The organism is Serratia sp. szju, assembly GCF_044594185.1.
Taxonomy (GTDB): Bacteria; Pseudomonadota; Gammaproteobacteria; order Enterobacterales; family Enterobacteriaceae; genus Serratia; species Serratia bockelmannii.
In genome coordinates this window covers 2571624-2625835 of the sequence record NZ_CP172576.1, presented here as the reverse complement: position 1 = coordinate 2625835, position 54212 = coordinate 2571624, and the positions used below count along the sequence as shown (strand labels likewise).

Below are 54212 nucleotides of genomic sequence, written 5' to 3'. Positions count from 1 at the left end.
CTCACCGGGTGCTCGCCGGCACCGTCGATAGTGGTGTTCGGCGCTTCGTTCCCCGACTGGCTGTTTTGCCTGTGCGGCGGCGTGGCGGGTATGGTGGCGATCCACCTGCTGCTGCGCACCCCGGAAAAACGCGCCTGGCTGGCGCCGCAGCTGCTGACGTATCCGGCGCTGACCGCGCTGATCGCCATGCTGATCTGGTTACTGGTTTTCCCCCACTGAGACTGACGCCATGACCCAACCACACACCCCAAACCGGCGCAGACTGCTGGTGCTTACCATCCTGGCGTTGACATTCATCGTGGCCGCCGTCGTCGTCTGGCGGGTGGAAAACGCCCCCAGTACCGACGATGCCTACGCCTATGCCGACACCATCGACGTGGTGCCGGAGGTGAACGGTCGCATCGTCGAGATGCCGATCCGCGACAACCAGGAAGTGCGGCAAGGCGATCTGCTGTTCCGCATCGATCCGCGCCCTTACCAGGACGCGCTGGCGGCCAGCGAAGCGCGCCTGATCACGCTGAATGAACAGATCAAGCTGACGCAGCGTTCGGTCAACGCACAGCAGTACAACGCCGAATCGATGAACGCCATCGTCAAACGCTCACAGGCGCTGGTGGCGCAGGCGACCGACACCCTTAACCGCCGGCAAAAGCTGCTCGGCAAGAACTACGTTTCGGCGGAAGAAGTGGAAACCGCCCGCACCTCCCAGCGCTCGGCGCAGGCGGAATTGCAGGCCGCATTGCTGCAGGCGAAACAGGCGGAAGCCGCCGTCAGCGGCGTCGAAGCCCTGGTCGCACAGCGCGCCGAAGTGCAGGCCGACATCGCCATCGCCAAACTGAACCTGGAGTTCACCGAGGTGAGAGCGCCGTTCGACGGCCGCATCGCCTCCCTGAAAACCACCGTCGGCCAATATGCCTCCAGCGCCAAACCGGTGTTCACGCTGATCGACACCCGCCACTGGTACGTGGTCGCCAACTTTCGCGAAACCGACCTGAAAGGCGTGCATCCCGGCGTGCCGGCCACGCTGTATTTAATGAGCGACGCCGGCCAGACCTTCAGCGGCAAGGTGGAATCGATCAGCTACGGCGTGCAGCCCGACGACGGCGGCACCGTGCTGGGCGGGCTACCCAACGTGTCGCGCAACATCAACTGGGTACACGTTTCGCAGCGCTTCCCGGTCAAGATCGCGGTCGAGGCCCCCAACCCGGCGCTGTTCCGCGTGGGCGCTTCGGCGGTGGCCAAGCTGAACCTGCGCCATGAAGAATAAAACGATGTCTCGCGGCTGGCTGTCCCCGTTGATCGACGAGCTGCGCCCTTCGGACAGCCGCATCAACCTGGTGATCCGTGCCCTGCTCTCCAGCGCGATCGCCATCGTGATCTCGCAGACGCTGCAGGTGCCGTGGCTGGCGCTGTCGCTGATCGCTGTCTTCTTTATCACGCAGTCCAATATCGTTATCACCCGCACGATCGGCATCCTGTTTTTCGTCAGCTCCACGCTGGCGATCGGCGCCGCTATCCTGGTACTGAAGTTCACCTACGACTACCCGATGCTGCGCATCCTGCTCTCCAGCGCGCTGTTTTTCCTCAGCGTGTTCCTGATGCGGGTGACCAAGGTTGGGGTACTGTTCTTCCTGATGGCGCTGGTGGTGATCTACACGCAAAGCTTTGTCGATCTCACTCCGCAGGCGGAAGTGGTGATACGGCTGGTGCTGTGGGTATGGGTGGCGATCAATTACGCCATCCTGCTCACCCTGATCGTCAATACCCTGCTGCTGCCGGCCGAACCGCTGAAGCAGCTAAAGGGCCGGATGAACGCGGTGTTGGACGAAACCCGCGCTATGTTGGCCAACGGCGGCGAGACGCGCGATCTGAGCGCCATCTCGCAGCACGCCACCGAGCTGCATAAGCTGCTGCGCTTTTCGGTGATGCGCAGCGATCGCTGCCGTGCCAGCGAGCCCGGTTACCTGGCGCTGATCACCCTGGTGTTGCAGCTGAATATTCTGGCCTATCAGCTGCCGCCGGCTTTCGGCGCGGCCGCGCGTCAATTGGCGCAAGAGATAGACGCCGCCTGCCGCACGCTGCAAACCGCGATCAGCCACGACAGCGCGCTGCGATTTTCCGTCGCGATCGCCGGCAGCGACGATCCGCAGGTGCCGGCGCCGCTCAATGAAATGGCCGGCCTCCTGCAGGTCTACACCAACCGCAGCGACTACGCCAACGCCCTGCAGGCCGCGCCACCGCCAAAAGTGCCTTTCTTTACCCCCGATGCCCTGACCAACCCGGTTTACATCCAGTTTTCGTTGAAAACGCTGCTGACCGTGCTGGTCGCCTACGTGTTTTATACCGCCGTCGATTGGCCCGGCATTCATACCATCATGCTGAGCTGCCTGATCGTGGCCCAGCCCAGCCTTGGCGCCACACAGCGGCGGGCGCGGCTGCGTCTCGGCGGCGCGGCGATCGGCAGCCTGCTGGCGCTGATCTCGGTGGTGTGGATCATGCCTCAGCTCGACAGCCTCGTCGGCTTACTGCTGCTGACGCTGCCGGTGATCGCCCTCTCCGCCTGGATCGCCGCCGGCTCCGAGAAGATAAGCTATGCAGGGGTACAGATCCTGTTCACCTTTTCCCTGGCGCTGCTGGAAAGCTTTGGCCCGGTCACCGAGCTGACCGAGATCCGCGATCGCCTGATCGGCATCGTGCTGGGGGTAGGGTTCGCCACTTTCATTCACGCCACGCTGTGGCCGGAATACGAAGGGGAGTCGCTGCGGCAGCAGGTTGCCAACGTGCTGCGGGAACTGGCGCGCTTCCTCGGCGGCGAGAACACAAACGCCATCGGCATCTGGCAAAAGATCGAGGGCTGCGAAGCGGTGGTGGCCCGGGTGACGCTGGAGCCTACCTGGCAGTTGGCAGATGATAACCATGAAAGCTTCACCCGGCACATCCAACTGATCTTTAACCAGACGCGCAGCCTGTTGCTGACCAGCGAAAAGCTCAACACCTATCTGGCAGGCGGCGGCGCGGCGCTGTCCGTGCACGAACGCCAGGCGCTGATCGAGGTGCAACGCCAGGGCGGGCGCGTTCTCGCCGAGTATGCGGCGCAGCTTGCCAGCGCGCCGCAAGCGCTGCGGACGCCCGACTTTCATCCACCGCTGGCCGCCCTGCATGCCGACACCGTGCGCCACCTGGCTCAGGAGTTGAGCGACGGGCTCAATCGCCTGCCCGCCTGGGGCGACGCCTAGCATTTTCCGTTTGTGGCCGTGCACGCCCGGTGCAATGCGCTATAGTGAGCACAAACCACCGGGAGATGCCATGCAGATAAGACCCTACCAAGAGACCGATCGCCCCTTCCTGCGCACGCTGTACCTGGCGTCGCGCAAGGCGGCGTTCGGCTGGCGCGATACCTCAAACTATCAGTTGGAAGATTTCGACGGCGCGACGCTGGGCGAAGCGATTTGGGTGGCGGAAGACGGCGGCACGCTGCTGGGATTCGTCTCCGTCTACCGCGAAGATAACTTCATTCATAACCTGTATGTCGATCCCCATCAGCCGCCGCGCGGCGTCGGCAGTGCGCTACTGCAGGCAGCGCAAGCCACCTTCACCGCCACCGGCTCGCTGAAATGCCTGGTGAAGAATGAAAATGCGCTGGCGTTCTACCGCAAACACGGTTGGCGCATCATCTCTACCGGTAACGACGGCGAAGAAGATTATTACCTGATGCATTCGCCGGCCCGCTAGCTCTTACCCGCCGCATCCGGCATGCCGCGCAGCGTCAGCCGCCAAAATAGCAGCGCGCTCAGGCTGACGCCCGCCCCCAGCCAGCAGACGCCGCTCCAGCCCGCCCAGGCGTACATATGGGTGCCGGCAAAGGCGCCCAGACCGCTGCCGACGGCGTAAAACAGCATATAGCAGCCCACCAGCCTGCTGTGCGACTGCGGGTGCGCGCTGAAGATCATGCTCTGGTTCAGCACGTGGATCGCCTGGCCCGCCAGATCCAGCAGCACGATGCCCGCCACCAGCCAAACCAGGCCGCTGCCGAGCAAACCAAGCGGCAGCCAGGCCAGCGTCAACAGCAGCAGACACACGCCGCTGGCCGCCTGCCCCAGCCCGCGATCCGCCAGATGCCCGGCGCGCACCGCCGCCAGTGCGCCCACCGCGCCGACCAGGCCGAACGCCCCCACCGCGGCATGGCTGAAGTTGAACGGCGCCTGGCTCAGCGGCAACACCAGCGAACTCCAAAAGAGGCTGAAAGCGCCGAACATCAGCAGCGCCAGCATGCCGCGAATTTGCAGCGTGCGGTCATGCAGCAACAGGCTCAGCATCGAACGCAGCAGCGCGGGATAACTCAGCGTGCTGGGAGTGGTGTGCGGCGCAGGCAGCAGCCGCGACAGGATCGGCAGCAATACCAGCGTCACTCCGGCAGAGAAGAAATACACCGTGCGCCAACCGCCAACGTCCGCCAACGCGCCGGACAGAGTGCGCGCCAGCAGCAATCCCAGCACCACTCCGCCCTGCGCCGCACCAACCACCCGCCCGCGCTCCTGCGGCGCCGCCAGGGCTGCGGCGTAAGCGATCAGCCCCTGCGTCATGGCGGTGCCCAATAAGCCTACCAGCAACATCCCTACCAGCAGCCAGGGCGCGCTGTGCGCCCAGCCCACCAATAGCAGCGCGCCGATCAGCCCCAGCTGTTGTCCCGCCAGCAACCGATGCCGGTTCAGCCAATCCCCCAGCGGCACCACCAACAGCAACGCCAGCGCGCAGCCCAACTGAGTCACGGTGATCACCATGCCGACCGCCGCCAGGCTGATGGAAAAATCATGGGCGATAGCGTCCAGCAACGGCTGCGCATAATAAACGTTGGCCACGCTAAATGCGCTGGCGGCAGCCAGCAGCAGCACCAGGGTGGCCGGCAGGCGCCCTAGCACCGCACAGGGGGGATCCAGCAGTTTGTCGCTCATTACACACCTCAATCTGGTTTCATTATTAAACCCAATGAACTTTAGGCACAGAGGTTTTATAATGCAACCAGAATGTGCAGCTGGAGATAACCGCCGTGAAACGTAAAAGCCTGGAAGACGCGCCGTGCCCGGTGGCGCGCACGCTGGATGTGATTGGCGACTGGTGGTCGCTGCTGATCGTGCGCGACGCCTTCGATGGCGTCACCCGCTTTAGCGAATTTCAAAAAGGGCTGGGGATGGCGAAGAACATCCTTGCCACCCGCCTGCGCGCGCTGGTGACGCACGGCGTGCTGGAGATCGTGCCCGCCGCAGACGGCAGCGCCTATCAGGAATATGTGCTGACCGAGAAAGGCCGCGGGCTGTTTCCGGTGATCGTCGGCCTGCGTCAGTGGGGGGAAGATCATCTGTTCGCCGAGGGAGAAGCGCACTCAACGCTGGTGGAAAGTGACAGCGGCCGCCCCGTCCCGCGCCTGACGCCGATCGGCAGCGCCGGGCAAACGCTCACCCCGCTGAATACCCGGGTGGTGAAGGTATGAAGCGTCTTAATAAAGCCTGCATCACCTTGCGCTATTGCATCTATTATCGAACAGCTTCCGCAATCCCCTGCGGGTAATGTATAGTCCGCGTTTTACGGAGATCCCATGCTGACTAACTCATCCATTCGTCTGAACAAATACATTAGCGAGAGTGGCATCTGCTCACGCCGCGACGCCGATCGATACATCGAACAGGGCAACGTTTTCATCAACGGTAAACGCGCCACCGTTGGCGCCCAGGTATTTGCCGGCGATGTGGTAAAGGTTAACGGTCAGCTGATCGAACCGCGCAATGAAGAAGATCTGGTGCTGATCGCGCTGAATAAACCGGTCGGCATCGTCACTACCACCGAGGACGGCGAGCGCGACAACATCGCCGACTTCGTCAACCACAGCAAACGCATCTTCCCGATCGGCCGTTTGGACAAGGATTCACAGGGGCTGATCTTTCTGACCAACCACGGTGACCTGGTCAACAAGATCCTGCGCGCCGGCAACAATCATGAGAAAGAGTATCTGGTGACGGTCAACAAGCCGGTGACCGACGAGTTTATTCGCGGCATGGGCGCCGGCGTGCCGATGCTGGGCACCGTGACCAAAAAGTGCAAGGTGAAGAAAGAGGCGCCATTCGTGTTCCGCATCACGCTGGTCCAGGGGCTGAACCGCCAGATCCGCCGCATGTGCGAACACTTCGGCTATGAGGTCACCAAGCTGGAACGCACGCGCATCATGAACGTCAGCCTGAAAGGGTTGCCGCTGGGCGAGTGGCGCGATCTGACCGATGACGAGCTGATTGAGCTGTTCAAGCTGATTGAAGGCTCTTCGTCCGAGGCTAAACCGACGAAGAAAGCCCCGGCCAAATCTGCCCCGGCGAAAAAACCGAACGCCGGCGGGCCGAAAGGCGCCGACAAAGCCGCTGCGCCAGCCGGCCGCAAGCGCTTTACCCAGCCAGGGCGCAAGAAAAAAGGGCGTTAACGCCCTTTCTCCCTCGCTCAGCCCGCCTTTGCGCGGGCTTTTTCATCATAAAAGTCAGCCACAGGCCGCCACTGCGTTCTCACCATAAAAAAGGCCCGCATCAAGCGGGCCTGCAAGTACCAGAGAAGTCTGGAGGAAAAAATCAGAACGACCAGCGCAGGTTGGCGTTGACCGAATTAACGCGAGTATCGGCGCCAAATTGCCCCTGATAGCCGACATCCAGCGTCGCGGCGTGCGACAGTTTCACGCTCACACCGATATCGCCCACCATCACGTTGTCATCCACGGCCTGGCCCTGCGTGACGAACGCGTCGCTGCCGGCAAACGCCATGCGCGATGAAGTGTTCTTATCGCCGTAGGCGTGCTGCCAGCCGAGCGAGCCGTAAAGGCTGACGTTCTTCGGCAGTTCGGTCACGCCGCGCACCCCGAGCGTAGAGTAGAAGGTGTTCATCGTTTCATTGCGCACGCTCAGCGCCGCCGCGCCACCCGACTCCTGGAAGCTGTCGGTATGCAGGCGGATGTAGCTCAGGTTGATGAACGGTTCGACGTTCATCTCCGGCTGGCCGAAACGGTAACCCGCTTCGGTGAACGCCAGCAGCGAGTTCGCGTCATAATCCGACTTCAGCCGATCCGAGAAGCCGCTGAAATCGACGTTGCGCTTGCCTTCAATCTTGTGCCAGGTGTAACCCAGCGCGCCGCGCAGCGAGAACGCATCCTGCTGCCCCGCCGCATACAGGCCGAGGTGGTAGTTGTCGGTATCGGCCTTGGAGCGGCGGCTGTCGACGTCATAATCGCCGCGGCTGTAACCAAAGTAGCCGCCGATGCGCACGTTATGGTCCGCCAGCTTGCGATCCGCGCCCAACAGGAAGCCGGTGGTGTTGCCATCCAGCTTGCCCACGTTGCCGTTGCCGCTGTTTTTGCCCCAGGAACTGAAGGTTTGCCCCCAAACGCCGCTGTTTTGCGCCTGCGCCGGTTGCACCAGCGACATCGCCAACGGCGGTACCGGCAGGCTGTCGTTGTCGAACAGGCGCAGCATGCGCTGGTTCAGCACGTTGAACAGCTGGGTGCTGCCGGCGATCAGGTTAGACTGCATCGACGGATAGACTTCACCGGACAGCTGATTGAACGCCTCGCGCGCTTCCGGCGCGCTCAGCAGCAGCAGCGAGTTATACAGCGCCAGCGAAGGGCCGCTCTGCGCCAGCGTCGAGAGCGCGCCAGCGGTATTCCACTGGTTGCCGCTCTCGGCCACCGTTTGGAAAATGCCCGGTTTGCCGCTGCCTGGATTCTCGCCCCCCGGATTCTCGCCCCCCGGATTTTCACCGCCTGGGTTTTCTCCGCCCGGATTCTCGCCGCCTGGATTCTCGCCCCCTGGGTTTTCCCCGCCCGGATTCTCGCCCCCTGGATTCTCACCGCCTGGGTTTTCCCCACCCGGGTTCTCGCCGCCAGGGTTTTCACCGCCCGTGTCTTTCTGCGCGATGGTCAGATCCACGGCGTTGGCGCTGTGGTTCAACGCCACATCGAGGAAGGCGGACTTGGAAACCGCCGACGCGAACTGGCCGTCAATGCCGCCGTCCGAGGTCAGAATGCGGTAGCTTTGGCCGGTTTTATAGCTGGTTTGCGGATCCAGCGCCGTAACCTGCACCTTGGCCTGATCGCTGATGGTGGTTTTGCCCGCCACCAGCAGTTGATCGCTGCGGCCGTCGCCGGCGATATCAACGTCATAGAAGGATTCGCCGATAAAGTTCAGGTAGCGTTTCAGCGTCAGCGTGCCGATATTGCCGTCGCCGGGCGAGATATGGCCGCCGGACAGGATCTCGGTCTGGCCCAGCGTGCCGTTGCCGCCCAGCGTGCCGCCGGCCTTGATCGACGCGGCGCTGCTGTAGCCCTGCCCGTTATTGACGTCGGAACCCGCCGTCGCATTGAGGATCAGCGTGCCGCCGTTCTCGGCGCTGAGAGTTTGGATCTCGAAGATATCGTCTTCTTTCTGGGTGTTGATGTCGCTGGCGATGATGAGCTTACCGCCGCGCGCGGTGACGTTTGCCTGCAGCCCAGTGAGATCGCCGTTCAGCGTCGTGTGCCCGGCGGTGTTGATCACCTCGCCTTCGCCGCTCATCTTGTTGCTGAAGACGTAATTGCCGTCGGTATGGTTAAAGTACACATAGCTGCGGAACAATCCGCCCCGCAGGGCGATCGCCGTCTGGGCATCGATAGTGCCTGCAGCGCCCGCCGCGCCGAGCGTCGGCTCGGTCAACCCGGTGCCGGTATCCATGTTGCCGCGGCTGCCGATAATCAGCGCGCCGCGGTTAGAACCGGAACCGGTCTTGCCCAGCACCACGTCGTTGCCGCCGGCGGAGAATGTGCCGCCGTCCATGACCGCCAACACGCCATTGCCGTAATCGCCGACGTTGACGCTGCTGCCGCTGGTAAACCGTGAGCCGTTGCCGGCGATCGTCAGCTCGGCGGTTTTACGCGCGCCGGAGACGCCCGCCACCTGAATATTACCGACGTTGACCGCGCCTCCGTTCAGCACGTCCAGATCGCCGTAAAGCGTGAGCGCGCGGCCAACGTTCCATTGGGAATTGGCCCCCATGACCGTGGCTTTCGGGCTTAGCGTATCGGTCTCGCCCGGCCCGCTGCCATTACCGATGCGCGCGTCAAAGGCGGTGTTCAGCACCGCGCCGTCTTCAATCGCCAGCGTGGATCGTGCCCCTAAGTCGGTGCCGACGCTGAGAAAATTGCTGGTGACGCGAGAACCGGCGCCGGTGGCGATCAGGTGGCTGTCGTAGCCGCGGGTGGTGCCGACCACGATCTCTTTCGCGCTGGCCAGCGCGCCGTCTTCAACCCGCAAGGTGCCCCGCCCCAGATTCAGGCCGCCACGCAGCACGAACTGATCGTTCACCGCGTTCAGCTCGGCGTTCGGCCCGCGGACCGTGACTACGCTCTCATGAATTTGGCCGTTGAACATCCGGCCGATATTGATGTTATAGGCGCTGATCTTGCCATTCTCGATCAGCAGGTTGCCGCTTTGATTGCGGCCGACGTAAACGTCCCCGGTGTAGGCCAATGATTCGGTAATTTTTGATTCGCCGTCAAAAATGGCATCGTCTGCACGAGCGATATCGGCGGGCGCCAGCATCAACAGCGGCGCAGAAAATAGAGCGAGGTAAAGTTTGGAAAGCGGTGTACTAACCGCTAAAGGGTGCGATGTCTTGTCATTCACGGGCTATCTCCGTACTCGTTAGCGTGATGTCGCGAAATTTATTGTTATAGGAAAACTCAATACACTAGAGGAGGTGTGAGGCGTTATTTCGCGCACGCCGGTTTAGTGATCGTCGAAGCAAAAGCTTATTGCCCCCCGGCGCTGACGCTCCGACGATGGAAAACCAGGAAGCGGCAATACCGCCCCCGAAGCGAATTATTTATGCGTGACCACCGGCGTACAGGTCGGCGCGCTCAGCGACGGCGACGAACCTAAAATTCCCGGCATCATCAGCGACGAGCAATCAAAAATACGGCCTTTTTCCGTGGTGGCGCGATAAGAAAGTTTTTGGCCGCCCAGCGCATCTGGCTGTGCGCCATTGACATTGGTCACGGTAATTTCGTCCGATGAGCCCAGGCCCAGCATTTTGGCGGTTTCCGCCTGCAGTAATGGAATGGCCTGATCGGTTTTCAGGGTGGAACAACCGGCTATCATCATCGTAACGGTTAAAGCGATAAGTGGTTTCTTCATAAATTATCCTTTATAACCAATCAGTTAAAATTACCGATTAGCTTTATGTTTTCTCTTATCCAAATCCTCGAATAATATATTTCCCTTTCCTAAACGAAAAAACCCTCCTAAAGTAGGGAGGGTTGATAATAATTCATCAGACCTATCTGATATTTGAAGGCGAAAGGAGAATCCTTTGGGGCAGGATTATGCGTTGGTCGTTGATGACCATCCATTGGTAGCAAGCGGCATTGCCAATTTTCTCAGCACGCATTGCCGATTCAAACAGGCGCATGTGGTGACCAATGAAGAGAATTGCTACCGCCATATTAGGGAAAATGGCCCACCGCGTTTACTGGTGATTGATTTTTGGCTCTCTTCCGGTACGGCGTTGAAATTACTCAAAGAAGTAAAACAACGTTATCCGCAGGTGCGGATTTTGGTGGTCAGCGGCGACGAGAATAACGATATCTGGCAGAAAGTTCACAATGCCGGCGGGCATGGGTTCGTGTTAAAAAATGAACCGCCAGAATTATTCGCCAGGGCGGTTTTTGCGCTGAATAACAATCAGGAATGGTTCCCGGAAGGCAATGAAGCCGCCATTAAAAACAACCATGACCATTTAAATAAATTCAATTTAACGCCGAGGCAATTAGACGTATTAACTATGATGCTGCGCGGCCTGCCAAATAAAAGAATTGCGACACAACTGTCTATTTCCGAGCCGACCGTCAAAGAGCATATCAGCAATATATTGAAAAAGATCGGCGTCAACAGCCGAGTGGAAGCCATCACGCTGTTGCACGGCAAACGGGATCCGTCGTCATGAGGTTTTTCCAGCATTTACAAAATGATGGCATCTCCCCACGCGCACAGATCCGCCTGCTGGACAACACCTTCATGCGGCTGGTGTTCAGCTTCACCGCCGTGCCCTTTGTCGGCATTCCGTTCGCCATCTGGATTTATTTGCTGGGTGATGAACTCGGCCCAACCATTACCTGGATCATCGTTTACCTGCTATGCGCCGTGGCGATCCGAATAGGACATCGTCGCTACCTGCATGAGGCCAAAGAAAATGATGAAGACACCGTGCTGCGCCGCTGGCTGCCGCGCATTAATAAGGTGGCGTTTATTCACGGGTTGGGGATCTCATCACTCTATTTAATTACCCCACAGACCCATAACTTTGACTTTTTTCTGCTGCTCAATATCAGCATCGCTGCGATCGTCGCCGCCAACGCAACGCACCTGACGCCCGTCATCAGCACCTTTACCCGCTTTTTCTTCGCCTCCTGGGGGCTGCTGAACCTCGGCATCATCTGGCGGCTGGAAGACGTGATGTTCATCGTACTGATGCTGAACTTGCTGTACGGCTTCGCCATTTACCGCCACGCATTAACCTCGCATGCGTTCTTTATTCAGCAGGCGCTGCTCGAAGAACAAAGCTCGCGCCTGGCGGAGCAGTTCCGCCAGGCTAAAGAGGAGGCGGAACAGGCGCTACTGGACAAGAACCAGTTCCTGACCACCGCCAGCCACGATCTGCGCCAGCCGGTGCACGCCATGGGTTTTCTGATCGAAGCCATCATCCACAAAAACCGGGACGACAGCCTGACGCCGCAGCTGCTGGATCTGCAACAAAGCGTGCGTTCGGTGCATTTGATGTTCAATTCACTGCTCGATCTCAGCAAGATCGAATCCGGCAACGTGCGCACCGCCGCCACCCATGTGGATATCGGCGCCCTGCTCGACTCGGTAGTCACCCTGTTCCGCGAAGAGGCCAACAGCCGCGCCCTGGCGCTGCGCACCTGGCGGCCTAGACGGCGTATCAGCGTGATGGGCGATCCGCTGCTGGTGCGGCAATCGCTGATCAACCTGATCCAAAACGCCCTGCGCTATACGCAACAGGGCGGCGTGCTGATCGCCATCCGCCCACGCGGCCCCGAGTGCCTGGTGGAAGTGTGGGACACCGGCGTGGGCATCGCCGACGAAGAGAAAAGCAAAATCTTCTCCCCTTACTACCGCCCTGAACTGGCGTGGAAAATCGACAGCGCCGGCCACGGGCTGGGGCTGGCGGTGGTGGCGCGCTGCGCCAAGCTGATGAAGGTGAAGTACGGCATGCACTCCGTCGAAGGCAAAGGATCGCGTTTCTGGATGCGCTTCACGCAATATATCGGCGAAGACAAAGCACCGGAAACCGCGGCCGCCTACGACAACACCGCCACGCCTACCCGCTATGCACCGCTGCGCGGCGCCTGCCTGGTGGTGGACGACGATCCCTTGGTGACCTCCGCCTGGGAGAGCCTGATGAGCACCTGGGGTATCACCGTGCGCTGCGCGGCTTCCGCCGAGGAAGCCTTCGCCATTGTCGAGGACGGTTTTACGCCGTTCGCTGTGCTGTGCGATCAGCGCCTGCGTTCCGGCGAGAGCGGTTTCGACATCCTGAAAGCGCTGTTCGAACGCCTGCCGGACGTGAGCGGCGCGATGGTCAGCGGCGAGTTCAACTCACAGATATTGCAAGAGGCCGAGCAGGAAGGCTATCTGGTGCTGCGCAAGCCGCTGGAGCCGGCCAGGCTGCATGCGCTGCTGACGCAGTGGGGGGCCGGCTAGCGCGAGGCGGTGCCTTAGCGGGCAAGATGCCGCAGCAGGCCTTCAAGGTTGCGCTCCCCCTCCGGGGTTTGCGCACCGGCTTTCAGCCCACCGCGGATCAACCGCTCCGCGGCCGGGCGTGCGAACAATCCCGCCCAGGCGTCGTGCTCGCGATAAAAACCGGCCTGCAGATCCGGTGCAGGCATCGCCTGTTTGGCCGCCGCAATCACCCCCGCAGGCAATGCCGCGATATTGCGCGCTAACCGCTCGACGAAATCATCCAGCTCGGCGGCAGGCAAGGCGCGGTTAATCCAGCCGTAGCGTTCTGCGGTAGCGGCATCGATGAGATCGGCGCCCAGGATCACTTCCAGAGCGCGGCCGCGCGTCATTCGGCTCGTCAGATACTGCGTCGCACCGCCGCCGGGCGTAATGCCCATCAAGGCCTCGCACTGGGCCAGCCCCGCCGCTTCCCGTGCCGCGAAAGCCATATCGGCCGCCGCCACAAACTCGGCGCCACCGCCGCGCGCCAGCCCGGCCAGCTTAACGAGAGTGACCTGCGGCTGGCTACGCAGCAGCTCGCCAAACGCCTGGAACGGATTTAGCCCCTCCGGCGCGTTGCTCGCCAGTTCGTCGAAAGCGTGCGGCTCATCGATCAAGGTCATGTCGACGTGAGCAATAAAGAACGCTGGGTTCGCGCTCTGGAACACCAACACCCGCGTATCCGGATCGTCACGCACCGCGAGCAATAAACGGCTGATTTCCGACATCAGCGCCACATCAAGCACGTTTACCGGTGGGTTATCGATAGCGATCGTCATCACGCCGTGCGCATGAGACAGCCTGAGCTTGCTGAAATCTGTATCTGTCATCTCAATGTCCTTTTACCTGGGGTACAAGTGCGGGTTTTTCACGCCGTGTGTCGAATGGTATACTTTGCATACTTGGCGTCAATTACGCACCTTAAGCATCCCAGGGATGCAGGAGGATACCGATGGATACGACCGACCTTGTTTACCGCGCCGACTGCCCAAGCCGCATCGTCCTCGATCAGATTGCCGATAAATGGTCCATGATGGTGCTGGAAGTGCTGCGTGAGCCGCAGCGCTTCAACGCCATCAAACGCCGTTTGGATGGCGTCACGCAACGCGTGCTGACCCAGACGCTACGCAAGCTGGAACGCAACGGCATGGTGCATCGCAAAGTGTTGGACGGGCGGGTGCTTGGCGTCGAGTATTCGCTGACGCCGCTCGGCAAATCCCTGCAGGGGCCGTTCTCGATACTGTTCGACTGGACGCTGGGGAATATTGAGGCGATTCAGGAGTGCCAACGCAAGTATGATGAGCAAGGCGAGTGATGCGATCCCCCATAGTCTTTCACTTGCAGGAAAACGAGGGTTAGGAGCCGATCGGGTTATCAGGCCGTGATCAGACGCTTAAACAACAGCAATTAGATGTCCTGCCGGTGTGACAAGATAGCATGGGCAGTCAAAGTGGCTGCTTCTACGGAATACAAAACCCGGTAACCTTCTGCGTGATTAAACTCCCGGTACTTTGCACAGCCAATCTTCAGCAGCTCAGGGCAAATCTAGCATCCCTGCGGGAACAGGCTAACGGTATTCTCAAACTGAGGGAGTATTTCCGTGATCACCGGTCGGGATTCGACTTCAACGCGACGGAGAGGGTTCGCTATTGAGTCGCCGTGTACTCAAATTCCATTGTAATCCCTTAATTCCGTCTAAAGCGCCTTAAAAACACGGCACGGGGCAAGAGCGTCGAACGCCTGCCGGACGTGAGTGGCGCGATGGTCAGCGGCGAATTCAACTCGCCGATCCTGCAAGAGGCCGAGCAGGAAGGTTATCAGGTGCTGCGCAAGCCGCTGGAGCCGGCCAGGCTACATGCATTGCTGACGCAGTGGGGGGCGGTTAAGGGTGGTTTGGCACCTCCTGAAACACTGTTTGCGTACTAATAATATAAAAACTTTATTTAATACCCACCCTGTCAATAGATTATTTTGATGTTAAATAAAAAAACAAGATATAGTTTCAAAAAAAACAATAACACTCTAACACTATAATCATTGATATTTGTAAGTAGGGAGAAAAATGATAGCTTAGATCAAATAATCATTTTACTTGCAATCTCTGACTGAGCTACGGAAAGACTATCAGATTAAAATGGCGGAAAATTATGAGAAATATCAACTCAATAATAATGAGACTAGCTAAACGAGCTGAAAAATTACAAACTGAGCATCTGATCAAATCCTTCGTTGATGTTGGCCCTACATATACATTACTTTCAAGCACAGATAATCAAATAATGTTTGGACGGAGAGGGACCGGAAAGACACACTTCTTAGCAGTGCTCAACAATGAAATATCTAATCGAGGGATTATCAGTGTACCTATTGACATGCGATTAATAGGCTCAACAGGAGGGATATTTTCAGATCAAAACATCCCCCTAAGTGAAAGGGCAACAAGACTGCTTTCAGATACTTTATGCAATATTCACGAGGTTATTCTAGATTATATATTTGAAAACGAAATAGATAAAACAACAGAGATAACGGAATTATTGAACAATTTTCTTGAACAAGCAACCGCATTAAACATAGAGGGTACATCTGAAGAGGAAATTGGTTCATCCAATAACATATCCAATAATTTCTCAATCAAATCAAATGCATCATTGAAAAGTATTTCCGCAGGAATGGAACTCACAAAAGGCACTGCCATTGGGAGCTCAGAAAGAATAAAAACCACAGGAAAAATAACTTTAAGAATTCATTTTAACTCAATAACAAAAAAACTTAACGACATTGTTTCAATGCTACCTCATAAGGAGCTTTGGATATTAATTGATGAATGGTCAGAGATTCCTTTAGACCTTCAACCTTATCTTGCAGAACTTTTAAGAAGAATATTATACCCAATTCCTAACATTACTGTAAAAATTGCAGCTATTGCTCATAGATGCAACTTCATGGAAGTGGACATGAATACTGGTGCCAGCATTGGTATAGAATTAGGTTCAGATGCTTCATCTGTGATAAATTTAGATGAATACATGGTGTTTGATAATGATAGCGATGCTGCCAAAAACTTCTTTAAAAACCTACTTCATCGCCATGTTTGTGCTATTGATAAAAACTCAATCTGCGATCGAGAGCCTAACCTATTTATAAATGATGTATTTACTCAAACTTCGGCTTTTGACGAATATGTAAGAGCAGTTGAGGGTGTTCCAAGAGATGCCATAAATATTATTTCATTAGCTGCGCAGACTGCTTTAGCAAACAAAATATCTATTTTTCATATCCGTAACTCCGCTCAAAAATGGTTTCAGGTCAACAAGCATGCAGCCCTTAACAGCAGGCCAGAAGCCGTGTCACTACTTGACAGAATAATAAACGAAGTTATTGGACATAGAAAATCTAGGGGCTTCCTAATTAGCCATGAGAAGAATCATAAACTGATAGATTATCTATATGACATGAGAGTAATTCACGTTCTTAGGCAAGGTGTTTCCGCAAAAAATGCAGTCGGCAAAAAGTATACTTTATACACACTCGACTATGGTTGTTATGTTGAGCTAATGTCCTCTAAGAATGCACCTCTGGGACTTATTATTGAATCAGATGAAAATGATGAGTTACAGTATATAGAAGTCCCAAAATCTGATTATAGATCAGTAAGAAATTCGATATTAGACTTGGAAGAAGATAATGGTCAACTTAGGCTAAATCTTTTTACATCAACGGAACATCTTCAATTGCCAAACCATCAAAACAAAACAAAAAAATCAGTTGAAAGGTCTATTAATAAAAATCTTATAAATGCAATACCAGAAAATATTGGTACACTAAAGATCTATGGAACTATATATATACCAATAATATTGGTTTCTTTAGTTCTAAGAAAAGCAAAAGGATTCAAGAAAAGCAATGCATCAGAATTAACAAAAATAATTAATGAGCATATGTCAATTAATATTAACAGGCCAAAGATATCTGCAAATAATATGTCTAGAGAATTAAGAAAGGATAGTATCCTGAAGTTATCCTGGCTTAATTATCATGAGAATGGTAGGCAACCACTATTCTCTCTAAATGAAAAATGGAGTGAGTCCTGGGAGGAGTACTTTAATAACTCAGCACCCACAATTTAAATTTTCACTATAAAGACGCTTAGGGGGTTTTAATTAAAAAATCTATAATTGAAAAAGGAATCCCCTTAACGTTGAGTGTCCTGCGTTCAATCCGTAAGCCCATCCAACAGCGGTTCCTTCGAGAACACACGCCCTTCCGCTTTATCCTTCTCTGACAGCATCAGCAATTTCAGCAGAGCAATGGCGTTCTCTCGCTTCTGCTGCTCATAGGATTCTATCACGTAGTTGATGGTCTCTACTTTCATCGTATCCCCTGGCGCTATCAATCATACCACGGTCTGAACATAGGCTATATTTCGACCACAAACAATAATCTGCTTTACCTATAACTTACCTCAATGACTGACAACAGGCAGAAAATGTTTGGTCATATAAAGAAAAACCCTCTGTAAAAACAGAGGGTTTCAGTCACTTCGGCCTAGTTACGAACAGGCTGCGGGAAGTGTCAAATCATTCCCACTCAATTATTTACAACAAAAGTAAGAGATTGATTTTATTGGTTGATGTGATGACAATGAAATCTTCATACCGACTTTAATACCGTCACCAGAAAAACCAGCTCAGTTTTTGCACGCCTCATTGGCAGCTATCAGCTCTCTTTCGTAACCAATCCTCTGGTGACGCTCGGCGCGCAGCGCTCGCATCTGGACGTCGATAGTAGCACCGATAGGCAACTGGTCAACAGCGAACGCCGGGCGCGAAACGTCGGCCGTTTTGCATGGCACGGCGATCGGAACTTTCACTTCAACATATGACGGCGCCGGTGGCACGTTCGAGCAGCCGGCCAATGCCAGGACAGAAACCACGATCAGGTTTTTCATTGGGCACGCTCCCGGCGCAGCTCTGCGTCAAACGCAGCAGACGCCGCCGCGCACGCTTCGCCGGTGGTTCGTTCTGCCATAACCTCGTTTGCCCTCTCATAATCTCCCTGCGCCTCCCTGCGGGCTTTTCCCTGCGCTGCCTTGGCCTTGGCTTCCATCTCTTCCTGTTTGCGCTGCAGCGCGTCAATGCCGGCGTTCTGGCTGGCGATCGTTGCCGCCTGTTGCTTGTTGCTGCCTTTGCACTGCGTCAGCTCATCGTTGAGTCGGTCAATCGTTGGCTGGTAGTGACGCCCAGCCAGCCAGGCGCCAGCACCGACAACGGCCGCCAGCGCCAGCAGGATCACCACCAACGACGTTATTTTGCCAGACATAACGCGCGCTCCTTGTCACGGCGGATCACCAAACCATTGAGCTTTACGCCGCCGGCATACACCCAGCGCGGGAACTGCTCGCAGGCGGCCACCGTTTCACCCTGGCGGAACAACCTGAACATCGTCGATTTCTGCATCGTCGCGCAGCCGGCATTAAACGTGATACTCACCGCCGCATCGAACGCGCCTTGTGGCAGCTCATCGCCGGCGGCATAGTTGGTAACGCACCGCTCAGCCGCCAGGATGTTCTTTTGCCAGTCGGCGGCGATCTGCTGTTCGGTTTTGCGCACGCTCGGGTTAACACCGTGCGTGTTGCCAATCCCATCAGTCCACACGTCAGCCGGGCATTTGTACGGTTCGCGGCGGCATCCCTCGGCATTACCGATCAGCTCAAGCCCCGCGCGGCTGGTTTTTACCTCTCCACTCGACAGCACCAGGCCGATGATCACCATCACAGAACAAACGGCTCCGGCGGCGCCTGTTTTATTCAGCCTGCCCATCGGCGACCCTCCCCATGCGTTCGCGGCGGCGGTCTTCACGAGCCTTGAAATACAGGTTTGTTAACCATGTGAGGAAGGCGAAAAATAGCCCCCCCAAAACGCCTATAGCCGCCCACTGCTCCGGTGAATAGCCATCCAGCAGCCGAGTAAACCAGAATGCGGCGCCACCACCGGAGGCGCCATAAGAAATACCTGTCGTGATTTTATCCATTTTCATGGCTCCACCTCCCATTGCCTGGGGGTAATTATGCGTTTGGAACTTGAGCGATCGTTGCCCATGTATTTGTGCCGTCTGACAGCAGAGCGGTGGCAATATAAATAATCCCCTGACCTGCTGACGGCTGTCCAATGCGTTGGACGATTGCGCCCACTTCCATATGCTTTGGCAGAGACCATCCTGAAACCGTCCCGCCTCGAGCCCAATTATCTGAACCCATAAATGCCGGAGTTGATTCTCTATTTGAACTGAGCGTCAGATTTCCTGTCATTTCGCATGCATAGAACAGCACTCGCTTGTTATTCGTGCTGCTTGAGGCGTCGGCAATGTTTATATTTCCTGATATATTGCAACCTCTGAATATACCGCGCTCTGGTGTATTGTTCGCATTCAACGAAATACCATTAATAATGCAATTATTAAGGTATGTATATCCGTTCGTTAATGCAGAAATACCGCCGCTAAATGTGCAGTTTGTGAATACGACAGTCCCCTCTTGATTTGGCGATTGAGAGAACGGCGCATCGACAGTGAAGGAATAGAACTGCCCGGCAGCTCTTGACACCCTCGCGGCTCGGCCAGATAAGAACCGATTGAAGTTGTCGAAAACGCGCAAATCTGTCACGCGCGCAACAGAGGTTGTGATCCTGCTCCCTGTTTCATAGTACGCATTAATAGTTTGCAGCACACCTATGCCGCCATACGTCGAGCCACCAAAGAATGAGGTGTGAACATTTGGCGACGTTGCCTGTATAGACGATGCATTACTACCGGTGTTTAGAATGAACAATGAGTGCGCACCATTTGTTGATGCATAGTTGTCCAGGTCGTCGTAGTAAGTTTTATTATCGCTGCGAGAATAATCATTAATTGTTATGTTCCCGGTTTGACCAGCGACGAGATAGAAGAAGTTGTTTAAATACTTGAGTCCACTCTGCGCAACAGAACCGGACGCACCAGTATATCCATCGTCCAGAGTGGTAACAGCCGTGGCCTCAATGTGAGCACGTAGGATGTTATGCTTAGAACCGGTGATATAAACGCCTTTATGATAGGCATCATGAGATAATATGTAAGTGAAGGTGATCGAGTTTGATTCATCGCCGTTACCATCCACTGTGATCGCATACGACAACTCATTTCCGCATCGCTCCTGAATAATTCCAAACTTGGAGTCAAATACAGGGGAGCAGTGCACACCGCGACCGTTAAAGTCCATTGCACGGAAACCATCACCGTAAACACCAGTGTACTTTAGGAATACGCCGTTCAATTCATTTTTCAGTCCAGAGCGAAGCCCACGCTGGTCAATATCTCGAACAAAAATAAAGTCAAACAACAGATTATTTTGTATTGTCTGATAATTTGTTTTTGGATCACCTAGCAGCAAGACATAGCTATTATTGGTTTTGTCGAACAAACTCGAGTCAGCATGGAGGTAAACGCTCCCACGGATTTGATGAATACCAGTCGCCACGACTGGACTTCCGACGTAATAGGCGCGTTCTTTCTCAAATTCGTAGCCACCCTGGCCATGACGAAAATCAACGCCAAAATTATTTGCAATTGCAGCGGCAAACATTTTGTTAAGGTTGGCCGCATAATCAGTCCCCCGCACGCTTCGCGTTGAATCAGGGAATGCGCCAAACATCTCGGGGCTTAGCATTCGCCCATCGATTACTCGCTGCCAGTGGAATAGTGCGCTGCCCGTAGGCTGGCAGATATAGCCACCATCATCGACCGCCACCCCAGAAACCGCCACAAATTCGCCGCCACCTGCCGGTTGCCCGATAGCAGCCCAGCCAGGGTAATAGCCACCTAGCAGGATTTTCTGGCCAGCACGCTCAGGGATCACGCTTCTGAGTTCATCAAACGAACCGGCCTGGCCGATGAACTTAAACCCATCACTGCCGGCCAGGTCGATCTCGAGCTGTGTCCCTCCATCGGTTTCAGCATGCACCGCGATGGGCCGCCCGGAATTACTCCACGCAAACAGCTTACCGCCACGGCCGTGGATTGTTGGCAATTCATCAACGTAGTTCTCTGGTACTCGAATGGTTCGCTTGAATAAATCATCAGCATGCTGATTGCTAGATGCATCTCCAGCATCAACATATCGCTTTGTTGCTGCATCTTGCCCATAGACAGGATCGGAAAGGTTAGATATCCGATTTCCTTTGGCATCGTAATACTTTGCCAGCCAGTTTGGTTTTCGCAGCGCAAGGCCAAGGCCACCAATCGCCTGCTGGATCAGCATGGTCAGCTTGTCCCATGCATCCTCATGCACTTCAGGGAAGAAGTTACCCTGGTTGCGAACGTCGGTTTCCTGGGTGACAGGTAGCTCTCGCTCGATGCTGATCCGCCAGTTGTTGGCCAGTGCGCTAGCAAGCTTAACCTTGCCTCCGTTACGACTGCCGGCGCCGGTAACTGTATAATCGGTATTTAGCACCAGTGTGCGGATGTTTTCTGTTGTGTCCGCGACAGTAACAACAAGCTCATCCGCAGAAAACACACGGAAGCGATAGTCAAAATCTGTCGTCACCCCGTTGCCGGTGTATTCCTCTCGGCTTACCTCTGTTGATACGGTCATCTCTCTAATCCCATTTGCTCACATAAAGAGCATTCTAGCGCCTGCTAATCCATACATGAATTTAATTATGTGTTATATTGAATTTTGTTACCTTATTGGTAATTAGTGTTGCGCATATTGCTAAACCAATAATTTTTATATATGGTTATTTATACAGTAGTTACAAGCTGAGCGAGGTGCATTACGCAATGAAGAAGTACAGCTACCCGGCCAGCAGGATGCTGGAGAAAAGCGTTAACACGCGCGAAGGGATTGCGGGATTAGCTAAGGCTTCACTACTGGAAACGCTGCTGAAGGAACTCGATGATGACGGTTCAGAGATCGGCGGTGCTATGCTGGAACTGAATGCTTTAGTGAACTATGTCACACAAAATGAAAAAATGAAGGAACAAATCAAAACACATTCGCAATTTATTACACACCAGTTGGAACAATAATTACCATCGTCAATACCTCGCCGGGCCTAGCCCGGCTGCTGCTCAGGTAATCTTTTCTCAATCCCGCTCGCAAAATAGTTACCAAATTGGTACATTTACTTTCTCGCAAACCTGCGCCACAGTGATAGCGCATCAGCAAAATCTGATGCCGGGATTGGCGTCCCGGAATGTGAGAATCGCGCATAGGTCGCGTTAGCGGCTTTTTTTATGCCCAAAGCACAGCTACATCAAAATTATGGTGGGGCGTGCAGGGGAGCCGAAAGGCTCACCGGTTGATTCTCCCCGGCACGCCAACCCTGTACGTCTCACCACCAGAAGATTGGCGTCTCCGGTGGTGATTAACAGATCACTATGGAGAATCACAATGGCTACTCAATTCCCTTGCGGCATCACACCTGAAATCGTCGTTCGCAGCGGCCGCCCTATCACTACCACAAAATCAGTTGCAGCTTTCTTCGCTAAGCAGCATCAGCACGTCACTCAAAAGGTAGAAAGTCTTGAGTGCTCTGAGCAATTCTTAACCAGCAACTTTTCGCTGGTTCCCTATGAGCACAACGGTAACACCTACAAGATGTACGAAATGACCAAGAACGGCTTCGTGTTCCTGGTGATGGGCTTCACAGGCAAGAAGGCGGCACAGTTCAAAGAAGCGTATATCGCGGAGTTCGACCGGATGGAGAGCGAGTTAGCCAGCCAGCGCTATGGCCACAACACGCTTGGCGATCTTACCGGCACCGCCAATCTGTCTGCCCTGGTCGACAAGCTGCAGCAGATCATTCATGAAGGCGAGTTTATCCCCGCGGGCAAGCGACCGAACTACAGCCTGCCGGCGAACAGGAAGCATGAAGCGACAATCATCCGCGACTTCCTGAGTAAGGACGACAGCAGCACCCTGCTCACTTTGCTGGAATGGCTGCGCGCCGATGGCTTCGATGTGTCGGCAGCCGATCGGGAACTGGACATTATCCGCGGCTACGTCGGCGGCATGCGCCGCGCGCTGGGTGACATCCAGACCCACGCCCGCTACATTGATCATCAGATTGGGAAGATGTGAGAAATAAATACGGGGCCAATGGCCCCGTTCTACTTAGCTTGCAATTGGTCCTAGAGTTTTCTTCAATCGCTCGTAGATGTCACTGGCGGTGATGAAGTCGCTGCTAATCTCCTTCAAAATAGTCTCGCCAGCGCTACCAAGAAGCTCAACCCAATACATGAACTCGTCGTTACCTTCCTCGTTCTCGCACGCTACAGCAGTGAATGTAGCGGTGACGCTATCGCCCTCAACACGGTGGCGGCTCTTGGCAAGCAAGGAGTCACCTAATACACTTAATGCCATTTCATCATCCTTATGCGGCAGCGCCGCTCACACCCATTAATTTTGACAGCTTAGTCAGCCCTTTGGCGGTGACCAGAACTTGTTCGACAACCTTTTCACTGCCATCTGACCGGGAGACGGTAGTAACCTTGTGCTCCAGGACGCCGGACTGAATTCGGTCTTGATAGGCAAGCCATGCGCGACCGCCGGTACGTCGGTAGATCCAGTGATTTTCCGACATCAATTTGAACAACGCTTTTGGCTGAACCTGCAAATGCTTGGCTGCGTTGGTGATGCACATACTGCCATCGGCTTTTGCGATGCGCTCCAATGCTTCAACATCCGGCTGCATCTCAACCACCTTGTGCTCCAGCGCAATGACCTTTTCGCTATAGGTCAGCAAAGTGGTACGCAAGAACTCCGGATCATTCAACGCAGCAGCGGCGTCAAATGTCGGCCTGCTTAATACACGCTCCAGCTCCTGCCAACGGTCTACCAATTTTGCAGTAAACTCCGGTGAGAGTTGGGCTACTACAACAATGCTATCTCGTTTTCCTTTCTCACCTTCGAAAACGTAAATCGTCGTCGGGCGCCCTGTGGTGGGCTTTTCCACCGTTGGTGGTAAAGTGATTGCCCCTAAATCTGCGAGCCGTTCAATCGTGCGCTTAACACTGTCATGGCGACTTCCAACCAGCGTAGAAATTTCCAGGCTGGACATAGTGACAGCGCCAGCGTTGTTTGCTAAATTCAATGCAGTCATTACACAGTACCTTCAAGTTTGGGTTTTGACGTCGGTCAATAGTCCTACCTACTGACCATTCAGCGGGCCTTATGGCCCGTTTGTTTCATGAAAAAACTTACCACACAGGTAATAAATAAAAAAGATCTTTTTCAATAACTTACCTGTAAAGTAATTATATCACAAATAACATAACATCCTTGAACAACAATGCCGCATTTTTGCTTGAGTTTGCTAAAGCGCCTCAGCCCAATCCTTGAACGTCTGGTTTGTTAAGGTTACCTTAATGGTGGTTTTTATTATTAAGAGTAACCCCTATGGAAATTTTCTGGATAGTGGTCGGGGTGGTGGTGGTGGTAATTTTTATCATCAACCAGAACCGTACCAAGGTCTCCGATAGAACCGTTGTAACCCATAACAGAACCATAAAAACTGACGATGGTGAGATCCGGGTGCAGCGTACTCAGGTGATGGACAGCACATCAACCCAGTACCATAAGCCGGGAGCTGCAAGTGTGGCTTCAAAGACAGAGTATGACCTGCAAGCAATTAATAATTATTATCAACAAAAGGCAGGGATAGAGGCTCAGCAAAAAACCATCCAAGAAGTAAAGCCAACCATTGAAGCACAACCGATCAGAATAGAGCAGCCAAAAGCTATCGCCAGCATAGATGCTGAAGAAAACCTTAGCCATTCGAAATCCCAAGAAGGGAAAAAACAATGCACAAGATGCAGAATCAGCTTACCGTACAGCAAATTTAGCAAATCCAGTAAACACCCGGATGGTGTAACCATCTGGTGCACATCCTGCCTAAAAGGGGAAAAAAACACCAGACACATGAAGTGGTGCCCCATCTGTAAGGTTCGCCGCAAGAGAACCAGTTTCTATCCCAATAATTCAAATGCCGACGGGCTAATGGCATGGTGTAAAACTTGCTGGGATAAGCGCAAAGGACGGTAAAAAATGGCCCGCATGCAGCGGGCCTTGATATTATCCAGGGTAAAAATACATCACCTTTCCAGTTGCAATACTTCCGACGAGTAATATCGCGTGGATTACAAACACGAACCAACACAATGCTTTAGCATGATCGCTCAGTATGTATCTGAAATGATCCACCGCAAGCAGGGCTCCAGATACCAAGAATATAATAATCAACGTAACCAAGATCCATCCATCACTGAGGCAGTCGATCCTGCGGCCGCCACCAGTATGTTTGATTGAACTCTTTCTGTGAGCGTTTCTCCATCCTGCGCAAATATCCGGGAGAGAAATACTCCTGCATCTGGTTGAATATCATATGATCAAGCACGGCTTTTGTGTACCACAGGTTTTGACCAGGGATAAGGCCCTTCACGAATTTAACCGTATCCCCGCCTGTCTGTTCCGGCTTTCCTTCAACGGCATTTAGCGGCACGCCTTGAGCCAACTTTATCGCATCATCAACCAACCCAGCAACCGGGCCGAGCATTGAGGCGAGCGCACCTGACCCATAGCGCGTATGGTCTGACAAAAGGAAATCCCCATACAACCCTAAACCACCGCCTTTTAGGAGGGCGTTAAGCCAAAATTGCGGCGCCTTTTCACCAAAGGCTTCGCGCGGATTCTTCCCAGAGATCAGATCGCTAATCTGTTGCGACATAGCGCCAAGTATTGTTGTGCTGGCCAAGAACGTCGCGAGGTATGCGGCTCGGCCGCCAGCTGATGGCATTCCCATGGCGCGCGACCAGTGTCGCATCATCACCGAGATCGGGAAGGATTTGAAAAGGAACAGGCTGCGCCAAAGCTCTCCCGAAACAGTACCTCGTTGCATGCCGGCGCCGGCGATCATCCGCTCGCGTGCGCCAGGCGAGATCACCGCCATGTCGACTTCTTCGGATACGGTGGCAAGCAGCTTACGCATCGCCTCGAACTTCACGCGCTCAGGGTTGCCAAATGCCTCAAGTTTTTCGTTAGGAATACGCATGATGCTTTCCGGGGTGAGCATCGTTGTGTTACCGTTCCCCCAATCTTCTTGCTCCGCCAGTCGCCAAATACTCCAGTCACGATCGGTAATTCCTTTACTTTTGATAATTCTGCTATCTTCGGCAGCTATCTTTCCAAGACCGACATGCTGGCGCACCAGATTACCCACGCCGCCCATCATGGTGACCCCGTACGCCCGTTTATGGGCATCTGACCAGGCTGACAAACCACTGGCACGCATTACAGCGTTGGCTGTCCAGCGTGACGCCGACGGGCCCATGTTGTCGGTCGCCCAGCGGTTCACGCTGCCGATCAGCGTTTCCATCGATAGGCCGGCGCCGCGCGCAAGCCGTAGCTCTTCTTTGTTCGCCGGATTCATGGCTGCCAACTGGTTACGCAACAGCTGCGCCATGGGCAGATTGTTCACTTTAGCGGTAAGGTACATAGTACCGTTATCCGAAAGTGAAGAGATCAGCGCCGAACCGAGCCGCGTTGCAACAAGCCAGTTTCTGACGTTATCCGACCAGCGCGCGATGTGTGGATTAGCGATGGGTTGCGTTTTCCCGGCGACAAAGTTGTAAAGGCTCTCGGTACTGTTGCGCAGACGATTAACACGCCCTGCACGCTGCGGGTTTGCCTTTGCTGTTTCGCTAGTCAGTTGATCCAGTAGCGAACGGAATACATGATCGGGGTTAGGGCCGTAGGTTTCCACCAGCGCGATGTCTTTGCTGATTCCATCAATGTGATTTACCAAAATGTCCCACATCGATTTTTCGCCAAAGCGCTGCTGGTATTCGAGGTAGGTTTCAGCATCACGAAAATGAATCTGTCGTTCAGCACTCCCGCGATTTGCCCGAGCGCCGGAAATCCGCAGACCACTGTCGCCCAGCTTGTTCATACCCCCAGTAGCGATCGTTTTGTAGGCCTCACCCAGGAACGCGGCAAGCTCCGCATCACTCATCATCTCGCCGTTTTCTTTCACATACTTATTGCGGTCAAGCTTCCCGATAACAAAGCCAACCCATTCATCCTGTGAAGCCTTTCCTACCTTCTCCATAGAATGATGTTGCGGAAGCCCCCAATCTTCAAGGAATCCTATATCGCCGCCGGCATCGTTGAAACGCTGGCGCAGCAGCTCAGCAACGCGGCGCCATGCTTCGGCACCTCTTTTCGCACGCTGATTTCCAGTTTGTTGCCCTCGCATCTCGTAGACCAGATCGCGCACGCCTTGATTATCTTCGAACAGTTGGAAGAATCGCGGATCGATAGCCTCGAAAAGCTCCTCGAGCTGGCTAAGAGCATAATCGCGGGTTGCCTTGGTTCTCGACTCTACTGAGAGAAAGTTAGCTTTCCCGTCCGCGTGAAATGCGATGGTGCGGTTTAGCGCCTCCAGTTTTCCATCTTTGCCATCATAGCTGCTGATGTAGTTATCGAGGCGCTGGCGCGCAGCAATGGTTAAAGCAACACGTCGCTTCTTCATCGCTGCCTCTCGCTGCAATTCTTCAGCAGCCATCTGCCCGGCGCGCTGCATGCGTTCCGCTTCGCTGAGATTACGCCATGATGCTGGATCGTTACGCGCGAGGTTGCGCATATTTTTCACGATTCGATCTTCAATCCCTTTTATTTCTGCGGTGGTAAGTGGTCGCTGTGATGCGGCGGTGATCGCCTGAATGCACTCGTCTCTCATGAAATTATCTCCTCAGGAAGCAGCTAACGGCCACATCAAATAAATTTGCGTCATGCTGGGCATTGGCCATATCGCGATCGGCCTCAGCCATCAGATCGGCAGCCCTTACCACCGTTGTGCTGTCGTCTGGGTTTACGACGTGAACCTGCAGATCTGGGTTATCGGAAATTGCGCGCTGAGCCTCCAGTGTATCGGCCTCTGCTGCGCGGGAATCATCCCCGCGAATGGCACGCTCCGCGCCCGCAATTTCATCTTGCTGGATTTGCTCCCGCGTTCTGGGTTTGGGAGTGGCGAGATAATTGGCACCGGCAACATCGTCAACCCGAACAGCGTCAGTGTCGCGAATTACTGTGTCAGGCAACCCCATCGCCTTACGCACCTCTTGCGATGCCAGATCGACACGCGGGCGACGCTGAATAAACTCGGCGCCATCCATCAATGAGCCAACGTCTACCGGGTGGCCAGCAAGCGCATCCGTCATCGCTTTATCCATAGCACGGGCATGCGCATTTCGTGACAGGACGCTTACAGGAACGCCAGGTGATGCCGTAACCTCATAATTGAGATGAGAGCTTGAAGTCAGCGCCGCGTCGATCTCTGCAGGCTCTGCGCCTCGCACTGCCACATTCTCGCCTCGGCTATTGATAAATCGACCAACACCGCCAAAAGCAATGCCGAGTACAGCGTCGACCGCCAACGCCTGGTTATCGAAAACATCGTACTGACGGGCCATATCCTCATAGCCACCTCGCCGGAGTATCTCAGCAGATAAACCACGTTGTGCCATACCCATGGCGACGTTGGTACCTGCAGAATAAAGCAGGTCCGGCGCCGCGCGGGAAACCACACCGGCAGCAGCGCCTGCCGCTGTACCGCCCGCACTAAGAGCAGCGCCAACACCTTCCGCTACTGCACCGCCGGCACGCAGGCCGAGAGACATAGGGAGTACGGCACCAAGCGCCGCAGTCCCGCCAGTCACCAGCGCTTTTTCTACAGAGGTGCCATAATCCACACCGTCAGCGCGAGACTTCTCGTAATCGGAAAATCCCTGCAGGCCGCCAACTGTTGCCGCAGCGCCAGGCAACCCACCCAACAAGGTACCAGCCGCCGCCTGCCCGCCCACCTCCGCCAGCGAGAAAAGCACCTGCCCAGCGGTGCCAGTGGTTCCGGCGTCAGGCGTTAATGCCCGCACCTGCTGTTCAGCCAACCTTCGTTGATTCTTGATGAAACTTTCCGAGGTGTCGTTCACCCCGAAAGCATCATTAACAGCCCGCGAGATCGGCGACACAACAGCATCTACACCTGCCCAGGCAACTTGATCAGCCTGTGTAATCCCGGCGTAAATCCCCTTGAAAGGGGCGGTGAATGCGCCATCAAAAAAATCAGCATCGGAGCGGGCGGAACCGATCGGGTTTTCTGCTGCTGTCGCCAGCTCCCTGTTTTGCTGCGCCTGATTGAATCCGAAATAACTCACTGCGGTATCCCTCCATTTCCGAGGCGAACACGTTCGGCGTTGATACTGAGCACGACCGGATTACCATCCTTTCCGAGCAAGTAGCCAGCCCCAAGTTTTATCAGGTATTGGCTGTCGCCAAAGCTCTGCAGACCATACTGGCCAGGTGGTGCTTTTATGCCAGCATCGACAATCTGAGATTTCCATGCGGTGTTTACAGCAGAATCAAATTGCCCCTCTGACATTCCCCATGGCAGTAAAACCTCACCCTGACCGTTGTAATCGTATACGCCACCAGTGGCTACGTTTACCGCCTGTGTCCATGCGTCACGGTCATACTCGCCAGAAATATCGCCTTTCTTTGCCATCAACCCGGCGTAGTAGTCCTTGGCAACCTCATAGGCCTGTGCGGCGCCGGCCGCATCTCCGGCAAAGGCATTACCGACTGCATCAACGAAATCAGGACGCAGATCGGAATCCTTCGGTATCTCAATGCCTTTAGTTCTATTCTCAACCCCGTTCACTTTTGAGGTGATTCCAGCCCGTGCATTAGCTCCTTCGATGATTGTTTTTGCCGCATCATCGGGGTTTACCATAGAGTCTGAGATCCATCCAGATTGACCGATCACATTGCCGCTTTTACCCATGATAGCGCCAGCGACAGCAGCGGATGGGGCATAGCTACTTATCTGCTGCATTGCAGCTGAGTACTGAGCACCAGTACCCAACCCTTGGCGCATTGCATCCAGGTATGATACTGACTGCGAAGCCGGGGCTGTACGCAACATTTCACCGAGTTGTGCAGCCTCTTGCTTCGAGAACATCGTGAGTGGAGTTTGGTACTTGCGAGACACATCAACAGCCGAAGATGCACGCTTTACCAGATCTGCCTGTAGCGCCGCAGGGTTGCCAATATTGATCGGATCTACCTGACTTAATGATGTTGCATATTGAATCGGATCAGCGGAGCGTGCGGCATTAACAGTGTCTACTGCCTGTCTCAAAATTCGCTGGCGTTTCGTGGCAGCATCAAAACCATCGCCTGGTGATGGCTCTCGCATGTCCAACAACGCCTGTTGCGCAGAAGGTGATAACTGCTGAACTGCCGCTATGTCTGATCCAAGCTGCTGCGTATCCCTGAATTGTTCATACGCAATAGGTCCGTTCTTTTCTCCATATGCCGTTATAAACTCACCAAAACTTGGTGCATTTGGCGCATCCTTGCCCATAAGGTAGGCTGCTTCAGCATCCTTTACTCTACCCTCTAAACCAACCCTGAATTCAGCTCGCTGCTTTTCGACAAGTTGCATGGCATATCGATTGGCTTTCATCTGTGATTGCGGACTGGCGGCATCATAGATAGTGTTGCCGGTATATCGCTTTTGCGACTCAAGCGCCGAAAGGCCAAGCGCGGCACTCACGCCAGAACCTATTTGCTCATCGGTATAAGGTTGGCTGCCATTCTCATGATTAACAATACCGGCGCAAAGCGCTGCCAAGGTGCGCGGGTTGGTAACATCTATTTGCTGGTCTGCAGCAACGCCGAGTTGATCACAAATAGCTTTAATATAAGCGTCAGTTTTGTTCTCTTTGGGTGGCGCCCAGCGGGTAATAATTTCACCAACGGTATCTAAACCGTGTTTCTGGTAATAAGTAAGAAGGTTCTTACCCAGCGCTCTGATCCCATGCTCCGGCGTCTCAAACTTGGCAAAGCGACCATCGCTTCCTATCTGCCCTTCCCATGGATTTTTATCACTGGCCTCTATGTTTCCAGGGTTGTTATTGCGCAGCCCGCGCGCCGCAGACGAATTACCATGAGCAGAGAAGCGAGACACGCCGCCAAGGTCTGAAGGTTCTCCATTGCGAGAAATAAAGCTCTGAGGATCGTTCGCTATCCAGTCGTCAATCGCAGATGCGGCCATGCTCTCTTTTATTCTTACTTTCTCAGATATCCGCCATTCATCTGGCATTCCATAGGTATCTGCATAAAGGTCAGTCGCATCGAAACGAGATTTAGCCAGGCCACCGAAGGCAGCATCATCCCCCCACATACCTCGGGACTGGCTAATTGCAAGCTCGTTCCCAGATGAATAAGCCTGCCGCTCAAACTGCTGCTTCTGCCCGACTTCATACTGTCGAGCGCGATTGCCATAACTACGCCCCAGCGGCTGGATCTGCTGGTCAAATGCCTGACGCATGTATTCAGGAATTGAGTCGCGCAGCTCCGTGGCTTTAGCGGAAATTTGTCCGGCGAATGCCTCACCTTGGCCAATGGCATTTTTACCCTGCAGGCTTATCAGACCGTTCTGAGGGTTGTTGTATAGGTCATCGGCATACACGGAAAACTGGTTGAGCTTGTCCTGCATGTCGGCAAGATCCTGCTTTTGCTTCTCTTGCCCAATAGCCTGAAGGTAGTTTCCACCAACCTGCGCCAAGGCTTCTCCGGCTCCAGTCTGCGGCACGCGAATATCAACCTGATTAACCGGCGCCATTTCCGCGCGGGATTGGCGCTCATACGTTGGGACGATTGGCATAGCCTCTCCTTAAAATGTGTATGGACCTTTAAATCCAGTGTTTCCGATCAGCGCCGTATTGCTTTTTTTCATGTTGTCGAACATGCTCGAGCCTGATGTGCCACCTGTTCCACTTGCCTTGCCGGCGCTGCTGAATATCGAGGTATCGCCGCCAAATGTTTTGTAAGCACCAAATGCCTTCAAGGGCGTATTCAGGATCGTGGTAAAGGCGCCGAGGTTTGATTGTTGCCGGTTAATCTTTGCCTGCGTGCGCGTAACGTCAGCCTGATATGCAAGGCTGTTGCTTTGGTTGATGGAGTTATTGATCGTCGTTAGCGCATCGAGTTGACCGCCTGCCGCCGTATCGCCAAAGATGTTCAGCGCGCTGCCGCTGGTCATGTCAGTACCGGCAGCGCCGAAAGCTGCCGCCTGTTGACCCTGTAGCTGACGTGTTTGCTGGCGCTGGCGCGCAGCCTCAGCATTGCCGGTGTTGATCGCATCGCGCGATGCATTTTCGTATGACTCAGCCTGAGCATCGGCAACCTGAGACGCAGCGCGTCCCTGTTGAATCTGGCTATAGGCGCTTAGTCCGCCCATCGCGATGGCAGCACCTGCTGCAATTGTTGCAGGCTCACACATGATCACCTCGTCTCATTTCAAATCTGTGGAATGGAAGCCCGGCACGGCCAACGGGCTGCGCTTCATGGATGGTGAAACCCAGCCAGTGCAGCCAGCATTTAGCCGCGGTGTTGCGCGCGTCGACGTAGTTTTCCAGCTCCGGATAATGCTGCAGGAAAAGACGCAGAACTGGCCGGCACCGGCGTAGGAAAGTGGCCTGGTATTGTTCAAGCAGGTCAGACCCCACAAGCCACGGAACACCGGAGCCGGTAATCATTGACCGCGGCGCCACACCAAAGATGGTCACCACCTCGCCATTGATCAGCCCAGCGAAAGCAAATGCAGAAGTGCGCAGTGCAAGTTCAAGAACCTGAGCCGGGGTCTTGCCGCTCATCGCATCGAACTCCTCGGCGTCAGCCAGGCGAACGTGCGGTAGGAGCGCCGCTACGTGTTCCAGAGTGGCTTCGACAACTTCAACCTTGCGCACTAAATGCCTCCTACGGTTACACGCGGAATAACTGCGAGAATGGTCATCGGCAGCGGGTCGTTCTGCTCCACAATTAGCCGGCCGTTCTTGCTCCAGTTGGCATCCAATTGTAATTCAATGGTTCCCGTCTTCGGTTCGACCGGGTCATCATAAAATTCGTCATAGCGCTGGGCGTATTCGTACATCTCACCGCCTGGCGTGCCGGCAAACACACCGCGAGACTCATTCACCAATAATGATGCGGCCGTGAAGAGTTTCTTCTTATCCAACAGTGTTTCGTTGCCGTTCAGGTTAACGTCCAGCGTTTCAATGACCGCGGCGATCGGCAGTCCTGCATGCACCACTGAGCCGGCTTTCTCCAGGGTGATACTTCCACCGGTAACGATCTTCTGCGGCTCAACGTTGGCATCTGACAAAATGCTCACGGTCTGGCCTTCGAGGTGGTCAAGTCCTGCGAATGCAGAGCGCGCCATGCTCCAGTCGCTGACTGGCACACCGCGGAACTGAGGTGGGACATTTCGGTTGCTGGTAACGACTGCCTGGTTGCCACTTGCGACCGAACGGATCAACAACTTCAGCACCTTGCTCTCATCATCCTCGACATACGGCATGTGAATTTCACTGCCAACATCACCGGCCGTAAAGTAACTGGCGCCGGCCACCGTAAGCGTCATCTCTTCGTCGTATGGCCAGTCACCTTCGCCACCGGTCAGAGTCATGGTTTTGCTGGCGTCACGGTTCCTGCCGTCATACGTCAGGCCGCAGTCAACGAAAAAGGCATCGTCCATAACATCGTATAGGCGGCTCTGCATACGCTCGATATAGCGTCGCTGCTGGCCATTGATGGTGCGTTCAACCACGCAATAGAGCGCGTCTTCGTTTCCTTCGGCAATGCTGCACACTGATTCATAGCGGCCGGCGCCCGGGTGTAAGTGCCACGCAGCCACCTGCTGATCGCGTAGGTAGGTTAATCCCAACAGCGCGCCGTCATTGCGCGTACACCAAACGATCGACATAGGCGTGATGGAGAACGCCCAATCGGTAATCTGGTATCCGGTAAAGAAGTGGTTAGCGAGGATGGTCAGGTCAGAACCCTGGAATCCGTCGACGTCGAACGAATAGGCAAGGTCGCGCACCGCGCCGCCCTTTTGCTGGATGAATAGCGCGACGTTGCTGATCGCAATAGGCTGCACGTGGCTGGCGCCATTCTGCCCCTGGCTTGAAAATTGAAAGTCCGACGGGGTCAGCGTACCTTGCTGGTTCCCGTTCACCTTGTATTCGCCACCGCTGGTTAGCGCTACGAGCGAGCCTACGTCGATCAGATGACGGATTTGATTGAGCTGGCGCCCGGCGTAGGTATAGGTGATCGCGTCATCGTCAACGGTCGGGTTTGATGTGCCGAAGTCCTTATAGTCACCGCTGCGGCTGGTCCATACTGTTTGCGGCTGACTGCGTGATCCGGCAAACATCAAGCGCTGCTGGAAGTACACGACGGTGCCAGGGTAGCCGGCGTCACCATTCCAGGCATAATGCGCCCACTTGTATGTTGCTGACTCGGCGCCCACCACCTGGCCGGGTAGCTCAATCTCTCCATCCTTGCGGATCACCACTTCGGCGGTGGCGGTCATCCCGTCGCCGCTTACGGCCGTAATGCGGCAAATGCCGCGGCCGGAATGCAAATAACGCCATTTGACGCCATAGGCATCAGAACCGGCTACAGCCCAGCCGTCCCAGCTATCACCAGTTGTATGAGTTGGCGCCACTGGGCCAGTATGCTGGCGCTCGCCGGCATCCACGCAACGATAATAGTTCTCCTGGTATCGGCAGATATTCCCAACGCTAACCTGCTCCCCGGTAACCCAGCGCCCAACCGTGTCGACGTTCTTCTGCTCCATGTAGAACAGCTTTCCAACATGCCAGCTTTTGAAGATCGATGCACTGGCTGTAAGGTCTACCGTTCCGCTTGTCGCGCTGGCGTAGACAGTGATCGACTCGTCAATGTTCACGTTAGCAAACGGACCGCTTACTGTGGCCACCTCTGCAGTGCGCCAGTCATCGTGCGCATACCGCTGGATTTCCATCGGTGGGTAGTTCGGATGGCAAACTGTCATCACGTCTGCGCTCTGCGTGTATTTCAGCAGGTCGATATCTGCAGCGGCCCACGGCGTTGTTACGTCGACAGGCTGGCCGGCACTGGCGCCGGATGAGTAGACAACTTGCGCGCCATCCATAAACACGCGGAAGTAATGATCGCCGACCTCGAGCACATAGGTCTGCTCCGTGTTGAACTGGAACGGGATCAAGCGACACTTGCGATCGGGGAACTTTGCCGGCGCCACATAGCGAGTTCCCGGGCGGTTCTCAACGCCGCCATATTGGCGGACGATGAAATTCCTGCAACGGCGCAGTGACGTCTGGTATTTCTCCAGGTCAACACGGCCGTAAAGGCTTGGCGATACTTCGCCACCAGCAAAGGACGGTTGAATGAGGCTGGTTGTCATTATGATGCCCTCGCGTCGGAAACCTCAGACCACGGCGCCGGCGGCTCCTGGGTTTCATTCATGCTCAGCGTTGACGCAGATGAAATGGTCAGCTGGTATTTCTGCTCGGCGCGATTACCGAGACTGGCATCGCCAGTGATCTGCATGTTGATTTCAGCTGCCAGGCGCCAGCTGAGTGCGTCGCGGAACTCTGCGTCAAACATGTTGGGGTCGGTGACGCGTGTCACGTAGCGCAGCCATGCTTTCGGCAGGTCAGTCAATATCAAACGGCCAGTGCCATTCTCATCAGAACCGACCTCATACGGCACGCGCCGTTCTGGCGTAATAAAGCGCTCACCGTCTGGAGAGACGATCGCAACAATGCGCAGGCAGTCCACCGGGTAACGGTAACTGTATTGCCAATCAGGCTGCTCGATATCCAGATCGGCGAGCGCCACGCGCTTTGTGGCGAACCTCCACGGGAAATCAGCCAGTACTGCGTCGCGGCAGTCTTCATAAAACAGCGAGCACACAGACGCTTCTTTGCTCTTTTCCGTCAGGCTGGCAATCACTCGGCTGTTGCCAAGCCGCCCAAGCGCCACGTTGCAGATCTGGATAACGGATGCCATCACTCGCCCCCTGCGTCGCCATAAAGTGTGTCAGCAGCAGAACGCTGCGGCGCGGCCGGCGGCTCTACGCCAATATCAGTGAATTGCAGATCAACGCTGCTTTCCGCTTTATCACCTTCGGTGCGGGTGGAGACAGACAGCACTTTAGCCAGGCCGCCAATTGTCAGTGATTCGCCAACCTTTGGCAGTGTGATCCCCAGCTTTTCCAGTGTGTCATTGTTCAGCGTGAAGCGAAGCCCCCACGGATATTCGTCGCGAGTCTCCGGCTTTCCGCCTTCGCTTTCGTAGGTGTCTGTGCCGATCTTGAGGTTTACGGTTTTCATGCGAGGACTCCAGGAAAGAAAGGGGCCGAAGCCCCTTTGTTAGTTGATGCCTAACTCTTTGCGCTTGGCTTCAATTTCTTCTGACAATTTGGCGATGCCCGCTTTGTGGTGCGGCTTGGTGCCAAAGATTTCTTCATACTGCTGCTGCAGCGCGGCCAGCTTCGCGCTGTCGTCGCTGTCGCCGCCGCCCTCTTCCAGCAGATTGCCTTCGCCATCGATCAACTGCAGGTTGTCGCCAGCCTTTCCGACGTATTCGATGGTGTCGCCCTCTTCCAGCAGATGCCCGTTGATGAATGACTTCCGTGTGACGCGGTACATTTTCAGTTGTGACATGTCACGCCCCGTTAAACAGTGATGTTGAAGGCGCTTGCATAGCTGCGTTGTGCATCAGCATCCAGCAGCAGGCCAGCAGTGAAAGCACCGGCGGTCAACGGGCCAGTAGCCACGGTGTAGTTGACGCGCAAATAGCGCTGCACACCGTGTGGAACAGTGGCCACGTAGCGATAACCAACCTTCAGATCAGCAACTGCGATTGCACCGGTCTGCAGCAACGTGGTTGCACTGGCGAAATCGCTGGTCTTGGAGGTTTGCAGACTGATCGTTACGGTAGCTGCGCCGCCAGCAGCGGCAGTGGTAGCAACCTGGGCGATGAACTCAACCGGGTATCCAGGGCCGATATCGCGTACATCATTGCCGGCATAAAGCGGCCCGAGGTCGATAACGTCAGTAGAAGGCGCGGTTGCCGTAACAGCCTGCGCCTGCGAGAACATATTCAGATAGTCGAGGATCATTTTGTCTCTCCATCAGTGAGAAAGGAGAGCCGCACCCGGCGGCTCAGCCGGGATTATTGAACCTGTGATTCAGTGCTCAGCAGAGCATCGCAGGTACGGACTGGCACGCCGCGGAACGAGGTCCACCACACGCCTTCGGTTTCTTTAACGCTGATCGCCAGAGAGGCTTTTTCAGTTGCCTGAATGTCCAGGTATTCAGCTGCATCGCGGTTCATATAGAACACTGCATTGCCCATCTGCAGGTTAGGGATGCGGTGCAGAGCCTGCACCATCAGCGTGGCCAGGTTCGGGCCATCGTCGGCGCCCAGCTTGGTGGTATCGATGTTGGCAATGCGCACCACATAGCGCCAGTCACGAACAGTCAGGCCATTGTCCCACTTGTAGTGAGTACGGTAGCCTTCATACTTGCCTTTCTCAGCATCTTCGAGAGTAACCTCGCCCTTGTCTTTGTGGCTCAGGCCAGCCGCCTGACCTTTAGGGAAGATGCCATGGACTGTATTAGTGCCCCACACCACCAGCCAGATTGAAGTGAGATTTGAACCAGTGCCGCCCGCATCGATAATGTTCTGAGCGTTCTTGGCGGTCAGGTCGTTGTATCGAGCAGACAGACCGGTAAAGCGCTGAGGGTTGATGCGAGTGTCACCGTAGAACAGGGTTTCGGCCATCTGCTGGTTCATGGCTTCAAGGAAGGCCTGGTCTTCTGATAAACGGAAAGCATTGGTGTTCCCGTTCAGATCGGCCAGTGCTTTATCAACCTCGGCATACGCCTCAAGCATCCCGCATGAGTCAGTAACCTGCGCAGTGGTGGATTTGCTTGGCTGAACGCCGTAGTTCAACAGGCGCCAGGCTGCAGCCGGCAAACCGGTGCGAATCGTAGTTCGGTGACCAGTTGGCAAGTTACCTTCCACATAAACCATATCGGTCAAAATAGGGTTAGTTTGTGAAAGTAACTCAACGATTGCGGGGATCTTCCCGTCCGGGTCCATGCGCTTTGCGTGGTCTGCCAGCGTCAGCGCGTTAGTGCCTTTAATAGCCATTCGATGTTACTCCTTATTACCGTAGAGAATGTCGGCCGCGCTACGCTGACCGCCTTGATTTGGCACGACGAAGGTATCTTCAGCCATCGCCTTGCCGACTTTTGCACAGAAGCGAACCAGTGCTGGGTGATTACCCAGGCCGCTCGCATTCAGGTATTCGCGCAACTCTGTGTTGCCGAACTGATCCAGCGCGCGCTGTGCGGCGCCTACACTGGCGTTGAACTTGTCGCCGCCGATTTCTTTGTCAGCCTTGACCTGCTCACCCCAATCAGCAACTTGCTTGCTCCAGGCTTCTGCCTGCTGCTGCTGGATCTGCGGGTAGATGTCGACCAGCTTTTGCGCCTGCTCTTGGCTCAATCCCAGTTCTTTGGCGATCGGCTCAAACACAGCCAGAGCATTGGCGTCCAGTTCCTGGCCTTCCGGCGAAGTGAACTCGTATTTCTCAGGAGCTGCAGGTTTATTTTCCTTCTCCGATTTTTCCGCAGCTTCCTTATCGGCTTTCTCTTTCGCTTCTTTTTCTGCCGCGAGTTCTTCGGCCGTCTTGCTGCCTTCCTGTTTTCCTTCGCCTTCCGGGTTATCACCTTCCCCCGGATTCGGATTAGCAGCATTGTCAGCTGCTGCCGGGTTATCGCCGGTTGCTGCAGGAGCTGCGCCACCATCACCACCTTCCGGCGGAGCTTCAGAGCACAGGCGGCGATACATCAAACGTTCGAACAAGTTCATGCGTTGCCTCTTAGCTTGTTGCGATAATGCCGGCAGCGCGGAGGCTCGCCAGCAGTGCGTTGTATTCGGCCTGGGTTGGGGCTGCCGCTGCGTTAGCCACCGCCGCGCCCTGCTTAACGCCGCCGACTACCGAAGCAGTTGCCGCCGGCGGTGCAAATGTGGTTGGTTTGCCTGTGATATCACCCCATGCAACGGAAGAACCGCCTCCGCTCAGAACCTTAACGACTTGCACGCCGCCGTCATTCCGGATCACTTTCTGGCGTTGTGTTGCCATGATTAGCCTCTCTGTCTTTCTCGGCCTCGGCGGCCATCTTTAAATACAAGTCCGGGCAGATGCCGAACACGTCATTGAACAAAGCCAGTCCTGCGTTACGATTACCTTCAAGAAACATCGTGGTGTTTGTGTCTGTACGGAACGTGGTTTGAAACACGCCTGCTTGCTCAAGAAGTCCCCACACAAAACGGCGCCCACTCTCTGTTGCCATCACCTTCTTCACGTCGTCAGCGTGGCGCTGTTGGAGTTGCTCGCGAGTCATCATTGCTGCGCCCCCTGGCCTTGCTGCATAGCCTGCTGAATGCTGGTCAGTAAGTTAGGGTCTGCAGTTCCTGATTGACTGAGAGTCTTCGCGATATCCGCAGCACCGGCGCCCATCTGCAGGCTTTGTGCTGCCTGTTGTTGCTGCGCGCGCTGTTCGCGCTCTGTCTGCACCTGCTCATCGGATTTGGTGATAGTCGTAGGAACGCCAAGCATGTCGCCGTATTCATCGATCGCCTGGTCAACATCAAGCTTGTCAGCGGCCTGCTGGAACCCAGCCGCAGCCATATTCCCGATGAATCCGACAAAGCGCTCAATAGAGCCGATGCCAACAGACTTCTGCGCCTGCGCCATCACGCTGGTGTATTCCACGCGCAGCGGCTGCCCCTGCAATTCATCCGGAGGCGGTGGCAACATGCCGCGGCGCATCATGATGTTGAAAATCCGGTCGATAGCCGGGTCCAGCAGTTCATCGTTCAGGCGGTCGAGCACCGGGCCGATCTGCAGCATCTTCTCGTCGCGCATCTCGTTGACCGCTTCGATCGGCATGCTGCGGGTATTGACGTTGCTGAACATGTTGAACAGCGGAACGAAGTAGCACTCATTAACAAGCTGGCGCCCGTCTTGAATGCTGCCTAGCAGTTCCTGAATGCGGGGGTTGATCTCGTAAACCGGTTTGAATCCAGCCGTGTCGCCGGCGCCGTTGTAATAGGAAACATCGCCAGGCAGCAACGACAGGCGTTCATTCTTCATCGAACTTGGCGCCATCATTGGCGGATTAACCAGCTTGTCGATCGCCTGGTCTTTTCGCTTCTGCTGAAGTTGCAGTGCCTTAACGCCACCCAGAGCCAGAATGCCAGGGCAGGATGAGCCGTAAGCATCCTCGCCGTTGATGTCCCAGCGCGGCACCAAGATAGGCATTTCATCGAAACCCGACTCGCTCAGCAGCTTGTCGCCGGAGCCGCCTGGTTCGTAATAAATCGAGCTGAAACGCTTGTTCTTCGCGTTCAGCTTTCCGGTGTCGCGGTTGGTGTTCGGCAATACGGCATGCACGACTTCGAACCACGTTTCAAACGAGCCAGTATCCCAGGCGGATGCCACGGCATCGCTCACGTTCTCCTTTCCAAACTTCGCCACCAACTGACGACAGGTCATGGAGAATTTGCGGAAGACGGTGTCGACCTGCAGGCGATCGCTGTTCGAGATGTAGTAGCTTCCGATCGGCAGCACGTGCGTGCGGATCACATCCTCTTCATCTTCCAGGATGGAAATCGCACCGGTGGCAAACGTGCCAAGGTAGCGATAGAGCACCGTCAGGGACTGATACCAGTTAGATTTGTTCATCACGTCGTTCATTAATTCGACGACCTGAGAAAGCCACATCTTGACTGGCCAGCTATCCATCAATTGCTTGTCGGGAGTGCTCAGAGAAAACCACGGGCGAGTCGGGCTGGTGATGCCCGACAACATGCCAGATTCAAGAGTGCGCGAAGCAAGCCCGCCGGTAGGGTCAACAACCTTGGTGTTTCGCTTATTGCGGCCGGCATCAGTTGTCAGGAATCGCCCGCAGTTTGGCAGGATGAAATCGCTCAGCTCTTTCCAATGCGAGTCATACGACGTCCGCGCGGTTACGAGCTGAGATAGCTGCTTTTCCAGAAACTGCTTGCGTGATTCCTGCTCAGCCATGATCAGCCACCCAACAGAGTTTTGCCGGTGGTGCTGGCTTGGCCAGTGGCGCCCTGCGCACCAGTAAGGATTGTCGACTGTTGGCCGGCGGCTGCACGGCGTCGAGCCTTGTCCTTATCGGCAGCATCAATTACTGCAGCATCCTGCGCTTGCGGCGCTGCCTGTGGCTGCGGTGGCGTTGAAACCTTCGGCGTACTCATGCACATGCGCGTAACCCTCCCAAATAATTACCAATTAAACCACATGAGAATTATTTTGACTAATTTGTTGACGTCATAATCAAAACAAATTACCTTTATGGTAATCATTGAGAGCATAAGCCGAGCCAGCTTCTATCACTCTACACAGTATAAAACTGGTATCGGCGCTCTCGATGAGCTATCGCGAAGCATCATCCGAACTTAATCAGGTGAAAACACTTGTAGGGGGTGTCGGAGCTTGGTGGATGGTGTTTCACGATAGCCGCGACCGTTATCAACCTGGAATGCTGTGTGTAGGATTTAGCCCGCCTTGAGCGGGCATTTTTTTGTGCTAAAGTCTTTAGCTCACACAGTTTGTAAGGAATTTATAAAAATGAACATTTTAAAAACTGCTTATCCTGATGAGTTTTTACATAATGGCGAACGCTACGCAGGAAGGCAGAAGTCGACCAGTGAAATATCCATAGGTATGAAAGATGACAGCATGCCATTTTCAACCGGGGAAGTTATAACTATGGTTGTTTTGGATAGATCTCGAGACTTTGAAATTCTCGACTACAAGCGTGCGAGAACTGGTAACGTTATGCGTGGTCTTAAGTCAATAATTTCACTTACAGTCAGGCCATTGGACGTGAAGGAAAAACAACAAACAGGGACAACACACATCACGTTTAATGGTCCTGTTACTTCAGGTGGAGACATTCAGGCAGGTTCTGTCAATAGCATTACAAAACATATCACATTAGAACAACTTCATAAGGCAATTGAAGATAGCAACGATCCAGAGGTAAAAAGCCTTTGGGAAAAATTGACGAATAACGCTTCGTTCGTTGCGATTACATCAGCAATTGGACAATCATTATTAGGCTAAAGAAGAAAGCCCGCAGCCGCGGGCTTTTTTATGCGTATGGGTCATAGTCTGTCACCGCCCCGCCGCGCTTTTCTCCTGGCAGAGCATGCTGGCGCTTTGTCACCGGATAGGCGAACGTCAGCACGAAGGCATCACCACAACCCGGGGATCTACCGAGTCGCTCCTTGATGTCTTCCTTCGGCTCCAGCACTATCTTGCCATCCGTCCTAACTTTGTACTCAGCCGCTGATAAATCCTCTGCTGTCTCGCGCTCATCCAATGCGCCGCCGAGCTTTAACCAGGTCTTGGCGTTGTTGTACATCTCACCGCGCTTATTCAGCATCTGCGGGTCGCTCGATGCGCTACCGAATGGCACCAGCGTCCATGAACGCCCCCAGCCACTACCGATTGAGTGCAGGCCAGTACCATAGCCAAAGTCGATATGCACAGCATCAGCGTGATACTGGTCTTCGAAGTCAGCAATGCGTTTGGCCATGATCAGGTCATCGGTTGTTTTATTGCCACGCCACAGAAGCCTCGCATGCAGCCCGCGACGCATGTAGATAACTGCGTCATCGGCGCCGGAGTATGCCGGGTCGACACCGATGATTGTCGGAGCGTGCGCCACATCTCGCTCGGTAACCACCCGCGCCAGCGCTGCATCAGTGAGTCCAGTAGGGATAAACTGCGCATCCGAGGCATCAGGGAATATCCCACGCACACGGACCTTCACGAAGTCGCTGTCTTCGCCGTAGTCCTCAATCCACTTGTTTATTTGGTCTTTGTTAATACCTTCAACGGTACGGCTGTCAATCTGCTCGCAATCCCAGCGGTGACGGAATTTACGGAAGCACTCGCGGAAACGCCCACTGTTTCGAGTCGGGTTACCGAAAGCCACCCAGATGATTTCCGTGTCTTTATCCGTCAGCGCACCCTCTGCCACTTCCCATACCAGATCCGCAATGTTCGATGCCTCATCAAAAATGAGAATGATGCGCTTGCGTTCGTTGTGCAGGCCTGCGAATGCCTCGGTATTGTTCTCTGACCACGGTATGGCATCAGCGCGCCAGCTCTTATCGTGGCCTGGGTCTGTGCTGTATATCGCGGTGGCGGTAGGCTTAAACCAGTCGCTGTGAATGGCAAGGCGTGACCACTTTGTAATTTCAGGCCAGGTCTTAGTACGCAGCTGGTTTTCGGTGTTGGCGGTAACCACAATTTTGCAGTCTTCACATGTAGCCATACCCCAGTTGATCAGCATCGAGATGAAAGCTGACTTACCGATACCGTGACCGGAAGCCCTGGCAATCATCAGCGGCTGATGTCTGGTTTTAGGGTTTTGCAGGTGTTTGCCAATCTTTCTGAATGTCTTCTCCTGCCACTTGCGCGGACCAGTTGCGTGCGCAAGTTCTGTGCCATCTTCACCCCAAGGGAACGCATACAGCGCATAGCCTAGTGGGTCATACGTGAATGAGGCGATATCCTCGACGAGCTGCTCTTCCGGCAACATGGCTGCGGCTGTCATTCTTCACCACCAGCCTGCTCTTTGACGCGGCGCCGCGCAGCGGCAATGCGGTCGGCAATAGTGATAGTGCCGGAAACCTCCAGTCGCTCCTTGAATGCCATTACGTCAACGTGCTTACCGATCAGCTCGAGGTTCTTAACCTTATCCGGCCACTTGATCTTCTTAAGCATGTTCTCAAGCGTGGTTTCATCGAAGTTTGTGATTGTCGTTGAGATGTCCAGCCCGCTGAGTGTTGTGCGCCAAACCTTTGGCCAATCACTGATAGGCTTAAGGCCGCCGTCATCATTTAAGATGTCCAGCACGTCCATCTGATCGATTTCAATCAGCCGGTTTAGCACATAGTCAGCGCTGATCTTTGTTCGCTTGTTGCGTTGCTTCATCAGCTCCGCGATGCGTTCTTGCACCTTCGGGCTATCCATATTTCGCGACGCCGACACAGCCGCATTCTTATAGCCGGCCGCCGCCGCCGCCGCGGTCTGGTTGTCCGGATTCTTGATGTATTCCTGGCAGAAGCGTTCCATCTGCGCGTTAAGCTTACCGTCTCTCGCCATAAAAATTACCTCCTGGGTAATATCATAACACGCAGTGAAAAACCGCCAAGCGGCGGTTTTATCATGTGTGACCTTGTTTCATTGTCACGCTTTATTGTGTGACACGTCACATCAGCTCGAAGTCATCATCAAATTTCGGCGAGTTGCGCTCTATCGCCATTATCGCAAGGATAAACTGGATACCCTCGTTAAGCGAAACCGGCCGCTCATACTCGATCATGAAGACATTCTCGTATGTCCTGCCAAGCCAATAGCCACCGCCATATTCGATATTACGTTGAAAGAAAACCCATCCACCTGGAACAAACTGCTGCAGCCACTCTCCCCTGTAGACCACCTGATAAATGTCTGCTTTCTTGCTCATAACTCACCCGCAAATACTGTATGCATGAACAGTAATATTTTAGACCAGATGAGTCAAATTTTCCGCTTCCGGTTACAGCGTCTTAAGCATCAGCTCTCTCCAGATCTGTGTCTGACCGCACGCCGCTTCTCCGTTTCGGTAACACCCGCCAGCAGGTCCAGGCATCGATTCACCGCACTGGCATTTATGGCTGGCCAGTTCCGCAAGCTGGCGCTTCAGTTGGTTGATGTCCTGCACCGCCAGCAATTCGAAGTATTCATCAACGCTGTACGGTTCTTTGCCTGGGCGCCGCGCACTACAGTTAGCCTTGATCTGCTCGAAGATGTGATCGCTAACCTCGAACGTAATCCGGCGCCGGCCGCTTACAGCGGCGCAGCTCGCCGCTTCTCTTTCGCGCTGGCGCTGGGCGCGCTTACGGTCGCGCGCGTCAGCCTTGCGTTGTTCGTCGCTCTTAGCCATTCCCACCCTCCGGCGCTGCAGGTAATGGCATCCAGTGGGTAGGCTCTTGCTGCAGAGAATCGCCATCAAATAAGTAATGATATGGCCCGTCGCCATCATCACCGATACAGCCATCTTCGATATGACCGTCGTAACTGCCAAAATACAGCAGAACACGCTTATCCAATTCTGGCATTCGCTCACTGCACGCTATCCAACCATCCGGAATTTCCGGAGAGTTGCCACCATTTGGCGCTGGCGCCAACTTGTAGCCCTGGCTTACATGTTGGAGAATCGCGGTGCGGCAGGCTGAGATGGCTGCCTTTGCTCGGGCCCATGCGATATGGTCGCGGTCTGAAATGCGGATAATTTCTTCCATAGCCTCAAGCAATTCTCCCACCATTGCCGGCGCTGGCGGGGCGGTGAGGTAAATCGGCACAGTCATGTTTAGACCGCTGGTTGTGCGTGGGACAGCTGACCATGACCCGCCGGCGTGCTTGCCGCGATACTCCTTTAAACTGTCCGGATCGATGTACCCCACCGGCTGCGACTCCCGGTTAGCCAGGAGTTCGCGGCCTGCTTGCCACGCCTGCCATAGCCCTTGAAACTCACCATTATCATCACGGTATCCGTCGCCGTCTCTCCAATGTTGCCAGCCGAATCTTGGCGGATAGCCATTATGCATAGCGGTTTCCCACCATTGCTCAAACTGCTGGCGTTCTGTCGTTAGTGTCATGCATCCCCCATTTTTTTTGAATTCTACTGAGCCAAACTCATCAACTAATTTCTTAGTCACCGAGGCTGCAATGCTATGGAAATCGCCTATTTTCTGTGGATTTTCAGTTAGTCCTGCATCACTCATAAGCTCAAGACAGCGCTCGAATGCTGGCTGGTTAATATCGTCAGAAATCCAGAACCAGAAACCATTTCCGGGCCGGTGTTTTTCACACTTGAGATGGCCATCAGAGATCAGTTTTTTTATCCGAAACAGCGATTGGGTATCGCTAAGTTGAATCGACAACCAGCTTTTACGGTTGGTGGTGCAGACCTGGGTGCAACTGCGCATCCAGAACGAATCATTTTTGCAAAGGCCGTGCTCACCGCCAAAGTAGTTATGGGTAACCTCATATGGAAGTCGGCGCAAAACAGTCAGCCACACCACTGACAGTATTTCATGGTCTGTTACTTTCACTGTTCATCCCCCGCTACGGTCATTGGTGATGCTTCAGATAAGAATCCAGCCTGGCGGATAGAAACGGAGCATTCGGCAATCGCTTCATTCCTGCCATTGGCGCGTAATTCTGCAACCGTTTCAGCATGGCTATCTACGATGTTCGTGATTTCTGCTTCCAGCTCGGCGATGTGCTTATCCTTCGCTTCCAGCTTGGTTTCGTAATCCTCGACCATACCCGCAACGCCAGCATTGTTTTGCTTTTCGAATTCCAGCTCTGCCAGCATGGCGAGAATGGCGGCAGGGTTAGCAGCAGCTTTAAATGCAACAATGGCATCCTTCCCCTTTTTGTAGTTGTTGATACCAGCTAACTCTTTGGCTTTCTCTGCAACCGCTTTCAGTTCGCTGAATTTATCCATTGCTCTGCTCCTTCATGGCTTGCTCTAACTCAGCAACGCGTTGCTCCGCTGCCTCAGCTCGTCGCTTCATTTCAATCAGGTCATATTCGTAATCGACGCAATTCGAGATTAGTGACCGTTCTCTCACGCCCATTTCTTCCAGCAGGGCGGAGACGTACTCTTGCGAGTAGAGGGGCTCAGGCTCGCCGACATAAACACGCGCCTCTTCTTCTGAGTGGCACAGGATTCCTTTAACTTCCCACGCCACAGGCTTGCTCAGTTCGCTCGGCTTATTGTCCGTCGTGCCATAAAAAATTGTGCCACTCAGTGGGCTGGCACCCATCGTTTTTACCTTGCTCATAATGCTTTCTCCTGGGCCTCTGCCCGCTGTGCCGCGATTGCTTGCCGTGAGAGGTAGAATGACTCGAAAACCTCCCAGCTATTCGTCTGAGTGACGAACCACATTCCTGTGTGGCGCTCTTTGGCCTGAAACTGAGAATTGCTGCGCCAATGAGGCATGCCCATGATTCTCCGCGCCGCTCTGTTGCTCTTACGCTTAGCTACGCTCCACCTCCCTAGCGCTGTCACTAGCCTGTTTAGGTAGCCCGTCATAAACCTCTGACAGGTGCCCGCGTATCTGCATGCGGCGCAGAGCGCTATACATGTAATCGCACTCAGCCTGCTTGTTGGCGCGGAACGGCTTATTCTTGTTCGTGCACCACATCGCGTTACCCGGCCAACCGTGAACTTTATAAACGCGCCCACTTTTTACGTTCAGCAATCCCCAGCCTTCAGGCAGCTCCTCGATGCGGATCAGCCCCGGTTCGCAGATGAAGAAGCGCCAATCCCCCATGCCGAGATCTGGTTGAATGCGGAACCGCTTTTTTCGGTCTGCGAGAAAGTCACCGCGTGAGCACTTGGCTTCGATTAGGCAGGAGGCTAGATTACGGAAGCCGATTGCGTCAGGCTGCTCGCCGGTGGAGACAGCGGCAACAAAGCGATCATGGAAAGCGACCGAGAAACCGTTATTGCGCAGGAACCGCTCGGCAATCAGGCAAAGTTCGCTGTGTGTCAGCGCGGGCTTCAGTTCATTTGCTGGCATCACTGGGCGCTCTTTCATTTGGCCTCCCGCAGATCGTCAGCTTTAAGTTCCGCGACCGTAGCGCTGATAAGCTGGCAGTCACAAAGATGCTTGAGGACGCGCGCGGTTGCCTCATTCCGGATAGCTGCAAGTGCTGCGTCAGTGGCTGGGGTTTCGATGCACTGCATCTCATACAGCGTCTGCATATCCATGAAGTCACCGTCTGGCTCTTTGATTGTGGCGTTGTATGCTGAGTAGACTTCAGATGCTTCATGTACAAGCTCGGCGGCTTTCGACTTCAGCGCCGCATTCTCCACAGCCAGCCCATTAACTCGCTGCAATGCTTCCTGCTCGCCAACTATTGCATTGCCAAGGTTGTACTCAAGGCGATCGCATTTATCTGCTAGCGCATCGCGCTCAGCCTTCAGTGCCTCATAACTCATTGGCAACGGCTTATCAGTTTTTATATCTTGATTTTCAACGATATTTTTCATTATCAAATCCTTACCTGTGTGTACGTTGGTTCAGTTCTTCCAGCTCTTTGCAGTCGATACAGAGCCGGACGCCTGGCACGGTTCTACGCCGTGCTTCTGGAATTTATTCGCCGCACTCGTCGCATTCATGCGCCGCCGGCAGTGATGACTTTTTGGTTACTGCATCGATCTGCGCCTGCAGGTATGTGGCTGCGCGCTCGTTTGCATCGTCGATGTTGTCCATCGTTAAAACTCCTCTTGCTGCCAGCCACCGCCGGCCTTTTTGCTTTTGGCCTTGAGCGCGATAAACCTGAATGGGTACATATCCGCAGCGACTTTGATTTTTACCCTGGCGTCGTCAGTCCAAAATCCTTTCACCTCGTGCAGTTCCATCGTTCCGTCTGCGCGCATTACTGCGAAATCAGGCGTGTAAAACGTGTTATCTGCCAGGCGGAGCTTTACCCCTTCGAACTTGAACCAGGCGATCAGACCAGATGACTTCTGCGTATTGAGTTCAGAGAAATACGCCTCTTCGGTCTTATTCATCTGCCCGGTCTTAAGGCGGCCAAGGGCAAAGGAACGGTTTGCAACTCGCTTCACTGCTCACTCCTTAAATCACCTTTTAGGTAATCATTACCAATTAGGTAATTATTTGCAACTAAAAAATAGCGATTGCTCTCACAAATCGCACATGCGCTAAAACTCTCTGTACGGCCTTACAATCGATTTTCTGGCTTAACCCATCTCGTTACATGCCTTCATGGCATTTAACGCAATCTAGCCACCGTAGACGCAGGAATTTCAGCATTTCAATTCGTATTCGGTTTTCCTTTTCTCAGTCTTGCCAGCATTTCCATTGCTGCCGAATGGCCGGCACCAGGTGCACCGCGCTTAATCTCAGAAGCTTTTTCCGACAGCAAAGGCACTGGTTTCGGGATTGTTTCTCCTGCTTTGACCTTTTCAGCCCACCGCTTTAGGTGCTTGCCGGCGCGCTTCTCAAGCTCAACATCGTTTAAATCCTTCTGGATCATTTCTCTTCTCAGGTCACAAACAATCCAATACAACACGTCGTGGCGCCATGGGTAGGTTTCGGCGCAGCTGTGACGGTATTTATCCCGGTTGTATTTCCTGAATTCATCCATGACGTCTTCAGCCGTAAGGCCAAACGCATTGGCAGAAACTTGGCTCACTATCGCCATGAAGTCGGCCAAGTCAGGCGCATAGCTGTTTCCGTCCCAGCAACGCTGAACACATGCGGCTATCGCCTGTTGGATCTGCTGATCAGTGAGCGCTGTAATCGCCTGCTTCCAAAGTAACGACGGTGCCCTGCCGTTCTTCGCCGTCCACCGATCCGAATAGATCTCCATCATCCTCATCCAAAATTTTGCGTATCTGGCTTTCGCTAAGTCCGTCTGATCGCAACTGTTCTGTGAGTGCGGCGTATACCCCTTCGGCGGCATTCCCGCGCCAATGTCCAGTTGTCCCATCAGGTCGCTTACCTGTTTCATGGTTTTTTACTCCTGTAGTTTTACGGGCGCGGCTCATGAGCACGCTACGTGCAAGTTTCTGTTCCCACTGTGCTTGATGGAACGCCTTACCTTCAGGCTCCCAATAGCCGATGAATTCCTGCAATTCTTCCGGCGTCACTGGCTCGGCGATCTTCATCCCCCAGGTGGCGGCCATTCGCTGGAAGTCGGCGCCTGGTTGCCATCCGTTATGCATGGTGAATTTGCCGAATTGATTCCCGTTTAACGGGAAGGGTGGTTGTTGCTCCTGGGGCGGATCAGCTGGCAAATTTTTCTCTCGCACGTTAGAGAGGGGTTTATCTTTTAGATCTTCTCTTCTCTTCTCTTCTCTGGTCGTCATTTTGTCCGCTTGTGATGCGGACATTTTGCGGACGCTTCTTTTCCTCGCTGCATCCTGCGCGCGACGCTTGGCAGACTGCCCGTTATGCTCGTCAAATCTGGGCATTACGAGGTTTTCTCCGTCAACTTCCAGCCAGCCAACAGCCATCATTGCGCGAGAAAATCCAGGAAATCCGATCATGTCGTCGAGCGTTTCAGGACTGTAACCGTCAAGGAATCCGTCAACAGAATGGACATCAAAAAGACACCATGCGGAATGTAGTCCGCCAACAATCCGAAGTCTGTCCGCTTTCAATGCGGACGCCATGCGGACAATTTTCGGATGCGTGTGAAGGTCAGAACGCATTTTTATCCAGTCGCCGGCCATCAGCTCACCTCCGCTACTTTTGCCCTGGCGTCGTGGATCAGTTTCTTGATGTGCTTGCGGTAAGCGGATGAGTGTTGCGCGGAGCATTCCACACAAACGCCGTTACTCGTAAAGCGCTCAGAGTAGTGACCATTGCGGCAAGGCTTGCCGGTATAGAACCGGAGTTGACCGAGATTTATGGCCTCGGCCCGGGTAACAATTTTCATTCATAGGCCTCTTTTACTGTCGTCAGTGATGTAAGAATGCATGCAAAGCAAAAATAGATCAACCGTAAATAGATTTTTATTACCCACGACCGAGGGGCAATAAAAAAGGGCCGCATGAGCGACCCTTGATATGGTGGTGTTAATCAGTAGAAGAACAGCACTAGCTCCTGCTTTGTTAACTCCGGCTTTCTTTTCTTGCACGCCTTAAACAGCTGATCAATGAACTTTTTCTTCGGCATTCGCGTCTTCCTTTGCGTATGCGTCATGATGTAAAGCGCGGTGGTGCCGGCTTCTTCTGCAAACGCATCACGCTCATCTTTGCTCATCCCCAGCCAGAATTGTTTGAAGTTAAACGGCTCCATATCCTGCCTCTTTTCAATGTTTGATCGTGCAGATAATTACCTAAATGGTGCCATTTCGCAAGTTTGTTACCTTTCCGGTTCGTTTACCATTTAGGTAATTTTGTTTTAAATACATGCAACAACCTATTCAATGGACTGTGAAACCACTATGAAAAGCATTAACGACATCCGCCGCGAGAACCTCCGCGACATCATCAACCGTGATTTCGATGGCCGACAAGTACGCCTGGCGGAACGGCTGGAGATTAATGCCAACGTGATAAGCCGTTGGCTGAAGCCGGCGACAGACAAAAACCACAAGACGATCGGCGACTCAGTGGCGCGCAAGCTCGAGGTTGCAGCGAACAAGCCTAAGTTTTGGTTGGACCGCGATCACATGATGGCAATGGCCGCCGGCGCCGAAGCAGTGCAAGAGGAAACCGAAGTCGGTGCCATTGTGGCGAGCAATCTGGAATTGTGGATGAGCAACAACCGCGAGCTTTCCAGCCAGGCTAAAGTTGGCGCCGCTGCCGGCGTTGGCCAGTCTACTGTTAACCGGGTGCTGAGCCGTGAAGGCAATATCACCATCAACAGCCTGGAAGCGATCGCAGGTGCGTTCGGGCGTCGCGGCTATGAGCTGCTGCTGAAGCCGAAAGACCCTACCCTGATTAACTATGATCGATCACAATACGCGCAGTTGCCTGCCGAAGATAAAGCCAAGATCGAATCGTTCATTGAGTTCGTGATGCAGCAGGCGCGAATCTAACAAGACAATCCCATTTCATGACAACAAGTTACCGCCATGCGGCGGTTTCTCATGCCATCAATAATTACCTTTTGGGTAATTTTTTCTATTACTGACTATTGACAACAACCCTTTTACGGTCGATTATTACCTCAAGAAGTTACCAGATTGGTAATGATGCTCTTTAACAATCAGGCAGGAATTGAGGCACCGCGATGATGCGGTGATCACCCAAAAATTAACGATTTCACCGCACGCCGGGGACACAGTAGAGGGTTACACGATGGCACTTGACCACGGAATTTTAAATCTCCCGCTGAATAAGCGCGGCGGAAAAGACATTCACACAGAGATCGCTGAGTACAACGCGCAGCAATGGGCGGAAAAGTCGGAAAGGAGTTGGTTAGCAAAAGACATCTACAAGACTGACAAAGCAGCAGCCCTGGAAGCTATCAATAACGTCGATAGAGGCTTACTCAAAGCTCAGGCTGATAAGCGTGGAATGAAGCCAAGAGAACTTCTCAAGTTGCTCAAAGATATGTGCAACGACAAGCCGAAGTCCGCTCTTAAAGTTATCAACGACTTATTTTTAGCACGCCACCAATAGTTACCAAATAGGTAATCAAAAGAGGTAAAGATGATTTCTCAAACCATCAACGGGATTTTCTGCGTGACCGTCTGCGGCTGTGTCAGTTGGCGGTTTGCAGATTTCAATGAAGCCCTGCACTGGGCATTTACAACACGTGTCGCGCTGGACGCGGCCAATCAATTAGAGGTTGCACACAGATGAGCGAAGAAAAACAACTACCGGCTATCAACATAACCGAAGAGATGGCGCCTGCAATTTATAAACCAAACGGCCTGGATCAGTTTTTCGAACAGATCAAAGAGGCGGTGGCAAATGAAGTGCCGGACCTATCAACCAAGAAAGGGCGCGACAGGATCGCATCACTGGCGGCACAGGTTTCCAGAAGCAAAACAGCGGTAGAGAAGCCAGGGCGTGATTACCTCCGCCGCCTGAAAGAAGCAGTAAAACCTGCTGAGCAGGAAATTAAACGATTTGTTGATGCATGCGATCAACTTCGTGACGCAGTACGCCTTCCTCTTACCGAATTTGAGAGCGCAGAAAAGCAACGCGTTGCCGACCTGCAACAGCGACTGGCGAGGCTACGTGAAAGCGCCAACGTGGTTGATGAACTTGGCAACGTTCCACCGGCAGCAGACATTGCTGCCCGGCTGGAATCGGTCAAGGCCACTGCGATCGATGAGTCATGGCAAGAAGTAACGGCGGAAGCAGGGGTAGCAAAGGACGCTGCCATAACCAAGTTAGAAGTTACTCTGAAAGCCGCCCAGCAGAGAGAGGCCGAAGCGGCAGAACTTGAACGCCTACGCACCGAAATGGAAGTTGCTGCACAGCGTGAACGGGAAGCGCAGATCGCAAAAGATGCAGAGGATCGCGCCCGACGTGAGGCAGAGGAAAAGAATCGCGCAGAACTAGAAGCGGCGGCCAGACGCGAGGCTGATGCAAAAGCAGCAGCGGAACGTGCCGAACGTGAGCGCATCGAGGCAGAGCAACGCGCTGAGCGTGAAAAGCAGGAAGCAGTTGAAACGGAACGCCGCCGGGCACAGCAAGCAGAGCAGGCTCGATTGGCAGAAGAGAAACGCATTGCCGATGACGCCGCAGCAAAAGCAGCCAACGTTGAACACCGCCGGGAAGTTAACCGCAGCGTGGTAGCCGATCTGATTGCCGCTGGCGTGCCAGAAGACTGCGCAAAAAAATGCGTTGAAGCCGTTGCCCGCATGCAGGTGCAGCACATGACCATTAACTACTGAGGTGCTTATGAACGCACAACAGGCTATCGATATTGAAAAAATCGTTGCCGGCTTCACGGAGCGGGACAACGAAGCAGTTTATGCAGAGGTTGAGGCGCTGGATAAGAAGGTGCCGATCCACGGATTCACCGCTTTCATCAGCAAGTACCTTCCGCCGGACTTTGATCAGGAGGCGTTAGCTCTGGGCACCGACTCTACCGAGTACCAGGAACTGGCAGGCGCGGCTATTTGGGATTGCATAACGGAGCTGGTCAAGCGTCAGCGTGCATTGGAGATATACCGCCGGCGCCACCAATTCGATGAGGTGGCGTGATGAAAAAAGGTATCTATCACGACATTTCAAACGAGGATTACCACGCCGGCGACGGCGTGAGTAAGTCTCAGCTGGATATGGTAGCCAAGAACCCGGCGCTGCTGCAGTGGATCAAGGCGGCACCGGTCGATACTGAAAAGCTGAAAGCACTGGACATGGGAACGGCGCTGCATTGCAAGTTGCTTGAGCCTGACGAATTCAGCAAGCGGTTCATCATCGCGCCGGAATTTAACCGGCGCACCGCGGCAGGAAAGGAAGCTGAGGCGGCATTCCTGAAAGACTGCGAGCATACCGGTAAAACCGTCATGGACGCAGAGCAAGGCCGGAAACTTCAGTTAATGCGCGACAGCGTTATGGCTCACCCCGCGGCGCGGTGGTTGCTGGAAGCAGAAGGCCATTGCGAATCATCGTTCTACTGGACTGACCCGGAAACCGGTGAGTTGTGCCGGTGCCGGCCAGACAGGCACTTGAGTGATCACCCGGTGATTGTGGACGTGAAGAAGGTTGCAGACATGGACCGTTTCGCGCGCCACATCGAGGAGTTCCGCTATCACGTCCAGGATGCGATGTACCGCGATGGATTCCAGCAGGTAACCGGCGAAACTCCCGGATTCTTCTTCTTAGCTGTCAGCGAGATGATCGACTGCG

Annotated in this window: 63 protein-coding genes and 3 pseudogenes (2 of these 66 cut by a window edge); 21 read left to right on the top strand and 45 right to left on the bottom strand. The window is 54.2% G+C overall.

Translation table 11 applies throughout. The features are described from left to right. From RE418_RS12405 to RE418_RS12390, 4 genes are all read left to right on the top strand, one after another. Nucleotides 1-219, top strand: the 3' portion of a protein-coding gene (locus RE418_RS12405) for a YtcA family lipoprotein (protein WP_025303884.1). Its footprint begins 45 nt before the window's first position; the window shows 219 of its 264 coding nt (coding positions 46-264); the start codon falls outside the window, past its left edge; it ends in the stop codon at nt 217-219. 10 nt (nt 220-229) lie between these two features. Continuing rightward, a complete protein-coding gene (gene mdtN / locus RE418_RS12400; RefSeq protein ID WP_049204871.1) occupies nt 230-1267 on the top strand; it encodes a multidrug transporter subunit MdtN in 1038 nt (345 codons plus the stop codon). A gap of 4 nt (nt 1268-1271) precedes the next feature. Further along, nucleotides 1272-3236, top strand: coding sequence for an FUSC family protein (locus RE418_RS12395; RefSeq protein ID WP_089181211.1), 1965 nt, complete (start codon nt 1272-1274; stop codon nt 3234-3236). A 70-nt stretch (nt 3237-3306) separates the two neighbouring features. Further along, entirely contained in the window at nt 3307-3732 is a 426-nt protein-coding gene (locus RE418_RS12390; protein ID WP_043138029.1) for a GNAT family N-acetyltransferase, read from the top strand. Here RE418_RS12390 and RE418_RS12385 read toward each other — a convergent pair. Beyond that, nucleotides 3729-4952 carry an MFS transporter gene (locus tag RE418_RS12385; RefSeq protein WP_089181212.1) on the bottom strand — a complete coding sequence of 408 codons (1224 nt, stop codon included), beginning with the start codon at nt 4950-4952 and terminating at the stop codon, nt 3729-3731. The genes RE418_RS12390 and RE418_RS12385 overlap by 4 nt on opposite strands. Nucleotides 4953-5047: 95 nt before the next feature. Here RE418_RS12385 and RE418_RS12380 point away from each other — a divergent pair, with 95 nt between their 5' ends. Together RE418_RS12380 and rluF are read left to right on the top strand one after the other, a co-directional pair. Then, entirely contained in the window at nt 5048-5488 is a 441-nt protein-coding gene (locus RE418_RS12380; protein ID WP_043138408.1) for a helix-turn-helix domain-containing protein, read from the top strand. A 105-nt stretch (nt 5489-5593) separates the two neighbouring features. Beyond that, complete coding sequence (gene rluF, locus RE418_RS12375; protein ID WP_025303889.1) at nt 5594-6463, top strand: 23S rRNA pseudouridine(2604) synthase RluF; 870 nt, start codon at nt 5594-5596, stop codon at nt 6461-6463. 142 nt (nt 6464-6605) lie between these two features. Here rluF and RE418_RS12370 read toward each other — a convergent pair whose 3' ends face one another. Then, nucleotides 6606-9683, bottom strand: a complete 3078-nt coding sequence (locus RE418_RS12370; protein ID WP_089181213.1) for an autotransporter domain-containing protein — start codon at nt 9681-9683, stop codon at nt 6606-6608. Between the two features lie 195 nt (nt 9684-9878). Continuing rightward, nucleotides 9879-10193: a hypothetical protein gene (locus RE418_RS12365; RefSeq protein WP_025303891.1), complete on the bottom strand. Its 315-nt coding sequence runs from the start codon at nt 10191-10193 to the stop codon at nt 9879-9881. Nucleotides 10194-10368: 175 nt separating this feature from the next. On the opposite strand from RE418_RS12365, the gene RE418_RS12360 reads away from it, so the two are divergent. Together RE418_RS12360 and RE418_RS12355 are read left to right on the top strand one after the other, a co-directional pair. Beyond that, the gene (locus RE418_RS12360) at nt 10369-11001 is read left to right on the top strand and encodes a response regulator transcription factor (protein ID WP_049204885.1); all 633 of its coding nucleotides are present in this window, start codon (nt 10369-10371) and stop codon (nt 10999-11001) included. Then, the gene (locus tag RE418_RS12355; protein ID WP_049209541.1) at nt 10998-12779 is read left to right on the top strand and encodes a hybrid sensor histidine kinase/response regulator; all 1782 of its coding nucleotides are present in this window, start codon (nt 10998-11000) and stop codon (nt 12777-12779) included. The genes RE418_RS12360 and RE418_RS12355 overlap by 4 nt, the downstream gene beginning before the upstream one ends. Nucleotides 12780-12793: 14 nt before the next feature. Here the strand turns inward: RE418_RS12355 and RE418_RS12350 are convergent, their stop codons facing one another. Then, complete coding sequence (locus RE418_RS12350; RefSeq protein ID WP_025303894.1) at nt 12794-13627, bottom strand: enoyl-CoA hydratase/isomerase family protein; 834 nt, start codon at nt 13625-13627, stop codon at nt 12794-12796. A 122-nt stretch (nt 13628-13749) separates the two neighbouring features. Here RE418_RS12350 and RE418_RS12345 point away from each other — a divergent pair, with 122 nt between their 5' ends. After that, complete coding sequence (locus tag RE418_RS12345) at nt 13750-14112, top strand: helix-turn-helix domain-containing protein (protein ID WP_025303895.1); 363 nt, start codon at nt 13750-13752, stop codon at nt 14110-14112. A 92-nt stretch (nt 14113-14204) separates the two neighbouring features. On the opposite strand, the pseudogene RE418_RS12340 reads toward RE418_RS12345, so the two are convergent. Then, a pseudogene (locus RE418_RS12340) lies at nt 14205-14339 on the bottom strand (type II toxin-antitoxin system RelE/ParE family toxin); the annotation flags it as partial. Nucleotides 14340-14531: 192 nt separating this feature from the next. Here RE418_RS12340 and RE418_RS12335 point away from each other — a divergent pair. Both RE418_RS12335 and RE418_RS12330 read left to right on the top strand, forming a co-directional pair. Continuing rightward, nucleotides 14532-14723, top strand: a pseudogene (locus tag RE418_RS12335) (hypothetical protein); the annotation flags it as partial. Nucleotides 14724-14944: 221 nt separating this feature from the next. Then, nucleotides 14945-16927, top strand: a complete 1983-nt coding sequence (locus RE418_RS12330) for a hypothetical protein (RefSeq protein ID WP_399675082.1) — start codon at nt 14945-14947, stop codon at nt 16925-16927. An 86-nt stretch (nt 16928-17013) separates the two neighbouring features. On the opposite strand, the pseudogene RE418_RS12325 reads toward RE418_RS12330, so the two are convergent. From RE418_RS12325 to RE418_RS12300, 6 genes and pseudogenes are all read right to left on the bottom strand, one after another. After that, nucleotides 17014-17151: pseudogene (locus RE418_RS12325) on the bottom strand (type II toxin-antitoxin system Phd/YefM family antitoxin); the annotation flags it as partial. Between the two features lie 336 nt (nt 17152-17487). Beyond that, nucleotides 17488-17748: a hypothetical protein gene (locus RE418_RS12320; protein ID WP_399675079.1), complete on the bottom strand. Its 261-nt coding sequence runs from the start codon at nt 17746-17748 to the stop codon at nt 17488-17490. Then, nucleotides 17745-18119 (bottom strand): hypothetical protein, encoded by a 375-nt coding sequence (locus RE418_RS12315; protein ID WP_399675076.1) that lies wholly within the window; start codon nt 18117-18119, stop codon nt 17745-17747. Before RE418_RS12315 ends, RE418_RS12320 begins: the two co-directional genes overlap by 4 nt. Continuing rightward, nucleotides 18104-18619: a lysozyme gene (locus RE418_RS12310; protein WP_399675073.1), complete on the bottom strand. Its 516-nt coding sequence runs from the start codon at nt 18617-18619 to the stop codon at nt 18104-18106. The genes RE418_RS12315 and RE418_RS12310 overlap by 16 nt, the downstream gene beginning before the upstream one ends. After that, entirely contained in the window at nt 18603-18836 is a 234-nt protein-coding gene (locus tag RE418_RS12305) for a class II holin family protein (protein ID WP_342156349.1), read from the bottom strand. Before RE418_RS12305 ends, RE418_RS12310 begins: the two co-directional genes overlap by 17 nt. A 28-nt stretch (nt 18837-18864) precedes the next feature. Next, a complete protein-coding gene (locus tag RE418_RS12300; protein ID WP_399675070.1) occupies nt 18865-21426 on the bottom strand; it encodes a hypothetical protein in 2562 nt (853 codons plus the stop codon). 188 nt (nt 21427-21614) lie between these two features. On the opposite strand from RE418_RS12300, the gene RE418_RS12295 reads away from it, so the two are divergent. After that, nucleotides 21615-21863: a hypothetical protein gene (locus tag RE418_RS12295; RefSeq protein WP_033632346.1), complete on the top strand. Its 249-nt coding sequence runs from the start codon at nt 21615-21617 to the stop codon at nt 21861-21863. Between the two features lie 364 nt (nt 21864-22227). Further along, on the top strand, nt 22228-22917 hold the full coding sequence (locus RE418_RS12290; protein ID WP_399675068.1) for a Rha family transcriptional regulator: 690 nt from the start codon (nt 22228-22230) through the stop codon (nt 22915-22917). Nucleotides 22918-22950: 33 nt separating this feature from the next. On the opposite strand, the gene RE418_RS12285 is transcribed toward RE418_RS12290, so the two are convergent. Continuing rightward, nucleotides 22951-23199 (bottom strand): hypothetical protein, encoded by a 249-nt coding sequence (locus tag RE418_RS12285; protein ID WP_399675065.1) that lies wholly within the window; start codon nt 23197-23199, stop codon nt 22951-22953. Between the two features lie 10 nt (nt 23200-23209). After that, complete coding sequence (locus tag RE418_RS12280) at nt 23210-23938, bottom strand: phage antirepressor KilAC domain-containing protein (protein WP_399675063.1); 729 nt, start codon at nt 23936-23938, stop codon at nt 23210-23212. A 296-nt stretch (nt 23939-24234) separates the two neighbouring features. On the opposite strand from RE418_RS12280, the gene RE418_RS12275 reads away from it, so the two are divergent. Continuing rightward, entirely contained in the window at nt 24235-24879 is a 645-nt protein-coding gene (locus tag RE418_RS12275; protein ID WP_399675060.1) for a hypothetical protein, read from the top strand. A 217-nt stretch (nt 24880-25096) separates the two neighbouring features. On the opposite strand, the gene RE418_RS12270 is transcribed toward RE418_RS12275, so the two are convergent. From RE418_RS12270 to RE418_RS12195, 16 genes are read right to left on the bottom strand one after another with little or no spacing between them, the layout of a single operon-like run. Further along, the gene (locus RE418_RS12270) at nt 25097-27571 is read right to left on the bottom strand and encodes a hypothetical protein (RefSeq protein WP_399675058.1); all 2475 of its coding nucleotides are present in this window, start codon (nt 27569-27571) and stop codon (nt 25097-25099) included. A gap of 4 nt (nt 27572-27575) precedes the next feature. Further along, nucleotides 27576-29045 carry a hypothetical protein gene (locus RE418_RS12265; protein WP_399675055.1) on the bottom strand — a complete coding sequence of 490 codons (1470 nt, stop codon included), beginning with the start codon at nt 29043-29045 and terminating at the stop codon, nt 27576-27578. Further along, complete coding sequence (locus RE418_RS12260) at nt 29042-31558, bottom strand: hypothetical protein (protein WP_399675052.1); 2517 nt, start codon at nt 31556-31558, stop codon at nt 29042-29044. The genes RE418_RS12265 and RE418_RS12260 overlap by 4 nt, the downstream gene beginning before the upstream one ends. Before the next feature lie 9 nt (nt 31559-31567). After that, nucleotides 31568-32176: a hypothetical protein gene (locus RE418_RS12255; protein WP_399676277.1), complete on the bottom strand. Its 609-nt coding sequence runs from the start codon at nt 32174-32176 to the stop codon at nt 31568-31570. After that, the gene (locus tag RE418_RS12250; RefSeq protein ID WP_399675049.1) at nt 32169-32642 is read right to left on the bottom strand and encodes a hypothetical protein; all 474 of its coding nucleotides are present in this window, start codon (nt 32640-32642) and stop codon (nt 32169-32171) included. Before RE418_RS12250 ends, RE418_RS12255 begins: the two co-directional genes overlap by 8 nt. Further along, nucleotides 32642-35143 (bottom strand): hypothetical protein, encoded by a 2502-nt coding sequence (locus tag RE418_RS12245; protein WP_399675046.1) that lies wholly within the window; start codon nt 35141-35143, stop codon nt 32642-32644. Before RE418_RS12245 ends, RE418_RS12250 begins: the two co-directional genes overlap by 1 nt. Beyond that, nucleotides 35143-35751: a hypothetical protein gene (locus RE418_RS12240; protein ID WP_399675044.1), complete on the bottom strand. Its 609-nt coding sequence runs from the start codon at nt 35749-35751 to the stop codon at nt 35143-35145. The genes RE418_RS12245 and RE418_RS12240 overlap by 1 nt, the downstream gene beginning before the upstream one ends. Then, complete coding sequence (gene gp10 / locus RE418_RS12235) at nt 35751-36074, bottom strand: capsid staple protein (RefSeq protein WP_399675042.1); 324 nt, start codon at nt 36072-36074, stop codon at nt 35751-35753. Before gp10 ends, RE418_RS12240 begins: the two co-directional genes overlap by 1 nt. A 39-nt stretch (nt 36075-36113) precedes the next feature. Then, nucleotides 36114-36407 carry a hypothetical protein gene (locus RE418_RS12230; protein WP_399675039.1) on the bottom strand — a complete coding sequence of 98 codons (294 nt, stop codon included), beginning with the start codon at nt 36405-36407 and terminating at the stop codon, nt 36114-36116. A gap of 11 nt (nt 36408-36418) precedes the next feature. Further along, complete coding sequence (locus tag RE418_RS12225) at nt 36419-36865, bottom strand: Bbp16 family capsid cement protein (protein WP_399675036.1); 447 nt, start codon at nt 36863-36865, stop codon at nt 36419-36421. Between the two features lie 53 nt (nt 36866-36918). Beyond that, the gene (locus RE418_RS12220) at nt 36919-37902 is read right to left on the bottom strand and encodes a major capsid protein (protein WP_337064420.1); all 984 of its coding nucleotides are present in this window, start codon (nt 37900-37902) and stop codon (nt 36919-36921) included. Between the two features lie 6 nt (nt 37903-37908). Further along, nucleotides 37909-38625, bottom strand: coding sequence for a peptidase (locus tag RE418_RS12215; RefSeq protein WP_399675033.1), 717 nt, complete (start codon nt 38623-38625; stop codon nt 37909-37911). 10 nt (nt 38626-38635) lie between these two features. Then, on the bottom strand, nt 38636-38899 hold the full coding sequence (locus tag RE418_RS12210; RefSeq protein ID WP_104874761.1) for a head fiber protein: 264 nt from the start codon (nt 38897-38899) through the stop codon (nt 38636-38638). Further along, nucleotides 38865-39164, bottom strand: coding sequence for a hypothetical protein (locus RE418_RS12205; RefSeq protein ID WP_308331999.1), 300 nt, complete (start codon nt 39162-39164; stop codon nt 38865-38867). The genes RE418_RS12210 and RE418_RS12205 overlap by 35 nt, the downstream gene beginning before the upstream one ends. Next, nucleotides 39161-40846 carry a portal protein gene (locus RE418_RS12200; RefSeq protein WP_399675030.1) on the bottom strand — a complete coding sequence of 562 codons (1686 nt, stop codon included), beginning with the start codon at nt 40844-40846 and terminating at the stop codon, nt 39161-39163. The genes RE418_RS12205 and RE418_RS12200 overlap by 4 nt, the downstream gene beginning before the upstream one ends. Before the next feature lie 2 nt (nt 40847-40848). Further along, a complete protein-coding gene (locus RE418_RS12195; protein WP_033648882.1) occupies nt 40849-41052 on the bottom strand; it encodes a hypothetical protein in 204 nt (67 codons plus the stop codon). Between the two features lie 367 nt (nt 41053-41419). Here RE418_RS12195 and RE418_RS12190 point away from each other — a divergent pair, with 367 nt between their 5' ends. Beyond that, nucleotides 41420-41917, top strand: a complete 498-nt coding sequence (locus RE418_RS12190) for a hypothetical protein (RefSeq protein WP_133160106.1) — start codon at nt 41420-41422, stop codon at nt 41915-41917. Nucleotides 41918-41945: 28 nt separating this feature from the next. On the opposite strand, the gene RE418_RS12185 is transcribed toward RE418_RS12190, so the two are convergent. The 16 genes from RE418_RS12185 to RE418_RS12110 all read right to left on the bottom strand — a co-directional run bounded on the left by RE418_RS12185 (nt 41946) and on the right by RE418_RS12110 (nt 50694). Further along, on the bottom strand, nt 41946-43418 hold the full coding sequence (locus RE418_RS12185; RefSeq protein WP_399675027.1) for a terminase: 1473 nt from the start codon (nt 43416-43418) through the stop codon (nt 41946-41948). Beyond that, nucleotides 43415-43969 (bottom strand): terminase small subunit, encoded by a 555-nt coding sequence (locus RE418_RS12180; protein WP_399675024.1) that lies wholly within the window; start codon nt 43967-43969, stop codon nt 43415-43417. The genes RE418_RS12185 and RE418_RS12180 overlap by 4 nt, the downstream gene beginning before the upstream one ends. A 106-nt stretch (nt 43970-44075) precedes the next feature. Beyond that, complete coding sequence (locus RE418_RS12175; RefSeq protein ID WP_399675021.1) at nt 44076-44333, bottom strand: hypothetical protein; 258 nt, start codon at nt 44331-44333, stop codon at nt 44076-44078. A gap of 72 nt (nt 44334-44405) precedes the next feature. Next, on the bottom strand, nt 44406-44792 hold the full coding sequence (locus RE418_RS12170) for a hypothetical protein (protein ID WP_399675018.1): 387 nt from the start codon (nt 44790-44792) through the stop codon (nt 44406-44408). Continuing rightward, nucleotides 44785-45963 (bottom strand): DUF551 domain-containing protein, encoded by a 1179-nt coding sequence (locus RE418_RS12165; protein ID WP_399675015.1) that lies wholly within the window; start codon nt 45961-45963, stop codon nt 44785-44787. Before RE418_RS12165 ends, RE418_RS12170 begins: the two co-directional genes overlap by 8 nt. Continuing rightward, the gene (locus RE418_RS12160) at nt 45960-46361 is read right to left on the bottom strand and encodes a hypothetical protein (RefSeq protein ID WP_399675012.1); all 402 of its coding nucleotides are present in this window, start codon (nt 46359-46361) and stop codon (nt 45960-45962) included. Before RE418_RS12160 ends, RE418_RS12165 begins: the two co-directional genes overlap by 4 nt. Continuing rightward, nucleotides 46354-46701 (bottom strand): hypothetical protein, encoded by a 348-nt coding sequence (locus tag RE418_RS12155; RefSeq protein ID WP_399675009.1) that lies wholly within the window; start codon nt 46699-46701, stop codon nt 46354-46356. The genes RE418_RS12160 and RE418_RS12155 overlap by 8 nt, the downstream gene beginning before the upstream one ends. Further along, a complete protein-coding gene (gene sra / locus RE418_RS12150) occupies nt 46698-46952 on the bottom strand; it encodes a stationary-phase-induced ribosome-associated protein (RefSeq protein WP_399675007.1) in 255 nt (84 codons plus the stop codon). The genes RE418_RS12155 and sra overlap by 4 nt, the downstream gene beginning before the upstream one ends. Beyond that, nucleotides 46897-47460 (bottom strand): hypothetical protein, encoded by a 564-nt coding sequence (locus RE418_RS12145; RefSeq protein ID WP_399675004.1) that lies wholly within the window; start codon nt 47458-47460, stop codon nt 46897-46899. The genes sra and RE418_RS12145 overlap by 56 nt, the downstream gene beginning before the upstream one ends. Next, on the bottom strand, nt 47457-47915 hold the full coding sequence (locus RE418_RS12140) for a hypothetical protein (protein ID WP_399675001.1): 459 nt from the start codon (nt 47913-47915) through the stop codon (nt 47457-47459). Before RE418_RS12140 ends, RE418_RS12145 begins: the two co-directional genes overlap by 4 nt. A 10-nt stretch (nt 47916-47925) precedes the next feature. Then, nucleotides 47926-47994: a hypothetical protein gene (locus RE418_RS12135; RefSeq protein WP_399676275.1), complete on the bottom strand. Its 69-nt coding sequence runs from the start codon at nt 47992-47994 to the stop codon at nt 47926-47928. A gap of 146 nt (nt 47995-48140) precedes the next feature. Beyond that, nucleotides 48141-48440, bottom strand: a complete 300-nt coding sequence (locus RE418_RS12130) for a DUF1064 domain-containing protein (protein WP_049234965.1) — start codon at nt 48438-48440, stop codon at nt 48141-48143. A gap of 263 nt (nt 48441-48703) precedes the next feature. Next, complete coding sequence (locus RE418_RS12125) at nt 48704-49264, bottom strand: replication protein P (protein WP_399676247.1); 561 nt, start codon at nt 49262-49264, stop codon at nt 48704-48706. After that, nucleotides 49176-50126 carry a DnaT-like ssDNA-binding domain-containing protein gene (locus RE418_RS12120; RefSeq protein ID WP_399676246.1) on the bottom strand — a complete coding sequence of 317 codons (951 nt, stop codon included), beginning with the start codon at nt 50124-50126 and terminating at the stop codon, nt 49176-49178. Before RE418_RS12120 ends, RE418_RS12125 begins: the two co-directional genes overlap by 89 nt. Further along, nucleotides 50126-50332 carry a hypothetical protein gene (locus tag RE418_RS12115; RefSeq protein WP_033632341.1) on the bottom strand — a complete coding sequence of 69 codons (207 nt, stop codon included), beginning with the start codon at nt 50330-50332 and terminating at the stop codon, nt 50126-50128. Before RE418_RS12115 ends, RE418_RS12120 begins: the two co-directional genes overlap by 1 nt. A gap of 143 nt (nt 50333-50475) precedes the next feature. Beyond that, nucleotides 50476-50694 (bottom strand): hypothetical protein, encoded by a 219-nt coding sequence (locus RE418_RS12110; protein ID WP_171404189.1) that lies wholly within the window; start codon nt 50692-50694, stop codon nt 50476-50478. A 148-nt stretch (nt 50695-50842) separates the two neighbouring features. Between RE418_RS12110 and RE418_RS12105 the strand changes: the two genes are divergently transcribed. The 6 genes from RE418_RS12105 to RE418_RS12080 form a co-directional block, all read left to right on the top strand. Continuing rightward, nucleotides 50843-51439: a helix-turn-helix transcriptional regulator gene (locus tag RE418_RS12105; RefSeq protein ID WP_033632339.1), complete on the top strand. Its 597-nt coding sequence runs from the start codon at nt 50843-50845 to the stop codon at nt 51437-51439. A 262-nt stretch (nt 51440-51701) separates the two neighbouring features. Beyond that, on the top strand, nt 51702-52025 hold the full coding sequence (locus RE418_RS12100; protein ID WP_399676244.1) for a hypothetical protein: 324 nt from the start codon (nt 51702-51704) through the stop codon (nt 52023-52025). A 30-nt stretch (nt 52026-52055) separates the two neighbouring features. Beyond that, nucleotides 52056-52208: a DUF2985 domain-containing protein gene (locus RE418_RS12095; protein WP_072270178.1), complete on the top strand. Its 153-nt coding sequence runs from the start codon at nt 52056-52058 to the stop codon at nt 52206-52208. Further along, nucleotides 52205-53251: a hypothetical protein gene (locus RE418_RS12090; protein WP_399676242.1), complete on the top strand. Its 1047-nt coding sequence runs from the start codon at nt 52205-52207 to the stop codon at nt 53249-53251. Before RE418_RS12095 ends, RE418_RS12090 begins: the two co-directional genes overlap by 4 nt. Before the next feature lie 7 nt (nt 53252-53258). Continuing rightward, a complete protein-coding gene (locus RE418_RS12085; RefSeq protein ID WP_399676241.1) occupies nt 53259-53564 on the top strand; it encodes a hypothetical protein in 306 nt (101 codons plus the stop codon). Then, nucleotides 53564-54212: the 5' portion of a PD-(D/E)XK nuclease-like domain-containing protein gene (locus RE418_RS12080; RefSeq protein ID WP_399676239.1), read on the top strand. 173 nt of this gene lie beyond the right edge of the window; the window shows 649 of its 822 coding nt (coding positions 1-649); the start codon lies at nt 53564-53566; its stop codon lies off the right edge, out of view. The genes RE418_RS12085 and RE418_RS12080 overlap by 1 nt, the downstream gene beginning before the upstream one ends.

What these genes read in the sequence shown, in the direction of transcription:
- mdtN (WP_049204871.1), top strand. Translation starts at nt 230, where the DNA reads ATGACCCAACCACACACCCCAAACCGGCGCAGACTGCTGGTGCTTACC.
- RE418_RS12395 (WP_089181211.1), top strand. Translation starts at nt 1,272, where the DNA reads ATGTCTCGCGGCTGGCTGTCCCCGTTGATCGACGAGCTGCGCCCTTCG.
- RE418_RS12390 (WP_043138029.1), top strand. Translation starts at nt 3,307, where the DNA reads ATGCAGATAAGACCCTACCAAGAGACCGATCGCCCCTTCCTGCGCACG.
- RE418_RS12385 (WP_089181212.1), bottom strand. Translation starts at nt 4,952, where the DNA reads ATGAGCGACAAACTGCTGGATCCCCCCTGTGCGGTGCTAGGGCGCCTG.
- rluF (WP_025303889.1), top strand. Translation starts at nt 5,594, where the DNA reads ATGCTGACTAACTCATCCATTCGTCTGAACAAATACATTAGCGAGAGT.
- RE418_RS12365 (WP_025303891.1), bottom strand. Translation starts at nt 10,193, where the DNA reads ATGAAGAAACCACTTATCGCTTTAACCGTTACGATGATGATAGCCGGT.
- RE418_RS12355 (WP_049209541.1), top strand. Translation starts at nt 10,998, where the DNA reads ATGAGGTTTTTCCAGCATTTACAAAATGATGGCATCTCCCCACGCGCA.
- RE418_RS12350 (WP_025303894.1), bottom strand. Translation starts at nt 13,627, where the DNA reads ATGACAGATACAGATTTCAGCAAGCTCAGGCTGTCTCATGCGCACGGC.
- RE418_RS12345 (WP_025303895.1), top strand. Translation starts at nt 13,750, where the DNA reads ATGGATACGACCGACCTTGTTTACCGCGCCGACTGCCCAAGCCGCATC.
- RE418_RS12330 (WP_399675082.1), top strand. Translation starts at nt 14,945, where the DNA reads ATGAGAAATATCAACTCAATAATAATGAGACTAGCTAAACGAGCTGAA.
- RE418_RS12320 (WP_399675079.1), bottom strand. Translation starts at nt 17,748, where the DNA reads ATGAAAAACCTGATCGTGGTTTCTGTCCTGGCATTGGCCGGCTGCTCG.
- RE418_RS12315 (WP_399675076.1), bottom strand. Translation starts at nt 18,119, where the DNA reads ATGTCTGGCAAAATAACGTCGTTGGTGGTGATCCTGCTGGCGCTGGCG.
- RE418_RS12310 (WP_399675073.1), bottom strand. Translation starts at nt 18,619, where the DNA reads ATGGGCAGGCTGAATAAAACAGGCGCCGCCGGAGCCGTTTGTTCTGTG.
- RE418_RS12305 (WP_342156349.1), bottom strand. Translation starts at nt 18,836, where the DNA reads ATGAAAATGGATAAAATCACGACAGGTATTTCTTATGGCGCCTCCGGT.
- RE418_RS12300 (WP_399675070.1), bottom strand. Translation starts at nt 21,426, where the DNA reads ATGACCGTATCAACAGAGGTAAGCCGAGAGGAATACACCGGCAACGGG.
- RE418_RS12295 (WP_033632346.1), top strand. Translation starts at nt 21,615, where the DNA reads ATGAAGAAGTACAGCTACCCGGCCAGCAGGATGCTGGAGAAAAGCGTT.
- RE418_RS12290 (WP_399675068.1), top strand. Translation starts at nt 22,228, where the DNA reads ATGGCTACTCAATTCCCTTGCGGCATCACACCTGAAATCGTCGTTCGC.
- RE418_RS12285 (WP_399675065.1), bottom strand. Translation starts at nt 23,199, where the DNA reads ATGGCATTAAGTGTATTAGGTGACTCCTTGCTTGCCAAGAGCCGCCAC.
- RE418_RS12280 (WP_399675063.1), bottom strand. Translation starts at nt 23,938, where the DNA reads ATGACTGCATTGAATTTAGCAAACAACGCTGGCGCTGTCACTATGTCC.
- RE418_RS12275 (WP_399675060.1), top strand. Translation starts at nt 24,235, where the DNA reads ATGGAAATTTTCTGGATAGTGGTCGGGGTGGTGGTGGTGGTAATTTTT.
- RE418_RS12270 (WP_399675058.1), bottom strand. Translation starts at nt 27,571, where the DNA reads ATGAGAGACGAGTGCATTCAGGCGATCACCGCCGCATCACAGCGACCA.
- RE418_RS12260 (WP_399675052.1), bottom strand. Translation starts at nt 31,558, where the DNA reads ATGCCAATCGTCCCAACGTATGAGCGCCAATCCCGCGCGGAAATGGCG.
- RE418_RS12255 (WP_399676277.1), bottom strand. Translation starts at nt 32,176, where the DNA reads ATGTGTGAGCCTGCAACAATTGCAGCAGGTGCTGCCATCGCGATGGGC.
- RE418_RS12245 (WP_399675046.1), bottom strand. Translation starts at nt 35,143, where the DNA reads ATGACAACCAGCCTCATTCAACCGTCCTTTGCTGGTGGCGAAGTATCG.
- RE418_RS12240 (WP_399675044.1), bottom strand. Translation starts at nt 35,751, where the DNA reads ATGGCATCCGTTATCCAGATCTGCAACGTGGCGCTTGGGCGGCTTGGC.
- gp10 (WP_399675042.1), bottom strand. Translation starts at nt 36,074, where the DNA reads ATGAAAACCGTAAACCTCAAGATCGGCACAGACACCTACGAAAGCGAA.
- RE418_RS12230 (WP_399675039.1), bottom strand. Translation starts at nt 36,407, where the DNA reads ATGTCACAACTGAAAATGTACCGCGTCACACGGAAGTCATTCATCAAC.
- RE418_RS12225 (WP_399675036.1), bottom strand. Translation starts at nt 36,865, where the DNA reads ATGATCCTCGACTATCTGAATATGTTCTCGCAGGCGCAGGCTGTTACG.
- RE418_RS12220 (WP_337064420.1), bottom strand. Translation starts at nt 37,902, where the DNA reads ATGGCTATTAAAGGCACTAACGCGCTGACGCTGGCAGACCACGCAAAG.
- RE418_RS12215 (WP_399675033.1), bottom strand. Translation starts at nt 38,625, where the DNA reads ATGAACTTGTTCGAACGTTTGATGTATCGCCGCCTGTGCTCTGAAGCT.
- RE418_RS12210 (WP_104874761.1), bottom strand. Translation starts at nt 38,899, where the DNA reads ATGGCAACACAACGCCAGAAAGTGATCCGGAATGACGGCGGCGTGCAA.
- RE418_RS12205 (WP_308331999.1), bottom strand. Translation starts at nt 39,164, where the DNA reads ATGATGACTCGCGAGCAACTCCAACAGCGCCACGCTGACGACGTGAAG.
- RE418_RS12200 (WP_399675030.1), bottom strand. Translation starts at nt 40,846, where the DNA reads ATGGCTGAGCAGGAATCACGCAAGCAGTTTCTGGAAAAGCAGCTATCT.
- RE418_RS12195 (WP_033648882.1), bottom strand. Translation starts at nt 41,052, where the DNA reads ATGTGCATGAGTACGCCGAAGGTTTCAACGCCACCGCAGCCACAGGCA.
- RE418_RS12190 (WP_133160106.1), top strand. Translation starts at nt 41,420, where the DNA reads ATGAACATTTTAAAAACTGCTTATCCTGATGAGTTTTTACATAATGGC.
- RE418_RS12185 (WP_399675027.1), bottom strand. Translation starts at nt 43,418, where the DNA reads ATGACAGCCGCAGCCATGTTGCCGGAAGAGCAGCTCGTCGAGGATATC.
- RE418_RS12180 (WP_399675024.1), bottom strand. Translation starts at nt 43,969, where the DNA reads ATGGCGAGAGACGGTAAGCTTAACGCGCAGATGGAACGCTTCTGCCAG.
- RE418_RS12175 (WP_399675021.1), bottom strand. Translation starts at nt 44,333, where the DNA reads ATGAGCAAGAAAGCAGACATTTATCAGGTGGTCTACAGGGGAGAGTGG.
- RE418_RS12170 (WP_399675018.1), bottom strand. Translation starts at nt 44,792, where the DNA reads ATGGCTAAGAGCGACGAACAACGCAAGGCTGACGCGCGCGACCGTAAG.
- RE418_RS12160 (WP_399675012.1), bottom strand. Translation starts at nt 46,361, where the DNA reads ATGGATAAATTCAGCGAACTGAAAGCGGTTGCAGAGAAAGCCAAAGAG.
- RE418_RS12155 (WP_399675009.1), bottom strand. Translation starts at nt 46,701, where the DNA reads ATGAGCAAGGTAAAAACGATGGGTGCCAGCCCACTGAGTGGCACAATT.
- sra (WP_399675007.1), bottom strand. Translation starts at nt 46,952, where the DNA reads ATGACGGGCTACCTAAACAGGCTAGTGACAGCGCTAGGGAGGTGGAGC.
- RE418_RS12145 (WP_399675004.1), bottom strand. Translation starts at nt 47,460, where the DNA reads ATGAAAGAGCGCCCAGTGATGCCAGCAAATGAACTGAAGCCCGCGCTG.
- RE418_RS12140 (WP_399675001.1), bottom strand. Translation starts at nt 47,915, where the DNA reads ATGAAAAATATCGTTGAAAATCAAGATATAAAAACTGATAAGCCGTTG.
- RE418_RS12130 (WP_049234965.1), bottom strand. Translation starts at nt 48,440, where the DNA reads ATGAATAAGACCGAAGAGGCGTATTTCTCTGAACTCAATACGCAGAAG.
- RE418_RS12125 (WP_399676247.1), bottom strand. Translation starts at nt 49,264, where the DNA reads ATGATGGAGATCTATTCGGATCGGTGGACGGCGAAGAACGGCAGGGCA.
- RE418_RS12120 (WP_399676246.1), bottom strand. Translation starts at nt 50,126, where the DNA reads ATGGCCGGCGACTGGATAAAAATGCGTTCTGACCTTCACACGCATCCG.
- RE418_RS12115 (WP_033632341.1), bottom strand. Translation starts at nt 50,332, where the DNA reads ATGAAAATTGTTACCCGGGCCGAGGCCATAAATCTCGGTCAACTCCGG.
- RE418_RS12110 (WP_171404189.1), bottom strand. Translation starts at nt 50,694, where the DNA reads ATGGAGCCGTTTAACTTCAAACAATTCTGGCTGGGGATGAGCAAAGAT.
- RE418_RS12105 (WP_033632339.1), top strand. Translation starts at nt 50,843, where the DNA reads ATGAAAAGCATTAACGACATCCGCCGCGAGAACCTCCGCGACATCATC.
- RE418_RS12100 (WP_399676244.1), top strand. Translation starts at nt 51,702, where the DNA reads ATGGCACTTGACCACGGAATTTTAAATCTCCCGCTGAATAAGCGCGGC.
- RE418_RS12095 (WP_072270178.1), top strand. Translation starts at nt 52,056, where the DNA reads ATGATTTCTCAAACCATCAACGGGATTTTCTGCGTGACCGTCTGCGGC.
- RE418_RS12090 (WP_399676242.1), top strand. Translation starts at nt 52,205, where the DNA reads ATGAGCGAAGAAAAACAACTACCGGCTATCAACATAACCGAAGAGATG.
- RE418_RS12085 (WP_399676241.1), top strand. Translation starts at nt 53,259, where the DNA reads ATGAACGCACAACAGGCTATCGATATTGAAAAAATCGTTGCCGGCTTC.